This window comes from Bradyrhizobium sp. 2TAF36 (assembly GCF_052114925.1).
Classification (GTDB): Bacteria; Pseudomonadota; Alphaproteobacteria; order Rhizobiales; family Xanthobacteraceae; genus Bradyrhizobium; species Bradyrhizobium barranii.
Map to the genome: position 1 here is coordinate 1 of NZ_JBFRFR010000030.1, position 56,628 is coordinate 56,628.

Genomic DNA, 56,628 nt, shown 5'->3' on the forward strand with positions numbered 1-56,628 from the left:
ATTCTCGGCTGCGGCATGGTGCATCCGAACGTGCTGCGCGCCTGCGGCATCGATCCCGACGAGTACCAGGGCTTTGCCTGGGGCATGGGCATCGACCGCATCGCCATGCTGAAATACGGCATCGCCGATTTGCGCCAGCTGTTCGACAGCGACRTCCGCTGGCTGTCCCATTACGGCTTCAAGCCGCTCGAAGTGCCGACGCTTGCGGGAGGACTGAGCTCGTGAAATTCACCCTCTCCTGGCTGAAGGATCATCTCGACACCGACGAGCCCCTGGAAAAGCTCGCCGACAAGCTGACCATGATCGGGCTCGAGGTCGAGAACATCGAGGACAAGGCGAAGGCGCTGAAGCCGTTCACCATCGCAAAGGTGATCTCGGCCGAGCAGCATCCGAATGCGGATCGCCTGCGCGTCTGCATGGTCGACACCGGCGATGGTGGCGCACCGGTGCAGGTCGTGTGCGGCGCGCCGAATGCGCGCACGGGCCTGGTCAGCGTGTTCTCGCCGCCGGGGACCTACATTCCCGGCAAGGACATCACGCTCGGTGTCGGCACCATCCGCGGCGTCGAGAGCCGCGGCRTGCTGTGCTCGGCGGCCGAACTCCAGATCTCCAACGACCATGACGGCATCATGGAGCTCCCGGCGGATGCGCCGATCGGTGCTGCTTACGCCGCATGGGCGGGCCTCGGCGATCCCGTGGTCGAGATCAATCTGACGCCGAACCGGCAGGACTGCACCGGCGTACACGGCATCGCGCGCGATCTCGCTGCCGCCGACATGGGCAAGTTCAAGGACCCCACGATCAAGCCGATCAAGGGTGAATTCCCGTGCCCCGTGAAGGTCGCGGTCGAGGACGCCACGCTGTGTCCGGGCTTCGCGCTGCGCCTCGTGCGCGGGGTGAAGAACGGGCCGTCGCCGGAATGGCTGCAGAAGCGGCTGACCGCGATCGGGCTGCGTCCGATCAATGCGCTGGTCGACATCACCAACTTCATGACCTACGACCGCGCCCGTCCGCTGCACGTGTTCGACGCCAAGAAGGTGAAGGGCAATCTCGTCGTGCGCCGCGCCCGCGATGGCGAGACGCTGCTGGCGCTCGACGGCCGCACCTACAATCTCGATCCCGCCATCTGCGTGATCGCGGACGAGCACGGCGTCGAATCGCTCGCCGGCATCATGGGCGGCGAAGCCTCGGGCTGCGACGAGAACACCACCGATGTGCTGATCGAATCGGCGCTGTGGAACGAGATCAACATCGCCCAGACCGGCCGCAAGCTCAGCATCAATTCGGACGCGCGCTACCGCTTCGAGCGCGGCGTCGATCCGGCCTTCATGGTGCCGGGGCTGGAGCTCGCGACCAAGCTCGTGATGGAGATGTGCGGCGGCGCGCCGTCGGAGAACGTCGTGGTCGGAAAGGCCTTCGGCGACGACCGCGTGATCGATTTTCCGGTTACCGAGGTCAAGCGGCTCTCCGGCATCGAGGTGCCGCAGCCCGAGATGAAGCGTATCCTGACCCATCTCGGCTTCATGATGGCCGGACCGGGTCCGGTGGTGAAGGTCGCGGTGCCCTCGTGGCGCACCGATGTGCATGGCAAGGCCGACATCGTCGAGGAGATCGTGCGCATCTACGGCGTCGACAAGGTGCCGATGACGCCGTTCGAGCGCGGCGAGGACGCGCGCAAGCCGGTGCTGACGCCGCTGCAGCTCCGCACCCGTCGCGCCAGGCGCGCACTCGCGAGCCGCGGCATCATCGAAGCGGTGACCTGGTCCTTCATCACCAAGTCTGCAGCAACCCTGTTCGGCGGTGGCCAGCGCGAGCTCGAAGTCGCCAACCCGATCGCCTCGGATCTGTCCGACATGCGGCCGACGCTGTTGGCGGGCCTGATCGCGGCGGCGCAGGCCAATGCCGATCGCGGCTTTGGCGATGTCGCGCTGTTCGAGGTCGGCCAGCTGTTCAAAGGCGACCGCCCGCAGGATCAGTTCATGGCGGCCAGCGGCGTGCGCCGCGGCTTTGCTTCGTCCGAAGGTCTGGGACGGCATTGGTCGGGTTCGGCGCAGGCCGAATTGTTCGACGCCAAGGCCGACGCGCTCGCGGTGCTTGCCGTTGCCGGTGCACCGATGCAGGCGCTGCAGATCGTCGCGGGCGGACCAACCTGGCTGCATCCGGGTCGCTCGGGCACGATCCAGATCGGCCCGCAGAACGTGCTCGGCTATTTCGGCGAGATGCATCCGCGCGCGCTGGAAACGCTCGGTGCCGATGGCCCGCTGATGGTGTTTGAGGTGATCCTGGATCGCATCCCCGAGGCGAAGAAGAAGCCGACCCGCGCCAAGCCCCTGATCGAGCTGTCGGCCTTCCAGCCGGTGTCGCGCGACTTTGCCTTCATTGTCGACCGCACGGTCAAGGCCGGCGACATCGTTCGCGCCGCCCAAGGCGTCGACAAGAAGCTGATCACCGGCGTGAATGTCTTCGACGTCTACGAGGGCAAGGGCATCGATGACGGCAAGAAGTCGATCGCGATCGCCGTGACGATCCAGCCGCGCGAGAAGACGCTGACCGATCAGGAGATCGAGGCCGTCGCCGGGAAGATCGTGGCGGAAGTCACGAAGAAGACCGGCGGCGTCTTGCGCGGATGACCCTTGCGGATGTTCTTCCGAAGGACGTCAGCCTCACCATTGCGATGGCGCTCTGCGCCGTCGCTTTCGTTTCAGGTACCGCGCGCGGCTTCTCCGGCTTCGGCTCGGCGCTGATCTTCATGCCGCTGGCGAGCAGCATCGCGGCGCCGCGTCTCGTTGCCGCGCTGCTGCTCGTGATCGATTTCGTCGCGGCCCTGCCGCTGCTGCCCAACGCGTGGCGGAAGGCGGACCGCAAGGCCACCGCGGTGATCGTGCTGGGCGCGCTGGTCGGCGTGCCATCGGCACTTATTTCCTCAGCGTGCTCGAGCCCGTCACCACGCGCTGGATCATCTCCTGTTTCGTTGCTGCGCTGTTGCTGCTGCTGCTGTCCGGCTGGCGCTATCGCGGCAAGGACCACGCCTGGCTCTCGGTCGGCATCGGTGGCCTCTCGGGCTTCTGCAGCGGTCTGGCGCAGACCGGCGGCCCGCCGATCGTCGGCTACTGGCTCGGCCGCCCCATCGCGCCGATCGTCGCGCGCGCCAATATCGTGCTGTTCTTCGGCGCGTCGGATTTCTTCTCGATGGTCAGCTACGCGACAACCGGCCTGATCTCACGCGAATCGCTGGTGCTGTCGCTGATTGTCGGCCCGGTCTATGCGATCGGCGTCGCGTTCGGTGCGTCGCTGTTCGGCCGCGCCAGCGAAAAAGTGTTTCGCGCGATTTGCTACGGTCTGATCGCGATGGCGGTGATCGCGGGGCTGCCGGTGCTGGACGGGATTTTGCGCTAGAGCCTTTCCCGTTCCGATGGAATCGGAACGGGGCTCTAGATTCTTGTTTTGACGCGTTTTCTTGACGCGAACCGGTATCCACTTCGCTCGAAAACGCTCTAGTTGCCCTGCTGCCGCGGCGCGCGGCGCTTCTTCGTCGACTGCGTCGGCACGTCGGCCGACTCGTCCTTGAGCGCGCCGATCTTGCGCAAGGCCGCATCCGCCGCGCGCTCGCCGCTTTCCCAGGCGCCGTCGACGGTGCCCCACAGCGTCTCGTGCGTGGCTTCGCCGGCGAGGAACATGTTGCCGATCGGCTCGGTCAGGATTTTTCGCGAGAGCTGCCCGCCGGGCGAGGACGCCGACATCGCGCCCATCACGAAAGGCGAGGCGTTCCAGCGCGTCGCGGTGGTCTTCTGCACGGCGGCCGCCGCCTCGCTGCCGAACAGCTTCGTGATCCATTCCCTGGCGAAGGCGACCATCGCCTTCTCGCCCTGCTCGGAGAGATCGCGGCCGAACGAGCCGCCGACATCGATCGAACACAGTGAAGAGCCGCCGATATTGGCGAGCATCAGCGCCGTGCGCGTCGAATTGCTCTGCTCGATGAGGATGTCGTCACGCGAGAGCCCCAGCGGATTACCCGGCAGTTGCAGCACGATGCGATCGTAGCTGCCGAGCGTGAGCTTTGACGCCGCATCGAGCATGCGCTTGGGAATATCAGGCCCGAACTTGATCGCGCCCGACGTCAGCACGTTGGTCGAGACCGTGACGATGGCGGCGCGTGCGGCGATCCTGCCGGATGGCGTCTCCACGCTGACATCGCGATTGCTCCAGACAATCCTGCTCACCGGCGTCGACAGCGCCACCGGCGCCTGTTCGCCGAGCCTGGTGATCAGGGTCCCCAGGCCCTGGCGGCAGGCGATCGCGGTGTTGCGGTCCTGCGCACGCGCCTTGTCGATCGCCGAGAGCTCCTTGAGGTCTTTGCCCGCAAAGCTCGCACCGAGCGCGAATTCGGCCGCACCGGCCCAGTCGCCGAGATCCTTCGGCAGCACCGAGGCGCAGGCCGTATCGAGCTTGCCGYGCCCGGCCTCGTCGATGGCACGGTTGGCGCGCACCAGCGCCGCCAGGAACTGTTCGGTCTCGCCCGCGCGCGCATTGCGGCGGCCGATACGCATCTTCTGGCCGGTCGGCGCCGGCAGCACGTCGAGCCCGGCACTGCGCGCCAGCCGGATCATCGGATTGGTCTCGGGATTGTGCATCCAGCGCGCGCCGCGATCGAACGGCACGTCGAAGGTCGTGCTGTCCGTGATACAGCGGCCGCCGATCTGGGATGCCGCTTCCACCACCACGACCTTGCGGTTGGCGGCCATGATGCGCCGCGCCGCGGCAATTCCGGCCGCTCCCGCACCGATCACGACGATGTCGGCCTCGCGCGGCAGGGGTGCGGCAGTCGCGCGCAGGACCGGCATCGCGGCAAGAGCCGCCGACGCCGATAGGAAGCTGCGGCGCGTGATTGTCATGTCATGGTTTCCGGGAACTTGCGGCGAACGGGAACAGCCCGCGAACCTTGCTGCATCTGGTGTTGCACGGCAACCATCATGGTGAATCAATCGTGCTTGATCTCACAGAGTGATGAACCGAATTGCAACACGTTTCGACCATGATAGAGAAGGGAAAAAGACGGCCGGAAAAGGCCGTGGGGGGAGTTTGAAATGGGGACGGTTCTGGACTCAGTCGGCAAGCTGATTGCCGCGTACCTCTCGAAGGAGGTGCCGGGCTACGAGCCGTTCACGCCGAGCGACCCGGAGCACCTGCGCGGCGTCATCGAGCCCGGCGACGTGCTGCTGGTCGAGGGCAACAACCGCATCTCCGGCATCATCAAATATCTGACGCAGTCGACCTGGTCCCATGCCGCGCTCTATGTCGGTCCGGTCGAGGGCGCCGTGGAGCCCAACGGCGAGCCGCACGTGCTGATCGAGGCCAATATCGGCGAGGGCGTCACCTCGGCGCCGCTGTCGAAATATTTCCCGTATCACACCCGTGTCTGCCGCCCGGTCGGGCTGTCCTATGAGGACCGCACCACGGTCTGCCGCTATGCGATCAACCGCATCGGCTTCGGCTATGACACCAAGAACATCGTCGACCTGATGCGCTTCCTGTTCCCGTTGCCGATCCCGCAACGCTGGCGGCGGCGCATGATCTCGATCGGTTCGGGCGATCCGACAAAAATCATCTGCTCGGCGCTGATCGCGCAGGCCTTCGATGCCGTGCGCTATCCGATCCTGCCGAAGATCACCAAGGCCGGCAGCCGCGCCGCCCGCCGCGAGATCCTGCACATCCGCGATTCCTCGCTCTACATGCCCCGCGACTTCGACATCTCGCCCTATTTCGAAGTCGTCAAACCCACCATCGTGCACGGCTTCGACTACACCGCGCTGCACTGGGCCGACAAGCAGAAGCCGCTCGAGGAGGTAGCGGGCACATTCAGTGTGTTTCCAGAAACGCTCAGTGCGCCGCCGCTCGTTCCTGAGAAGGTTGACGAAGAAGCGCCGACTGAAGTTCCGGCTGAAGAAGTGAGCGCGCAGCCCGCGGAGATGGGCGCCATCTGCTCCGAGCATTTTGTGCTGCTGAACGAACTGGCGATGTACCGCGCGCGGGGACGCGCGCAGGAGATGGCGGCGTAAGCATCGCGCCTGCCGTCGTTCCGGCAAAGGCCGGGAGAGACGTTGCACCGCTCTTTCCACCGTCATTGCGAGCGTAGCGAAGCAATCCAGAGTCCCTCGGCGGAGGCAGTCTGGATTGCTTCGTCGCTGCGCTCCTCGCAATGACGATGGTGAGAGCCTACCGCTCCGCCCGCCCGATCACCGCCATCAGCTCCGCGATCTTCTCGCGCTGATCGGCCTTGTCGCCGCTCGCGATCGCGTGCTCGACGCAATGGGCGACGTGATCTTTCAGAACCTCTTCCTCGACCCGGCGCAGCGCGGCACGCACGGCCGAGATCTGCGTCACGATGTCGATGCAATAGCGGTCCTCCTCGACCATCTTCGAGAGGCCGCGAACCTGACCCTCGATCCGGCCAAGACGTTTTCCGACGGATGCCTTGATGTCCTTGCGCATGCGCTTTATATACCCCCCTAGGGTATATGTTGCAAGGCCGGAGCATGGCAATGAACGACGCCGAACACGGGCACCATCACACGTCGGAAACACCTTCCGGATGCGGCTGTTCCGCCAAGGCTGCTCCCGAGGCCGCCCCCAAGGCTGCCCCGCCAGCCGATAAGCCCGCGGCGTCCTCCTGCTGCGGCGGGCACGGCGATCAAGCGCATGACCACGGAGCCGCCGCGACAAAAGTCCTCGATCCCGTCTGCGGCATGACGGTCGATCCCGCGACCTCGAAGCATCACCACACACATCACGGCAAGACTTTCCATTTCTGCTCGGCCGGTTGCCGCACCAAATTCGCCGCCGATCCCGCAAAGTATCTCGCCAGAGAGAAGGCGCCCGAACCGGAGATGCCCGCGGGCACGATCTACACCTGCCCGATGCATCCGGAGATCCGCCAGGTCGGACCCGGCAGCTGCCCGATCTGCGGCATGGCGCTGGAGCCGGAGGTCGCGAGCCTGGAGACCGGACCCAATCCCGAGCTTGCCGACATGACGCGGCGGTTTTGGATCGGTGGCGCGCTGGCGCTGCCGGCGGTGGTGCTGGAGATGGGCGGCCATCTCGCCGGACCACACAACTGGATCGATCCGGCGCTGTCGAACTGGCTCCAGCTCGCCTTCACCACGCCCGCCGTGCTGTGGGCCGGCTGGCCGTTCTTCGTCCGCGGCTGGCAGTCTCTGGTCACCCGCAACCTCAACATGTTTACGCTGATCGCGATGGGCACGGGCGTTGCCTATGTCTACAGCGTCGTCGCGACTGTCGCGCCGCAGATTTTCCCGGCGACCTTCCGCAGTCATGATGGCGCCGTTGCCGTCTATTTCGAACCCGCCGCTGTGATCACCGTGCTGGTGCTGCTCGGCCAGGTGCTGGAGCTGCGCGCCCGCGACGCGACGTCGGGCGCGATCAAGGCGCTGTTGCAGCTTGCGCCAAAAACCGCGCGCCGCGTCGGTGCCGATGGCGGCGAGCATGAGGTCGAAATCGAGCAGCTCCACGCCGGCGACCATTTGCGCGTCCGTCCCGGCGAGAAGGTGCCAGTCGACGGAATTATCCTCGAGGGACGCTCCGCGCTCGACGAATCCCTCGTCACCGGCGAATCGATGCCGGTCACCAAGGAGCCAGGTGCGAAAGTTATCGCCGGCACGCTCAACCAGTCGGGCGGCTTCATCATGCGCGCCGACAAGGTCGGGCGCGAGACCCTGCTGTCGCAGATCGTGCAGATGGTCGCGGACGCGCAGCGCTCGCGCGCGCCGATCCAGCGGCTGGCCGATCAGGTCGCGGGCTGGTTCGTGCCGACCGTGATCGCCGTCGCCATCGCCGCCTTTGCCGCCTGGGCCTGGTTCGGACCGGAGCCGCGGCTGGCGTTCGGCCTCGTTGCTGCCGTCAGCGTGCTGATCATCGCCTGCCCCTGTGCGCTCGGCTTGGCGACCCCGATGTCGATCATGGTCGGCGTCGGCCGCGGCGCGCAGGCGGGCGTGCTGATCAAGAACGCCGAGGCGCTGGAGCGGATGGAGAAGATCGACACGCTGGTGGTCGACAAGACCGGCACGCTGACCGAGGGCAAGCCCAAGGTGGTTGCGATCGTCCCGGCTGCCGGCTTTGCGGAGGACGACATCCTCCGCATTGCGGCCAGCGTCGAGCGCGCCAGCGAGCATCCCCTCGCCGACGCCATCGTGCGCGCCGCGAAAGAGAAGCAACTCACCCTCGCTCAGGTCGAACAGTTCGACTCGCCGACGGGCAAGGGCGCGACCGGAAAAATCGACGGCAGGAGCATCGTGCTCGGCAACGCAAGATATCTGGGGTCGATCGGTATCGACACCAGAGCGCTCGATGCCGAGGCCGAACGGATGCGCCAGGACGGCGCCACCGTGATCAACATGGCCGTCGACGGCAAGCTGGCCGGCCTGTTCGCGATCGCCGATCCGGTCAAGGCCTCGACTCCGGACGCGTTGAGGGCGCTGGCCGATGAAGGCATCAAGGTCATCATGCTGACCGGCGACAATCTCACGACGGCGGAAGCGGTGGCGCGCCGGCTCGGTATCGTCGAGGTCGAGGCCGAGGTTCTGCCCGACCAGAAGAGCGCGGTGGTGACGAGGCTGCAAAAGGCCGGGCGCAGCGTCGCGATGGCGGGCGACGGCGTCAACGACGCGCCGGCGCTGGCGGCCGCCGAGGTCGGCATCGCCATGGGCACCGGCACGGACGTGGCGATGGAGAGCGCCGGCGTCACCCTGCTGGGCGGTGATCTCACCGGCATCGTGCGTGCGCGAAGACTGTCGCAGGCGACCATGAGCAACATCCGGCAAAACTTGTTCTTCGCTTTCATCTACAACGCCGCCGGCATTCCGATCGCGGCCGGCATCCTCTATCCGGCGTTCGGCATCCTGCTGTCCCCGATCATCGCCGCGGCGGCGATGGCGCTGTCCTCGGTGAGCGTGGTCGGGAATGCGCTGCGGCTGCGCGCGACGAAATTATGAAGGAATGCGTAGCCCGGATGGAGCGAAGCGAAATCCGGGATCCTGCCCACATATTGGCACCGTCCCGGATTGCGCTTCGCTCCATCCGGGCTACGGTTCACGGGACACAGGCGAGACGCGGGGAGCATCTGATGCAGCGGATTACGATCACCATCGAGGACGATCTTTTGGCGGAGATCGACGCGGCTGCGGAAGCGCGCGGCTACCAGAACCGCTCCGAGATCATCCGCGACCTCACGCGCGCCGGCCTGCAACAGAGCACCGAGGACACCGCGCAGACCGGCCCCTGCGTCGCCGGCCTCGTCTACGTCTACGACCACGCCGCGCGTGATCTCTCGAAGCGCCTGGTGCAGGAATTCCACGGCCACCACGACCTCGCGCTGGCCACCCTGCATGTCCATCTCGACGATAACAATTGCATGGAGATGACGGCGCTGCGCGGCGACGCCGGCGAGGTCAAGCATTTCGCCGACCACATCATCGCCGAGCGCGGCGTCCGCTACGGCCGCGTGGTGATGATCCCGACCGGTGAAGGGAAGCAGGCGAAGGCGCGCAAGCACGGGCACCGGCACGAGTAGGAGCGAGTCGCACACGCGCTTCACCCTCTCCCCTTGTGGGAGAGGGTGGCTCACCGCGCAGCGGTGAGACGGGTGAGGGGTATTTCTCCGCGAATTCTGAACTCGCGGAAGCATACCCCTCATCCGGCGCTTCGCGCCACCTTCTCCCATAAGGGGAGAAGGAAGAGACAAGCTCACGCCGAGAGCAAATTCTGCAGCGCTTCGCCGTTGGGGACGCCGAGGCCGGAGCAGGCGTCCCAGCCGGGGCCGGCCTTGTACATGCCGTGCAGATCGCCGGTGATGTCGTTATTGCCGACCGTGATGTCGCGGAACACGCCTTGCGTGTGGGAGGCATAGATCAGCGGGTTGATGAAGCCGACGGTCTTGCCGAATTTCTTCGTCGTCGCCTCGTTGATGCGGGCGATCAACCCCGCCATCAGCGGCGCCACGGCACTTGTGCCGCCGATGGTGGTACCGACGCCGTTGAGGAAGATCTGGTAACCGGTCGCGGGATCGGCATCGCCGGCAACATCGGGCACGCCGCGGCCATTGTGATGCGTCGGTGATTTCGGCACATGGGCCTGGGCCTGGTATTGCGGCCGCGGGAACACGACGCTGACACCGCCGCCGCCTGCGCCGCCCTGCGGCCCGCCGTTCCAGACCACCTCGTTGATATGGCCGTTCGGCGCCTTCAGATTGGTGCCGCCGCAGGCGAGTGCAAACGGGCTCGAGGCCGGGAAATCGGCATGTGGCTTGCCGTCCCAGTCCGCACCCATGTCAGCCGAACCATTGTCGCCGGAGGCAACGCAGACGGTGACGCCCATCGCGGCGGCGTCGCGGATCGCCTCGTTCAGGCCGTCGACGAATTGCTGCGAGCCTTCCTGGTCTTCCGGCCCACCCCAGCTGATCGAGATCACCGAAGGTTTTCGCGCGGTGTCGTGGACGGCGGCCTTGACCGCATCGATGAAGCCGTTGGTGGTGTTGGGCGCGAAATAGACCACGATCCTGGCGCCGGGCGCGATCGCACCGGCCACCTCGATGTCGAGCACGACCTCGCCGTCGGCGTCCGAATGGCCGGGCTTGTTGGCGCCGCCGTCGACGCTCGCGGGTGCGATCTTCGGCATCGGGATGCCCGCCTTCTTGAAGAAGGTGCGCAGGTCTGACGTTTTGTAGCCGGCGCCCGTGGGATGGCCCTTCTGGTCGATGTCGTTGAGCTCGATGATGGCGATGCACTGGCCGGCGCCGGTCTCGCCGCCGGGGAAATTGTAGAGCTGGGCGATCTGATCGACCGAGAAGCTGCCGCCCTGCGCGGCGCGTGCGGCTGCGCCCTTCTGCGGCAGCTTGCGGCGGAAGTGGGGTTGCGCCACCGGCCGGTTGTCCAGGCCGTGCACGCCGACCACGATACCTGCGAGCTCGGCCGGGATCTGCACGCTACCTTTACGCATGCGATGGGTCGCGCCCTCGTATCTGACCTTGTTGAGCTTGACGCCGAAGGCTGCGCTCATGGCCTTCACCGTCCCGGTCAGCTTCACGGTGCGGGACGCCAGATGCACGCTCTTGACGTTGAGATCGTGGTGATGCGCGAAATCGTCGATCTTGGCGACGTCGGCGGGGTCCGCGCCCATCTCTGCGCCGAACTCGGCACGCGAGAGATACTGCCGCTCGCGCGGCGGTTGCGCGCCGAGCGTCATCACCTGCTCATCGTCGGCACGCTTCGCGCGCAGGCGAACGCTGATCTCGATTTCCTGCTTGGGATCGGCCGCGCCGACGAGCTTGGCCCCCTTCGGCAATTTCCGTGCGCTGTTCGCCAGCGTCACGCGCGTGGTCGAGCTTGCCATGACTTCCTCCGTTTGTGATTGGAAGGCAGATTGTCGCACCTCAACTATAGGTGTAATCTCAAGCCCAAATTGGTTCAGGCATTTGAGCGATATTTTTTCAGCAAACCTCTTGTTTGACAGGGGCAACATCCAACTTGCTCAGATCGGCACGGAATCGGTCAATATTCACGACCATTCGTCGACAACGATTTCGATTTAAAATTGCAACCGTTGGCTTGTCTGGCCGACCAACGGAAGACGTTCGTCGAAATCAGACGTCTGAAAATCAATTTGGCGGAGACATTGCGATGCGTGCTGACCGCAAATGGGTTGAGAGAAATCTCGGTTTTGATCCGATCACGACGCCGCCCCCGCCCGACACCTTCGTGGTGAAGCGCGTGGCCAAGGGCGCGGTGAAGAAATCCGCGAAGGTCTCGACCGAGGACTTTCGGCGCGAGATCATCGATTTCGATTCGGAATCGAGCGAGGGCCGCGAGTTCATGGCCTTCTCGACCTCAACCGGGCTGTCGCGCTTCACCGACATTGCCTGGCCGAAGGGGCTGGCGCCGCAAACCGGGCCGAAGCCGAAGGGCAACGGCAAGGGACCGTTGCCGCGCGCCGACGTGCTGGTCGTGACCTGGACCGTCGACGAGGGGCACGCCCTCAGCCGCGTGCTGACGCCGGGCAAGGACTCCCGCAACGATTACGTACCCTATACGCACAATTACGCGGCCATCTCCAAGAAGATGCGCAACGGGTGTCCGGCCAAGGAGCTGAAACGGCTCGGCACCTACTGGACCACCACGATCGGCAAGAAGAAGGTCGTGATCTTCAAATCCGATTCGCACATGTCGCAGGACGGCCCGCAGCTGCCGAACATCGACGTCTGGCGCCAGATCATCACCGAGGTGCAGCCGACGCTCGTCATCACCACGGGCACGGCCGGCGGCATCGGCAGGGAATTCGAGGTCGGCGACGTCGTCGTCAGTCCGATCGTTCGCTTCGACTGCCTGTCGAAGTTCAAGAAGCAGCCGTTCGCGCAGGAGCATTTTTCCAGCAGAACCGCCGTGACGAAGAAGTTCGCGCAGGCCAAGACGCTGTTCAAGGCCAATGCCGGGCAATTGCCGAAGGACAATACAAGGGCGCCGAAGATCTTCGTCGTGAAGCCGAGCGGCCTGTCCTCCTCCGTGGTCACCACCGACTTCTTCGGCTTCGACACCTCGGACGACCACTTCCATCTCCAGGGGCTCGGCGACGTCTCCGAAATGGGCGATGCCATCCTTGGCCTGGTCGCGCAGGAGATGGGCGACAAGGCACCGCGCTGGCTCGCGATCCGCAACGTTTCCGATCCGCAGATCAAGGCCGAAGGCACCCTGCAGCAGCAGGAGCAGATCGCCGCTCAGATCTACAAGGGGTTCGGCCGCTGGAGCACGGTCTGTAGCGCCATCACCTGCTGGGCCAGCATCGCGGCGGAGCCGTAGCGAGCGATCCGGCCAGCGCAGACGACAAAGGACGGGCGATCAATCAGGGAAAGTGGAACGGCCATGGCGCAGATCACGATCAACGGCATCACGATCGATCCTTCGGCTCCGCACGCGGAACGCGCCGCGCTGTCGCTGGATCATGCGAATGCGAAGGAATCCGACTACATCATCGTGCAGACCGACCAGCCGCTCAACGCCGAGCGCAGAGGGCAGCTCGCCAAGGCCGGCGCCGAGATCCTGGAAGCCGTCCCGGGCAGCGCCGTCATCTGTCACTTTCCGGCGGCCGGGCTCGACAAGGTGCGGAAACTGCCGTTCGTGACATGGGCAGACCTCTACCCGGGCATCGTGAAGATCGCGCCGGCACTGCGCAACCTTGACACCCAACCCGGAGGCGTCGCTGCGGCGCGCGCGCTTGCGGCAAAGCCGGCGGCGCTCGACCGCACCAGCGTGACCGTCGACGTCATGCTCCACCGCAATGTCGGCGTGAAGGCCGCTGCAAAGAAGATCGCGGAAGCGGCGCATGTGCAGCTTGACGACGTCGTTCCGGGCACGGCCAAGGTGCGTGTGACGCTGAAGATGCGCCGTCTTGCCGACGTCGCTGCGCTCGACGAGGTGCGCAGCGTCGAGAAGGTCTTTCCCCGCAAGCTGCTCAACAACATCGCGCGGGGCATTCTTCGCGTTCCCGCGGCGACGCCCAGCAATGGCGGCGAAGGCGCGGGCGAGATCATCGCGATCGCCGATACCGGTTTCGACAAGGGATCGACCACGAACACGCACCCGGCTTTCAAGGGGCGCGTCAAGAAGCTCTACGCGCTCGGCCGGCCTGGGCGCAAAGACGATCCTGATGGTCACGGCACCCATGTTGCGGGTTCCGCCCTCGGCGACGGCGTATCGAAAAGCGACGGCCCGATCCGCGGCACGGCTCCCGGCGCAAAGCTGGTTCTGCAATCCGTGCTCGACAGCGGCGGCAACCTCGGCGGCCTTCCCGACAGCCTCGATGCGCTGTTCGGTCCGCCCTACAAGACCGACAAGGCGCGAATTCATTCCAACTCCTGGGGCAGCGTCGGAAACTTCGGCGTATATGATTCCCAGGCCAACGAGCTCGACACGTTCGTCTACGCGCATCGCGACATGCTGATCTGCTTTGCCGCGGGAAATGAAGGCAGCGACAAGGATGGCAATGGCCAGGTCGACCCCAACTCCGTGACGCCGCCTGGTACGGCCAAGAACTGCCTCACCATCGGCGCATGCGAGAACAATCGCCCCAACGAGCCCATGACCTACGGAGAGGCCTGGCCACGCGATTTTCCGGCCATTCCCATCAACCCCGATCCCGTCGCCAACGATCCCGAAGGGATGGTGGCGTTCAGCAGCCGGGGACCCACGAACGACGATCGCATCAAGCCCGACGTCGTGGCGCCAGGATCTTTCATCCTGTCAACGCGCTCCCGCGTCACGAAATCGAAGGGATGGAAGCTCTCGAAGGACCCGCTCTACATGTTCGAAGGCGGTACCAGCATGGCCACGCCGCTGGTGGCCGGATGCGTCGCGGTGGTCCGGTCGTTCCTGAGGAAGAGCCACGGGCTGAAGTCGCCGAGCGCCGCACTGCTGAAGGCACTCATCATCAACGGAGCTCGTAGCATTGCTGGCCAATACATTCCCTCGGAGGCGGGCTCTGTCGCAAACAACAGTCAGGGTTTCGGCCGAGTCGACGTCCAGGCCGTGGTCGGCCCCCTTGCTGCGAAGGAAGCCTTGCAGTTCTTCGACGAGAAGAAGAAGCTCGACGCAGGCGAACGCGAAGACCGCACGGTCACGATACCGGCGGCAAGCGGCCGCCTGAAGGTCACGCTGGTCTGGACCGATCCGCCTGGCGAAGGCCTGCAAAGCGACCTCGATCTCGTCGTGGTGGCCAACAAGCAGGAACGCCATGGCAACATGCCGGCCGGCTCGAAGGACTTCGACCGCCGGAACAATGTCGAGCAGGTCATCTTCGAGAATCTGCCGGCCGGCGAAGCGGTGATATCGGTCATCGCTCATTCCATCGCCGTCGCGCCGCAGAACTATGCCCTCGTCATCAGGGTCAGCTAGAGCGTCTTCAAGCGAAGTGGCTGCCGGCTCGCGCGAAGAAAACGCGTCAAAACAAGCGCCTTGAGCTTCCGTCCTGATTCACTCAGAACCCAAGCTCAAGGCGCGGCAATCTGTCCCGGAAGGCTCGGCCTCTTGTCGAACCTTCCGCGCATGTCTACCTCTCGCGGGTGGTTTTGCTGAGAGGTACTCCGATGCTGGATGCCGCCGTAAAGGCGCTGTCGCAATTGATCTCGCCGCCGATGCGCTCGATCCTGTGGCGATCGATCGGGCTTGCACTGGTGCTGATCATCGTGCTGGCGATCGGCTTGCAGCGGCTGCTGAGCTGGTTTGCGACCTATGGCGAGGTCTGGCTGGAAGGCCTGCTCGGGCCGAGCTGGCATTCCTCGCTCGAGGTCCTCGCCTGGATCGTCTCGATCACGGCGGGCCTCAGCGTCGTGTTCGGCGGCGTGTTCCTGATGCCTGCGATCACCTCGCTGGTGGCGAGCCTGTTCGTCGACGACGTCGCCGACATCGTCGAGCGCGAGCACTATCCCGCCGAGCGGCCGGGCGCTGCGCTGCCGTTCAGCCAGGCGATCTACGAGGGCGTCAAGACCGCGCTGCTGACGATCGTGGTCTATCTGGTGGCGTTGCCGCTGGTCCTGTTCGCCGGTGCCGGATTCCTGATCTTCTTCGTCGCCGCCGCCTGGCTGCTCGGGCGCGAATATTTCGAGCTCGCCGCGATGCGCTTCCGCTCACCGGAGGACGCCAAGGCGATGCGGCGCGACAACGCCGCGACCATCTTCACCGCCGGCCTCTTCATCGCGGCCTTCGTCTCGATCCCGATCGTCAATCTGGCGACGCCGATCTTCGGCATGGCGTTCATGGTCCACATGCACAAGCGCCTGTCGGGGCCGCGGCCCGAGCTGATCGAGCCGGCGCGGCAGATGCGGTGAGGCCTCTCAGTTCACTTGCACCCCGCATTTGCGCAGCAGCATCTTGGCGAAACCGAACGGCGCCGGCGTGAACGGGCCCGGTGGCGCCCGGGTGATCAGCGCGACGACGCCGAGTGCGACCATCGCGAGCCAGAAGCACAGCCAGAAGCCGTCGATATAGGCGAGCACATTGGCCTCGCGCTGCACCAGGCCCGCGAGCGTGCCGACCGCGCGCGCCTGCGCCATGCCGGTGCCATGGGCCGCGAAGTAATCGGCGAGCTGCTTGAGCCTACCCACCACGTCGGCATTGCCGACCACAAGGTCCTGGCCGAGATAGAAGGAATGGACCTGCTCGCGCACGCGCAGCCACGTTCCCATCAGCGCGATGCCGATCTCCGCGCCGCCGAGCCGCATGATCTGGATGTAGGCGGCAAAGGAGGTGGCGCGGCTCGGATCGGCGTTCGACAGCAGCGTGATGATGATCGGCAGCAGGAGCAGCGACTGCCCGATCGCCTGGAGCAGCACGATGCCGACAAAATCCTCGCGCGCCCAGACATGGCTGAGCTGCGTGCCCCAGAGATTGGCCGCGGCAAAGCAGGCAAAACCCAGCACCACGACGAGCCGCGTATCGAAATGCCGCAGCAGCCAGATCGAGATCGGCACCAGCACGAACATCGGCAGCGCGCCATAGGTGAGCAGCACCATCCCGCTCTGCTCCGGCCGGAGCAGAACGACATTGCCGAGGAAATTCGGCACCAGCGACGAGTTGGAAAGGCTGGTCAGCGTGTAGAGCAGGATCAAGATCAGCCCCAACCCGACATTGCGCGAGAACAGCACGTTGACATGCGCCCAGGGCTGTCGCACCAGCGACTCGTTGACGAGGAAGCCTGCGAACAGCACCACACCGCTGACGAGCAGCGCCATCACCGTCCCCGAGCCGAGCCAGTCCAGGCGATTGCCCTGGTCGAGGCCGRCATAGATCATCGAGACCGCGGCGCCGAGCAGCAGCATGCCGCCCCAATCGGCCTCGCGCAGCAGCGTGCGGTTCACCGGCTCGCTCGGCGTGCCCAGATAAACCATCAGGCCCATCAAGGGCGCGATCACGACGCTCTGCCAGTACATCCATTGCCAGCCCAGATGGTCGACATAGAAGCCGACCAGGGAGCTCGACGTATCCAGCGCAAAGCCGACCCGGATCGAATAGAGCGAGATCGCCGGCACCCACCATCGGATCGGCAGGTTTCGTAACACGATCATGAGCGTCGCAGGCACGAAGGTGCCGAGCAGCAGGCCATGGACGACGCTGAGCGCGAGCAGCGTCGGATAATCGTGCACGAAGGGAATGATCAGCGACACCGCGGCGTAGACGAGGCTCGGGATGCCGAGCACGCGGCGCAGGCCGAACACCGTCGCGAGCCACGCCACCGCCGGCGCGATCAGGATCTGCGAGCCGATGCCGGCGGTCGAAAGCCAGGCGCCCTCGTCGAACGAGAGCGAGAACGCACCGCGCAGGTCCGGCAGGCCGACCGTGGTCAGCCGGCTGTCGAAATTGGCGAGGAACGAGCCGAGCAGCACCGCCGCCACGGCAAACAAGGGCTGTGGCGCGATGCCGCCGCGCGAGAGAGGTCCGCGGCCGGCATCGTCATTTTCCGCCATTCGCGGCCTTCGTGTCGATGCTGGTGACGACCGACATGCCCGGCACCAGCCGCGCCAGCAGCGGCTGGTTGTCGTCGAACTGGATGCGCACGGGAATGCGCTGCACGACCTTGGTGAAATTGCCGGTCGCATTGTCCGGCGGCAGCAGGGCCACTTGCGCGCCGGTCGCGGGCGCAATGCGCTCGACCTTGCCGCGCAGCTTCTCGCGCGGGAAGCCATCGACGGTGATCTCGACCGGCTGGCCCGGCGCGACATGAGTGAGCTGGGTCTCCTTGTAATTCGCGATCACATAGACCTTCGGCAGCGGCACCACGTTGATGAGGTTGGTGCCGATGTTGACGTAGTCGCCGGGCTGCACCTGGCGCTCGCCGACGACGCCGTCGAACGGCGCGGTGATCCTGGTATAGCCGAGCTTCAGCTTCGCGCTCGCCAGCGTCGCCTTGGCCGCCGCGACATCGGCGGCGCGCTGCTTCTTGGTGCCCTGCAGAACTTCGAGTTGATGCTGCTGCGCGGCGATGACGGCGCGACTGGCACGTACGTCGGCCTGCGCCTTCGCATAGCCCGCGACGGCCTGTTCCAGCCGCTGCCGCGTGCCGGCTTCCGTCTGCGTCAGGGATTTCTGGCGATCCTGCTCCTGCCGGGCCTCGACTTCCAACGCTTCCGCGGACAGCTGCGCGGCCTGCGCCTGCGCGATGGTCGCATATTGCAGCTCGACCTGGTTGCTCAGATTGTCGAGCACGGCCTGCGCGGCGGCGACAGCGGCCTCGGACTGCGCGACCTGGGCCTGGTAGTCGGCGGGATCGATCTGGATCAGGAGATCGCCGGCCTTGACGCGCTGGAAGTCGGAGACCCCGACGGTCAGCACTTCGCCGGAGACGCGGCTTGCAAGCCGCGTCAGATCGGCGCGCACATAGGCGTCGTTGGTGGTCTGGACCACGGCGTTGCCGACCCATTCGTCGAAGCGCAGCGTCGCCAGTGCCACGAAGGCGAGCGCGACGATCACGGCGAACAGGGGGATCGCGAGCCGGCCCCAGAGCGAGCTCGCCGGCCGCTGTGTCGGCTTCGGCGGCGGAGCCGGTGCCGCGGCCGGCGGTGGCGGTGGCGATGGCGATGGCGATGGCAATGGCGATGGCGATGGCGATGAGATTTGTTCTTGCTGACTCACGACATGTCCCCAAAACCGGCTTGCTTCACATCGCCCCCCGAAACGACGGCGCCACCTCAGACCGTCTTCTCCGGCCACCGGCAGAGATCGTTGATCAGGCAAACCTCGCAGCGCGGCTTGCGGGCGAGGCAAGTATAGCGGCCATGCAGGATCAGCCAATGATGGGCGTGCAACATGAACTCGGCCGGGATCACCTTTTCGAGACCGAGCTCAACTTCGAGTGGCGTCTTGCCGGGCGCGAGCCCGGTGCGGTTGCCGACCCGGAAGACATGCGTGTCGACCGCCATGGTGTGCTCGCCGAAGGCCATGTTGAGCACCACGTTGGCGGTCTTGCGCCCGGCGCCTGGCAGAGATTCGATCCCGGCGCGCGTGCGCGGCACCTCGCCGCCGAATTCGCTGAGCACCTTTGCCGACAGCGCAATCACGTTCCTGGCCTTGGTGCGATAGAGGCCGATGGTCTTGATGTATTCGCGCAAGCGTTCTTCGCCGAGGTCGAGCATCTTCTGCGGCGTGTCGGCGATCTCGAACAATGCGCGTGTCGCCTTGTTGACCCCGGCATCGGTGGCCTGCGCCGACAGCACCACCGCGACCAGCAGCGTGAACGGATTGACGTGCTCGAGCTCGCCTTTCGGCTCCGGATTGGCCTTGCGGAAACGGCTGAAGACCTCGTGGATCTCGGCCGGCGTCCAAGGTTTGGTAGAATTGGGTCTTGTGGCCTTGAGCGATTTCCTGGCGGGAGCCTTCGGCTTCGCAACTATCGCCTTTGCCTTTTTCTTCGGCACGGACGCTTTGCGCGGGGCCGGCTTGCGGGTGATTTTCGCCATGATCCGGATATACTGAGGGACGATGAGCACAGGCAACGAAATTGAGCGCGGGCGATCTGAAAGCGAGACGGAGCCTCAGATCTTCTCCGCGCTCCTGACGCCGCACCGCTCGCTGAACCGCACCGGCTTCCTCGCCGTGATGCTGTTCCTGAGCGTGGTGAGCTTTGCCACCGGCCTCGCCTTCCTGATGATGGGTGCGTGGCCGGTGTTCGGCTTCTTCGGCCTCGACGTGCTGGTGATCTGGTGGGCCTTCAAGGCTAATTTCCGCACCGCGCGGGCGCGCGAGGAGATTTCGGTCACGACGTCTGAGCTGCGGGTGCGGCGCGTCAGTCATCGCGGCCAGGTCGCCGAATGGACGTTCAATCCGCTCTGGGTCCGCCTCGACATGGAGGTCGACGAGGATTTTGGCATCGAGCATCTCTATCTGATCTCGCGCGGCCACCAGATCCAGATCGCCCGCTTCCTCGGCCCGGACGAAAAAGCAAGTTTTTACAAAGGCTTGGTTGAGGCCCTGAACGCCGCCAAGCGCGGCCCGACCTACAACCCGGTCTCCTGAGTCCGGATCGGAAATCGGGTGGTTTCGGCCCGGCGCCACGCCTACATTTCCAGTCATGATGACACTCGCCATAAATGACCAGCGCCTGGCCAAGCCGGGCTCCCAGAACGCCGCGTTGCGCGATTACGACTCCGTGCGCCGGGCGATCGCATTCATCTCGGAGAACTGGCGCACCCAGCCGGCCATCGAAGCGATGGCGGATGCGGCGGGCGTCACGCCGGATGAGCTGCACCATCTGTTCCGCCGCTGGGCCTCGATCACGCCGAAGGCGTTCATGCAGGCGCTGACGCTCGATCACGCCAAGGGACTGTTGCGGGACTCCGCGAGCATTCTCGATGCCGCGCTCGACTCAGGTCTTTCAGGACCGGGCCGGCTGCACGATCTCTTCGTCACCCATGAAGCGATGTCGCCCGGCGAATGGAAGAACGGCGGCGCGGGCCTGACGCTGCGCTACGGCTTCCATCCCTCGCCCTTTGGCACGGCGATCGTGATCGCCACCGACCGCGGCCTGTCAGGCCTTGCGTTCGCCGATCCCGGTGATGAGAAGGTCGCGCTCGCCGACATGACGCGGCGATGGCGCAACGCAACTTACGTCGAGGATCACGAAGGCACCGCACCGCTCGCACAGCGCATCTTCGACACCAAGCTGTGGCGGCCGGACCAGCCGCTGCGCGTGGTGATGATCGGCACCGATTTCGAGGTACGGGTGTGGGAGACGCTGCTGAAGATCCCGATGGGTCGCGCGGTGTCCTATTCCGACATCGCCTGCAACATCAACAGCCCGAAGGCCTCACGCGCCGTCGGCGCTGCGGTCGGCAAGAACCCGGTCTCGTTCGTCGTGCCCTGCCATCGCGCGCTCGGCAAGAGCGGCACGCTCACCGGCTATCACTGGGGCATCACCCGCAAGCAGGCGATGCTGGGCTGGGAGGCCGGGCAGCTGGGGATGCAGTGAGCTCTACGCGAGATGTGCAGAAGCTGAGCTACAGCAGCATTCAAGAAATGCCGTAATCTGCCAAGCGCTTCTTTGCGGCTTCCACCGTCTCTGAAGAAAATTCGCTTGAGTACTTGATAACTAGTGCCTCTGCGGACAGCTCCTTGGCCATTCCAAACTCGACCAACTTCAAGAAGCCCGTCGAGGGTGTGGGCTTCATTGCCAAGTCGGCCAACGTTTGCCTTACGCCAACTCTGCCTAGTTTCTGACGAGTCCTGCTCAGACGCTTTGTCGTGCCGCTTTCTTCCGACAAGGCTTCTTCCAAGGCTCGCATCACGACCGCAAACTCAGATTCCAGTGGATCGTCAATATTGCGCCCTTCAATTCGGCAAAGCTGGCGAAACGCTGCATGATAAACATCATCGCGCTTTAGGCGCTTAGCGTTCGCCATCCAATTGCGCAGCTTTTTTTTATCCCATTCGTTTGACAGGTCAGGAAGCTGCGCATTCATGGACTACCCCGCCAGATCCAGCTTTGAGGCCACCGTCGAATCCGCGTTGAGCCGGTAGATGATCGGCACACCGGTCGCGAGCTCGCGCTTCAAAATGCCTTCGGGCGAGAGCTTCTCCAGCACCATGATCAGCGCGCGCAGCGAATTGCCGTGGGCGGCGACCAGCGTGCGCTTGCCGTTGAGCACGCCGGGCAGGATCTCCTGCACGTAATAGGGCAACGCGCGCGCCAGCGTATCCTTCAGGCTTTCGCCGCCGGGCGGCGGCACGTCGTAGGAGCGGCGCCAGATCAGCACCTGGTCCTCGCCCCATTTCTTGCGGGCGTCGTCCTTGTTGAGGCCGGAGAGATCGCCATAGTCGCGCTCGTTCAGCGCGAGGTCTTTGGAGGTCGGCAGGCCCTTCTGGTCGAGCTCGCCGAGAATGAGATCGAGCGTGTGCTGCGCGCGCGTCAAGACCGAGGTGTAGGCGACGTCGAACACGAGGCCCTGTGCCTTCAGCTTGCGGCCGGCTTCCGTGGCTTCCTTCACGCCGAGCTCGGTGAGATCAGGATCCTTCCAGCCCGTGAACAGGTTCTTCAGATTCCACTCGCTCTGACCGTGGCGCACGAGCACGAGGAGACGTTCGCTCATTGACTGCTTTCCATTCAGGTTATTGTTGAGGAATGATCTTGGCGGAAAGCCGCTTCACATCTTGCGCTAACGCGGCCCTTCGGGTCCGGTTCATGCTCCGGCTCGCTCAGATGTCTGCGAGACCGAGCACGTCGGCCATGGAGTAGTGCCCCGGCTTCTTGCCATGCGCCCACAGCGCCGCCTTGAGCGCGCCGTGTGCGAACAGCATGCGGTCTTCGGCGAGATGCGACAGCGTCAGGCGTTCGAACGGACCGAGGAAGATCACGCTGTGCTCGCCGGCGACGGTGCCGCCGCGCAAGGAGGCAAAGCCGATGTCGCCCGGCTTGCGCGCGCCGGTGATGCCGTCGCGGCCGCGATCCGAATGCTCATCGAGCGAGATGCCGCGGCCGGCGGCAGCGGCCTGGCCCAGCATCAGCGCAGTGCCCGAGGGCGCATCGATCTTCATGCGGTGGTGGGTTTCCACGACCTCGATGTCGAAGCTCTCGTCGAGTGCCTTGGCGACGCGCTTGACCACCGCGGCGAGCAGATTGACGCCCAGGCTCATATTGCCCGACTGCACCACGACCGCACGGTTGGTGACGCTCTTGATCACGGCGTTGTCGGAGGCCGACAGTCCGGTGGTGCCGATGACGTGCACGATGCCGCGCTCGGCCGCGATCGCGACGTTGGCGATGGTCGCGGCCGGCACGGTGAAATCCAGGATGCCGTCGGCATCTTTCGACATCGCCCAGAGGTCGGCCGAGAGTTTGACGCCGTTGGCCGGCAGGCCCGCGAGTACGCCGGCATCCTTGCCGAGCAGCTCCGAGCCGGGCGCCTCCAGGGCTCCCGCCAGCACCGCGCCTTCGGTGTCGGCAATCGCTCGTGCCAGCGCCCGGCCCATCCGGCCGCCTGCCCCAGCAACAATCAAACGCATATCGGACATGGTTCACCCTCTCCACGCCCTATAGCGGGAGCGGGCCGTTCCGGCAACCGATCAGGCCTTCAAAAGGCCCGTGGCGCGGGTCTCCCCAAGCACAGATGCAACGCTAGAGCATGAGCTCCAGGTCTTTCCTGAGCACGATCTGACCATCGCGCTCGACAACATAAGTGGCCTTGTAGGAGCCGCGTTCCCAACCCCCGGGAGGTCGCTTCTTCCCCGCAAAGAGCATGAATTGCGCCTTGTTGGCCTGAAGTGGTGCAGACCGATTTTCCGCGATGACGTTCTCGAGGGGATCCTTGATGACCAGCCATTGCGCATCGCCCGCCTTCAGCCCGATGGCCCGCACGAACGCGACGATCGCCATCGAACCGGCGGACGGCTTTTGGCTCTCGGCACTGCCGTCCTCGATGAGTTCCATCGTGACCGGCCCCGTCGTAAAGCCCGCATTGAGGATGGCTCGTTCCTGGTACTCGAGTTTCGGGCGGAGGGCAGCAAGCCAGAGCGATTGACCGCCCTCGCAAGACTCGGGGCGAACACCATACGCAAAGGGATCGACCACCGCGCCATTGTGCCTCACGGTGAAATGCAGGTGAGGATACTCCGTGAGGCCGGAGAGCCCGACACGGCCGATCGGCTGTCCGAGGTCGACCTTGTCTCCAGGCTTGACCAACACACTGCCGGCGGCGAGGTGGCAGTACTGGGTTTCCCACTGCTCCGGATGTTCGATGACGATGCCATTGCCACATTCGGCCTCGCGCACCGCTTCGCGTCCCGATTTTGTGAAAGCGCCGTCCGGCGCGTCATTGCGTGTACGAAGAACGCGACCGCCTGCCGCCGCGCGCACGTCCACGCCGGCCTTTTGCGCTGCCAGTGAGGGCAAACGAAAATCGGTGCCGTTGTGGTCGTCATAAGTCAGCGTGCCGCACTTGTAATCTCGCGCCGACCGCGACGGATCGAGATCCGTGTAATTCTGGATGTAGCAGGTGCGGCCAGGCTCGCAGGCAATCGGCAGCGCCAATTGAATGCTCTGGGCATGTGCAGGGAAGCCGGCCCCGGCCAATGCCAAGGCAGCGAACGCCCGGTAGAGAAAACCTGCGCAGCTCATGCGCCTCGACATCGCGGAGAACCCCGTACTCAGTCAGGCGAATGCTTGCCAGCCGTCCGCAATCTCATCGGACCCTCTTCGTCCAATCGACCCTCGGAGGCCGGCCGGCTCACCCAGTTCTCGCGCCTGCCGGCGCCAAAAGGCGACTGGGTGAGATGATACAGAAGAAAGAACTCCGACTGCCGATTGATCCCCAGTTTGAGCATGATCCTCTTGGTGTAGGTTCGCACCGTTGCCTCGGTCAGCCCAAGCTCGGCTCCAATATCGCGAGGGCACTGGAATTGAAGAATCCGGGCGACGATTCTTTCCTCAGCCCAATTCAAGCCGAAGGCAGATGCGATGCAGTGCGCGCCCTGCACGTCATCGAATTGCGGCACGACGATGAGGGCCTGTCCCAGCTTGTCATGCGTTGGAACAGCGCCGATCTTGGCGAAGGCGAATTGCTGACGATCCGTCGAAAGCGGTACCGTAGTGTTGAACCATCCATGAGTCCCGCTCTCGATGAGCACTTTCCCGATTGCCCCCCGCAAGCTCTCGGTCACGGAAGCGCATGAGCCAGCAAGCCTGCCTCCTTCCATCCTGAGCAGCTCGCGCTTGGCAAGCAGCACGCGTCCACCACGATTGACTGCGTAAATGTGCAGGCCCTGGTCCACGACGATGGCGGGAAAGGTCAGCTCTTCGAGCCAGAGTTGCGCATCGACCTGCCCCGGCGCTTGCCGGGCAAGTGAATGAGCAGCCTTCCATAACGGGCGCACGGTATGCGCCAAGCCCGGAATCTCCGATGCCGCAAGCGCGGCCGGTCGCCATCCAGCCACGAACACGACCGTGGTTCGCTCATCGGAAGCAAACCTGCCAATGACTGAATGACTCTTTACCGGGGGTTCCGCGCCGATCAACTTGCGGACGAAGGAGGTCCGGGAATTGATCGGCTCGAGCGAGGCGACGTCCTCGGCTGTACCCTTGCGCGCAAATCGCTCAACCATCGCCGCGCATGACGGATCGGCAGGAGCATCTCCGATCCTGGCTTCTTCCAGCCCGGAGGCGGATAGCATGGCTACGTAGCAGCTCCGGCAGCCGAGCAATTCCGCCATGGCCTTCGCGAAATATTCCATTGCGGCCTGTTGCGGGCGTGGCTCCGGACAAGACCCAGACGGACCGCATCTGTCATTGCCTTGCTTCGAGGCGCGCTCGACGCAATCGGAACGAAAATCATCCTGTGCGGAAGGTAGTGCCTTACTGCACTCATGCACGGTCGCCTCCCTCATAGGCCGGCCCACCCCTTACCAGCGCTTAATTCTCCCTGAACGCACGGTTGATCCGTAACGTCATCGGCTGCAAAAGATATTCCGCAAAGGTTCGTTCCCCCGTCTCGACAAATATCTCGACAGGCATTCCAGGCATCAATGTGGAGATGTAGGAGGCCGTCGGCGCGTTGGGGTCGAGCTCAACCTCGGCCAAATAGGAGCTGTCGCCGGAATGGGTGTCGGTCAGTGCGTCTGCCGCAACGCCGACCACCCTTCCCTCGAGCATCGGCCGGCGGCGAATGTTCAGCGCGTGAACCCGCACACGCGCCATCTGTCCGACATAAACCTCTTCCCGATCGGCAGGCTTCAATGTCGCCTCGATGACAAGCCGATCTTGCATCGGAACGATTTCCAAAAGGGTTTCCCGAGGTCCAAGCACGGCATTGAGGTCCCTGCTGTTGAGGCCAACGATTCTTCCACTTTCCGGGGCACGCAATTCAGACCGGACAAGCTGGGCACGCAACGCGGCAATTCGATGTCTGAGGTCGCCGATCTCCTCGCTCGTCGCATGCCGCTGCTTGGCGATATCCTGATTTTGGTTGAACCCCAGTTGCCGGCGTCTGTCCTGCAACTCCGCGATCTTGCCCTGCATCTCCGAGATTGACGCGGCATTGCGATCGACCTGTCCGGTGGCCTCGGCTTCGGCGCGTTGCAAGGCCAGCAAACGTGGTTTCCGGGCGAGGCCCTTTGCGAGGAGATAACTCGTGTCGGCGATTTCTTCCCGCAACAGCTTGAGTTGCTGTTCAAGCCCTTGGGTGTTGCTCTGCAGGCCGCGGATGGTGTCCGCGTTTTGCAGCATCTGCTGATCGATCACCTTGCGCTCGTTCTCAATCGCGGCCAGTCGCGCAGCAAATTCGGCCTCCTGGGTTTGAATGGCGATACGTGCGGAGAGACGCGCCGCACTTTCCCGCAATTCGTCCGGAAACCGGATTGACTTCGCACCGTCCTGCTCCGCCGACAGCCGGGCCTCCATCGCCAGATCAGCAAAGAACTTGGTTTCGAGGGAACCAAGGCTCCCTTCGATCTGCGCGGTGTCGAGCCGTGCAATGAGTTGACCGGCTTCGACGTGATCGTTCTCCCGGACATAGATCGATTTGATGATTCCGCCTTCCAGATGTTGCACAGCCTTGCGCTTCGAATGGACCTTGATGAATCCCGGGGCCACGACAGCGCCGCGGAGCGGAACCGTGGTTGCCCACAAGCCGAAGCCGCAAAATTGCAGGACGAGCAATACACAGCCCCATGCGATGATCCGTCGCATGTCGGATCGCGGTTGCTCCGTCGGCCAGGTCTTCGACGGACCGGCAACAGGCGCGGACATCGCGGGGGCATGACCGGTCTGCGTCATGGAATGACCCTCCTGCCTGGCAACCTCTGAGGTTCGACATTGCGCGGGAGCCCTGGCGAACCCGGTACCGGTGCCGGCCGCTGGGCGCGAAGAACATCATATGGCGGTCCGAAGGCGACCTGGTTGCCGTCCCTCAGCAGCAACACGGCATCGGCGATGGTCAACAGCCGCGGCCGGTGAGTGACGATCACCGACGCCGCGCCGCGCGCTTTGGCCGATTGAATGGCGGAGCACAACGCTTCTTCGCCGTCCGGGTCGAGATTGGCATTGGGCTCATCCAGCAGGATCAATTTGCGATCGCCGAAGAAGGCGCGTGCAAGACCAATGCGTTGACGCTGGCCGCCGGATAGCCTGCAGCCGTCGCGGCCGATCTCGGTCTGGTAGCCGGCCGGAAGGGACAGGATCATCTCATGCGCCTGCGCGAGCATGGCCGCGGCGACGATGGCCTCGTCCCGTGCGTATTCATCAAACCCGGCAATGGCTTCGGCCACCGTTCCTTCCAGGAGCTGCACGTCCTGGGGGAGGTAGCCGACGAATTGCCCAAGCTGGTCGGGATCCCAGGTATGGAGTGCTGCGTGGTCCAACCGGATCGTACCGCTGGTCGGCCGATCGAGGCCTGCCATCAAGCGCAGCAATGTGGATTTTCCGGCGCCGGTCGGCCCGATCACGACGACAAGCTCGGACGGCCGGCATTGAAAGGATATGCCCGCGAGAATGGGACGCTGCGTCCCGCCAATCCGGAATGTCACCCGTTCGACCTTGAGCATGCCGGCTGGCGGCGGAAGCAACGTCTTCCGCGGACGCGCAAGCACCGGCATCGCGGCGTTGCAGACCTGCGTCCACGCGTCCTGCGCAGATGCCAACGCGCGCCAGGCCGAGACCAATCCTTCCATGGGCTGCAATGTGCGCGCTATCAGGATCGAGCTCGCGATCAGACTGCCGGACAGCACCTCGTTCTGGAGCACGAGCCAGGCACCGGCGCCGATCGCGGCAATCTGCAGGATGGTCCTGACCATTCGCGCGGCGGCGCTAATCGTGTAGATGCGTTCGCTGGCCCGCACCACCGGAGACAGGGCTTCGTCATTGAGGCTCATGAACGCGCGGATGGCGCCCCGGGTCCAGCCCATCGCCCGCACCACGCTGGAGTGCCGGACGATTCCATCGAGCAACGCCTGCGTCTTCAACGCGGCCTGCGAAGCCTGCGCAATTTCCCCGCGCGCGATCCAGTGGCTTGCAACACCCATCGCCAGCAGGACCCCCACCCCGATCAGGGCTATGACGCCATACCAGGGGTGCAGGAAGAACAGGATGAGAATAAACACCGGGAGGAACGGAGCATCGATCAGCGATGTGACCGTTCCGCTCGACAGGAAAGTTCTCAACTCGCGAAGCTTGACGAGATCGTGCTGCCGGCCGTCGCCGGGCGCCGCACCGGTGATGCTGCCTTCAAGGATGATCGGAGCGAGGCAGTGCTCGAACCCGACCGCGAACCGGCTCAACAGGCGGTTACGAAACGTGTCGAAGGCGGCGCTGAAGGCGAGAGCGCCGACGGCGATGACGGTGAGGCCGACAAGCGTCTCGACGCTTCCGCTGCTGAGCACGCGGTCGAACACTTCGATGGAATAGAAAGGTACGACCAGCAGCAGCAGGTTTACGGACACGCTGAAACAGACGATCCACACCAAGGCGAATCGTCCCGGAATCAAGGCCACCAGCAATCTCTGACCAGATGCTGGGATCACACCACGGTTACGCGAATACATAACTTGCCGGCACTGTCACTGACTGAAATGAGGGCGGGGCAGCCTGACAGCCGCCCCGCTACTAGTCGGCGCTAGACAACGTCAACGGCCGTATAACCGGCGGCAGTGTTGATTTCGGCGATCGACTCGAACGGTGTCGCGCCGCCCGTGATGCCATCGAGCTGGATGGCGCCGAAGCCGAAATCCAGCACGGTGTTGGTGCCGTCGTCGTCCACTATCACTGTCGCCGGGTCAAAGCCTGGCGGAGCGTCGACAACAACGGCATCGCCATCGGCAAAGCTGAGATCGGTGACTTCATCGTTGCCGAAGTTCGTAGCTGTGTTGTCGCCGAAATTGTGCGTATCGGTACCAGCACCGCCCGTCAGCACATCATCGCCGAGTCCACCGTTGAGGACGTCGGCGCCATTGCCGCCGGACAACTCGTCATCGCCGTTACCGCCGTTCAGGGTGTCATTGCCGGCGCCGCCCGACAGGATGTCAGCCCCAGCCCCGCCGTTCAGGACATCGGTGCCGTCGCCGCCATCGAGCGTGTCATCTCCGGCGTCGCCGTCGAGCGTGTCGTTGCCGGTTCCGCCGCTCATTTCGTCATCACCGGCGCCGCCGCTCATGGCATCGTTGCCCGCGCCGCCGGCCATCTCGTCGTCTCCGGCATCGCCGAACATCGTATCGTTACCGGCGCCGCCGTCCATGATGTCGTCGCCCGCGTCGCCGTGCATGGTGTCGTTGCCATCGCCACCGTTGAGCGTATCGGCGCCCAAACCGCCGTTCAGGATGTCGTCACCGGTACCGCCGTTCAGCAGGTCATTGCCAAGTCCGCCGTTCAGCGTGTCGTTGCCGGCATCGCCATTCAGAGTGTCATCTCCGAATCCACCGTTGAGTAGGTCGTTACCGTCGCCGCCATTCAAGACGTCATTGCCGGCGTCGCCGCTCAACGTATCGTCGCCGGCGTCGCCCCACAGGGTGTCGGCACCCGCGCCGCCATGAATGTCATCATTGCCGTCGCCGCCGTGGATGCCGTCGTCGCCGGCGTCACCAAAGAGCTGATCAGCGCCGGTTCCGCCATCGATGGTGTCGTTGCCTTGGTCGCCGTGGATGATGTCGGCGCCGGCATTTCCGTTCAGCGTGTCGTCGCCCGCGCCGCCGTTGATCGTGTCGTCGCCGGCGCCACCGGTGATCGTATCGATACCGGCATTTCCATCAAGGATGTCGTTGCCGGCACCACCATCGATGGAATCATTGCCCGCGCCGCCGCTTACGTCATCATTGCCGTCCAGGCCAGTAATGGTGTCGTTGCCTTGAAGGCCAAAGATCTGATCGTCTACATTCGTGCCAGGCAACACATCGTCGCCTGCTGTTCCGATGATCAGTGCCATGATCTTCACTCCCTTTGCATGGAAATGCGCGATGCGGGTCGCCTTGCGGCCCGTCACGGACGTCGCAGATTTCGGGTTGGCTTGATGCCCATCACCGATCGATGTGGGCTCCGATCAAGCAACCTTGGATGAAAGGAGAGCGATCCAGCAATCCCCATTTGGGGACAAAAGAATACGGCAAGCTGGTGGACCCAATGACGGCCACGGTCTTCGTCTCAGGCGCGAACGGCACTCACGCGTTCAAGCGAGTGAGTCCGTCAAGGCGATGCAAGGTGATGTCGGCGTGAGTGCGAGCGGAGATGTCTGCGACGCTCTCTCGATCGCGTACGATGATCGTACGCGCGTGCTGTCCGCGAGAGCCGGATGATGCTCGCGTCAATCCAGGATCGGCTCTCGCGGCAATTCGTCTTCAGGGCTGCGGGCCGTCATAGCCCTCGATGATGATGAGGTCGGCGATGGAGTGCGGCTGGCGCACCTTGATGTTGGCTTGGTATTCCGGCGAGTTGTAGCAGGCGATCGCGGTCTCGTAGTCGGGAAATTCAATCACGACGTTGCGCGAGCGGCTGGCGCCTTCGACGGTGGTGAACTTGCCGGCGCGAACGACGAAGCGGCCACCCCATTTCTTGAAGATCGGACCGTTGGCGACGGCATAGGGCTTGTAGCCCTCGTCGCTGCTCACATCCACGCGCCCGATCCAGTAGCCCTTTGCCATTGTTCTTCTCCCTGCTTGTTGATCTCTATCTAAGCATCATCCGACCGGAAAACCGCTGCGCGGTTTTTCCGAATCATGCGCCGAGCGCCTGCGCGATCTCGGCCTGGATGGCTTCAGCGATCGCCTTGGGGTCGGCGGCTTCCACCACCGGCCGTCCGACGACGAGATAATCGGCGCCCGCGGCAATTGCGCGACCCGGCGTCATGATGCGTTTCTGGTCGCCAGTCGCAGAACCCGCCGGCCGGATGCCGGGGGTGACGAGATGCATCTGGTGGCCGACGATCTTGCGCAAGGCGACGACCTCCTCGGGCGAGGACACCAGCCCGTCGACGCCGAGCACCTGCGCCTGCTGTGCGCGCGCTTCGACCAGCTCGGAGACGCTGAGCCGATAGCCGGCCGCGTGCAGATCGTCGTCGTTGTAGGACGTCAGCACCGTGACGGCGAGAATCTTCAGGCTCGCGCTACCGCGGCCTTCGACCGCGCCCTTCATGGTCTGCGGATAGGCGTGCACGGTGACGAAGGTTGCACCCAGCCTGGCCACGCTCTCCACACCACGCGTGACGGTGTTGCCGATGTCGTGCATCTTGAGATCGGCGAACACCTTCTTGCCCTTGTCGGCGAGCTTGCCGATCAGCGGCAGGCCGCCGGCATAAGCGAGCTGATAACCGATCTTGTAGAAGGTGACGCTGTCGCCGAGCCTTGCGATCATCGCCTCCGCGGCGTCAACGCTGGGCAGGTCGAGCGCTACGATCAGGCGGTCCTTCGGGGCGATCTCGGCTGGCGTCATGTCACCTCACATCATGCGTTGGGAAATGTCGATCAATTGCCGCACCAGCTCCTTCAACGCGGCGATGTCGCCCTCGTTCTTCAGCCTGTCCATATCGTCATAGGCCTGGTCGGCAAAGGCGAGCGTGAGCTGGCTGGCAATCACATTGGCGTGGCAGGAGGTCAGGATCAGCCGCAGCGCCTGGAGCGCACGGGCCGCACCGAGCCGGCTCTGCGAGGCGCCGGCGAGCGCGAAGGCGCGGTTGCGAAACACGTCGCCGCGCGTCTCGTGCAGCTCATGTACGCGGCTGATCCAGTCGATCGCGTTCTTGAGCAGCGGCGGCACCGAGGCGTTATATTCGGGCGAAACGATCAGCACGCCATGATGCGCGACGATCATGCGCTTGAGATTGATCGCGTGCTTGGGCGCGCCCGACTTGGCCTGGAGATCGCCGTCATAGATCGGCAGCGGAAAATCGGCGAGCGAGATGCGGGTGACGTCGACGCCGGCCTGGGCGAATTCATAGGCGGCGACCGCCGCCAGCTTCGCATTGTGCGAGCCGGTGCGCAGCGAGCCGGGAATGACCAGGATTTTGGGTGCGGACATCCACTTCCATGCGTTCGGCGAAACGAGTCCGCCGCGCAAAAGGGAATGCCGACGGAATTAGTCCTTGCGATACACCCAGACGCGGGCCGGCGGAAGGTTCATCCAGATCCGTTCCGAGGCCTCTGTGGACACGCCGGGCAGCGATTTCGGGATCGGCGGCACCACCGCATAGGTGAACTGCACGAAGGGCGCGCCCGGGGTCAGCGCCGCGAAGGCGTCGCGGACCAGCCGGAGCCGCGTCAGCATCGGTTTTGTCACGAGCGGAAGGCCGGAGACGACGGCGGAGGCCGGCGCGCTGAGCACGTTCCAGAGCGTGTCGCGCAGGCGATAAGCATCGCCCTGCACCACCTTGGCTTGCGGATAGCGGTCGCGCAGCAAGGCGCAGAAGCCGGGATTGTATTCGACGAGGACGAGGCGCTTCTGGTCGACGCCCCGCTCGACCAGGGCCGAGGTGATGGCGCCGGTGCCGGGCCCGAGCTCGACCACGGGTGCGTCTGAATTGACGTCGACGTAATGCGCCATGGTCCGGGCGAGCAGCTTGCCCGAAGGCATCACTGCACCCATGTGCAGCGGCTTTTCGATCCACGACCTTAGAAAGCGCACCTCGTCGTCGAGACGGGGCTTCTTCAACGCACGCGCGGACGATGGCAATGGCATGTCGGGACCGGACGGGACCGCGGGACCGCGGCGTGTCAGAAAATGGTCATAAACAGGTATAGGCCGAAGGCGATACGGTCAAGACGAGTCAGGTTGCCCGATTACTGAATAGATCCTTGACCTTGGCGAAGAAGCCGACCGATTCCGGCTGGGTATTGCCGGAGGAGAGCTTTTCGAATTCCGCCAGCAATTCCTGCTGCTTCTTGGTGAGATTCTGCGGGGTCTCGACGGCAACCTGGACGTACATGTCGCCCATCTGGCGCGAGCGCAGCACCGGCATGCCTTTTGATGCAATGCGGAATCGGCGGCCCGACTGGGTTCCGGCCGGCACCTTCACCTTGGTTTTGCCGCTGTCGATGGTCGGCACCTCGAATTCGCCGCCGAGGGCGGCCGTCACCATCGAGATCGGCACCCGGCAGTGCAAATCGGCGCCGTCGCGCTGGAAGAGCTGGTGCTGGGCCAGCGACAGGAAGATGTAGAGGTCGCCGGGCGGGCCGCCGCGAACCCCGGCCTCGCCCTCGCCGGCGAGCCTGATCCGGGTGCCGTCCTCGACCCCCGGGGGAATGTTGACCGACAGCGTCCGCTCGCGGGTGACCCGGCCCTGGCCGGAGCAGGACGGGCAGGCATCCTCGATCATCTGGCCGCGGCCCTGGCAGCTCGGACAGGTGCGCTCCAGCGTGAAGAAGCCCTGCGACTGCCGCACACGGCCGGCGCCGCCGCAGCTCGAGCAGGTCTTCGGCTTGGTGCCGGCCTTGGCGCCGATGCCCGAGCAGGCCTCGCAGGTGACCGAGACTGGAATCTCGATCTGCGCGGTTTTGCCGCCAAAGGCTTCCTCGAGCGTGATTTCCATGTTGTAGCGCAGATCGGCGCCACGCTCGCGGCCGCCGCGACCGCGCTGCCCGGCCATGCCGAACAGGTCTTCGAAGATGTCGGAGAAGGAGGAGGCGAAGCCCGCGCCGAAACCGGCACCGCCGCCGCCCTGCTCGAAGGCCGCGTGGCCGAAGCGGTCATAGGCCGCGCGCTTGTCCTTGTCCTTGAGGACCTCGTAGGCCTCGTTGATTTCCTTGAACTTGACTTCGCTGGTGTCGTCCCCGGGATTGCGGTCCGGGTGGAATTTCATCGCAAGCTTGCGGAAGGACGATTTCAGGACGGAATCGTCGGCAGTGCGTTCGACTTCGAGCGTTTCGTAATAGCAGCGCTTGGTGGACGTGGACATGTTGAACTCGGTCTATCCAATCGCGATTCAAGTCGGAGCGGAACAACGTCGCCAGGAGACGATATAGGCAGCCCTTTGCTTCGCGGCAGAGGGCGGCACGGCGACGTTCATCATAACGGCTGGGAATTGATCGATCGTAACGGGGACACGCCCCGCCGAGCCCGACACGACGGCCTCCCCCGTGAGGGGGGAGGCCGGTAGCGCGTGTGGGGTCCAAGCCGTCCGCATCATCACCCTCTTGGGGATCAGGCGGACTTCTTGTTGTTCTTGTCGTCGTCGACTTCGGTGAATTCCGCGTCGACGACGTCGTCCTTGGCCGCATCCTTCTTGGCGTCGGCCTCGGCCTGCTGCTTGTACATGGCCTCGCCGAGCTTCATCGAAGCCTGGGCCAGCGTCTGGGTCTTGGCCTTGATCGCCTCGGCATCGTCGCCCTTCAGCGCTTCCTTGAGGTCGCTGACGGCATCCTCGATGGCGCGGCGCTCGGGCTCTGCGACCTTCGAACCGTGCTCGGCCAGAGCCTTCTCGGTGGAGTGCACCAAGCCATCCGCCTCGTTCTTGGCGGTGACGGCCTCGCGGCGCTTCTTGTCCGCCTCGGCGTTGGCCTCGGCGTCCTTGACCATCTTCTCGATGTCGGCTTCCGACAGGCCGCCGGAGGCCTGGATGCGGATCTGCTGCTCCTTGGCCGTGGCCTTGTCCTTGGCCGAGACGTTGACGATGCCGTTGGCGTCGATGTCGAAGGTCACCTCGATCTGCGGCATGCCGCGCGGAGCCGGCGGAATGCCCATCAGATCGAACTGGCCGAGCATCTTGTTGTCGGCCGCCATTTCACGCTCGCCCTGGAAGACGCGGATGGTGACCGCGTTCTGGTTGTCCTCGGCGGTCGAGAACACCTGGCTCTTCTTGGTCGGGATCGTGGTGTTGCGGTCGATGATGCGGGTGAACACGCCGCCCAGCGTCTCGATGCCCAGCGACAGCGGGGTCACGTCGAGCAGCAGCACGTCCTTGACGTCGCCCTGGAGCACGCCGGCCTGGATCGCGGCACCGATCGCCACGACTTCGTCCGGGTTGACGCCCTTGTGCGGCTCCTTGCCGAACAGCTGCTTCACGACTTCCTGGACCTTCGGCATGCGCGACATGCCGCCGACCAGAACGACTTCGCCGATCTCACCGGCGGTGACGCCGGCGTCCTTCAGCGCCTTGCGGCAGGGCTCGACCGTCTTCTGGACGAGGTCGTCGACCAGCGCCTCGAACTTGGCGCGGGTGAGCTTCATCGTCAGATGCTTGGGGCCGGTCTGGTCCGCGGTGATGAAGGGCAGGTTGATCTCGGTCTGCGTCGTCGACGACAGCTCGATCTTGGCCTTTTCAGCGGCTTCCTTCAGGCGCTGCAACGCGAGCTTGTCGTTGCGCAGGTTGATGCCCTGCTCCTTCTGGAACTCGTCGGCCAGATAACCCACGAGGCGCATGTCGAAGTCTTCGCCGCCGAGGAAGGTGTCGCCGTTGGTCGACTTCACCTCGAACACGCCGTCGCCGATTTCGAGAATGGAGATATCGAACGTGCCGCCGCCAAGATCGTACACGGCGATCGTGCCGGTCTTGGTCTTGTCCAGACCATAGGCGAGCGCGGCCGCGGTCGGCTCGTTGATGATGCGCAGCACTTCAAGGCCCGCGATCTTGCCGGCGTCCTTGGTCGCCTGGCGCTGGGCGTCGTTGAAGTAAGCGGGAACGGTGATGACGGCCTGGTCGACCTTCTGGCCGAGATGGGCTTCCGCGGTCTCCTTCATCTTCTGCAGGATGAACGCAGACACCTGCGACGGCGAGTAGGTCTGGCCGTCGGCCTCGACCCAGGCGTCGCCGTTGGAAGCCTTCACGATCTTGTACGGAACGAGCTTCTTGTCCTTCTCGACCATCGGGTCGTCGTAGCGGCGGCCGATGAGGCGCTTCACTGCGAAGAACGTACGCTCGGGATTGGTAACTGCCTGGCGCTTGGCAGGCTGGCCGACGAGGCGCTCACCGTCGTCCGTCACGGCGACGATCGAAGGCGTCGTGCGCATGCCTTCGGAATTCTCGATGACTTTGGCGTTCTTGCCATCCATCACGGCGACGCACGAATTCGTGGTGCCGAGGTCGATCCCAATGACCTTTCCCATGGTCCTGATATCCTTGTTTTTGCGGCAGGTTGGCTGGGCCCAAGAGGCACCCGCTCCAAACCCCCTAAGATCAAACATCCGCGATATTGCGATGGTTGACGCTCATATAGGAGGGGGGGAGGGGCCCGCAAGGACCGAACGCAAGTTTCGGCCATGAAAACATTGGGTTTTGGAAGATCATATCCGGGCTCAACCGCCCTTGCGGGTGAGGAATTATTAACAGGTTCAGGCGTCAGCCGGCCACCGCCACCGTGATCTGCCCCGCCCTGTTACCGGCGGGCCAAACCCGTTAAAAGGCGGGCGGCCGGACCGCCGCCATCAAGGCGGCTTTGCGCGACAAAGCGGCCCAACGGCCGACCATCGAACGGCCTCAATGTGAACCAATCAGAGTGCCCATGAAGCTCATTCGCCCCCTCGCCGCGCTCGCCGTCCTCGTCGCCACAGCGCTTCCGGCCCTTGCGGCGGATGCCGTTTTCCCGCCCGGCTTGCGCCTCGGCATGGTGCCGCTGGTCGGCCTGAGCACGGCCAAGACGTTTCCGGGCTTCGAGAGCGAGGACGGCAGCGTCAAGGTGCTGATCACCGAGCTGCCGCCGGCGGCCTATGGCGAGGTCGTGAGCGCCTTCAATTCCAATCCAGCCGGCACCGCCGGCGTCAAGCAGGACAAGCTCGAGACCCCCGCGGGTCTTGCCTATTTCACCACGGAAAGCGGCAAGGCCGGCGAGACGCCGGTGAAGCGCTACTCGATGATCGTGCCGGGCGCCGGCTTCTCCGGCTATGTCGCGGTGCAGATCCCGGAGAACGCGACCAAGATCTACACCGACGAGGCGGTGCGGCAGATGTTTGCGAGCGCCGTCACCCGCAAGCAGGTCTCGGCCGAAGAGCAGATCGGGCTGATGCCGTTCAAGATCACCGATCTCGCCGATTTCAAGGACATCCGCACCCTGGCGCCGGGCTCCAGCATCATCCTGGCCGACGGCAATGAGAGCTCGGGCTATGAATCCAAGCCGTTCATGATCCTCGGCCTGATCGGCGCCACCCCGCAGCAGGCCGACGATCGCGCCCGCTTTGCCCAGGAGGCCGCGTTGCAGATTCCCGGCGTGCGCGAATCCCGCGTCACCATGTCGGAGCCGATCCGCATCAACGGCCAGCAGGGTTTCGAGACCCGGATCGACGGCGTCAGCGGCAAGGACAAGACGCCCGTGACCGTGGTCCAGTGGATCCGCTTCTCGAGCGGCGGCGCCTCGCTGCGCATCATCGCCAGCGCCCCGCGCGACCAGTGGTCGGCCGCCTTCACCCGCTTCCGCGCCGTGCGCGACGGCATCCAGCCCAAGGGTTAGTCTCAAGGGTTAGCCCAAGCGCTGGACAGAACCGGCTGCATTTTCGGGCTTCTGTTCGTATACGAACGGAACTAGGCTTCCTTCCATTGGATCATCCTGGAGGGAGGCGAACGATGCTTGATCGACGACAAATCCTCGCGGCGCTTGGGACAAGCGCTCTCGTAGCCCTTGCTCCAACCGCGCTCCTTGCGGCCGCATCGATCAAGCCGGACGATGCCTCCGCGCTGCTCGTGATCGACGTGCAAAACTGCTTCCTGCCCGGCGGCAGCCTCGCCGTGAAGGAAGGCGAGCAGGTAGTTCCCGTCATCAACAAGATGGCGAAGGCCTTTGCGAACGTGGTGATGACCCAGGACTGGCACACGCCAGGTCACATCTCGTTTGCGTCGGTGCACTCCGGCAAGAAGCCGTTCGAGACCGTCGATCTCCCTTACGGCAAGCAGGTGCTGTGGCCCGATCATTGCGTGCAGGGCACCGATGGCGCTGCGCTGTCGAAGGATCTCGCGATCCCGCATGCCGAGCTCATCATCCGCAAGGGTTTTCGCAAGGACGTCGACAGCTATTCGGCCTTCCTGGAGGCCGACGGCAAGACCTCGACGGGCCTCGCCGGTTACCTGAAGGGCCGCAAGATCAAGCGCGTCTTCGTCGCCGGCCTCGCGACAGACTTCTGCGTCGCCTGGACCGCGCTCGATGCGCGCAAGGCGGGCTTCGAGGTCTATGTGGTGGAGGACGCCTGCCGCGGCATCGACACGCAGGGTTCGCTCGCAAAAGCCTGGGCCGACATGGCCAAGGCCGGCGTGAAGCGGATTCAGTCCGCGGATATCGCGGTGAGCGCGTAAGCGGCGCGAAAAGCTGCCAAACCCTCATCCTGAGGAGCGTGCTCCTTAGCACGCGTCTCGAAGGATGAAGGCCGAGCTGCAACAGCCGGGCCTGCATGGTTCGAGACGGCGCTGACGCGCCTCCTCACCATGAGAATCGACCAGTGCGCCGCTCAGTTCACTTCGTTGCTGTTCGCAGCCGGCGCAGCCTTGGTGCCGCCCTTGGCGACACCGACCAGCGCCGGGCGCAGCACGCGCTCGCCGATGGTGTAGCCGGCCTGCATGACCTGCACGACGGTGCCCGCAGGCACCGACGCATCCGGCACCTCGTACATCGCCTGCTGGAAGTTCGGGTCGAACTTCTGGCCCTGCGGATCGAACTTCTTCACGCCGTGCTTTTCCAGCGCGTTGAGCAGCGAGCGCTCGGTGAGCTCGACGCCCTCGATCAGCGAGGTCAGGCCCGGATCGGCCGCGGCACGGGCCTCGGCCGGAACGGCATCGAGCGCACGCTGGAGATTGTCGGCGATGTCGAGCACGTCACGGGCAAAGCCGGTGATGCCGTAGAGGCGGGCATCGGCGACCTCCTTGGTGGTGCGCTTGCGCAGATTTTCCATCTCTGCCAGCGTCCGCAGCATGCGGTCGCGCGCCTCGGCGGCTTCCTTCTGCAACAGCTCGACCGAGCCGGGCTCCGGATCGTCGGGCATGATGTAGGGTTTTGACACCACCGGCTCGTCGGTCGGTGGGGTCGTGTCGTCGGGCTGCCGGTCTCGATCGGTCATCGGCTCTCTTCTCGAACTCGTCTCAAGGGATTGTTGGCCCGGATATCGTGCCTATGCTCACGAAAATCAAGCGCCCGTGATCGGAGGAAACGCCGATCAGCCCCCCAGGAGGCGGCTGACGATGCGCGCGGCGTAGTCCACGGTCGGGATCACGCGGGCATAATTCAGCCGCGTCGGCCCGATCACGCCCAAAACGCCGACGATGTGGCCGGCGGCATCCCGATACGGCGAGATGATCGTGGAGGAGCCCGACAAGGAAAACAGTTTGTTCTCCGAACCGATGAAGATCCGCACGCCCTCGGCGGTCTCGGCGCGCCCCAGAAGGTCGATCACGCCGCGCTTGGTCTCGAGATCGTCGAACAGCAGGCGAACGCGCTCGAGATCCTCCAACGCGTGCAGATCTTCGAGCAGGTTGGCGTGACCGCGGACGATCAGCTGGCGGTCCTCGTTCTCGCCGCCGGACCAGCTCGCAATCCCCGCCGAAATCACCTTCTGCGTCAGCTGATCGAGCTCGGCGCGGGCTTCGCCGAGCGCGGTTTCGAGCTCGAGCCGCGCCTCGGCCAGCGTGCGGCCGCGGATCCGCGCGTTGAGGAAATTACCGGCTTCCGTGAGCGCCGAGGAGGGAACTCCCGGCGGCAGCGACAGCACGCGGTTTTCGACCTGACCGTCCTCGCCGACCAGGATCACCAGCGCTTTCTCGGGTTCCAGCCGGACGAATTCGATGTGTTTCAGCCGCGCATTGGATTTCGGGGTCAGCACGACCGCTGCGGCGCGGGTGAGACCGGACAGCCGCGTCAGCGCCTCCGACAGCGCCGCCTCGACCGATTGGGCGTGACCCACCGACGTCAACTGGCTCTGGATCGACTGCCGCTCGGCGTCATTGAGGTCGCCGACCTGCATCAGGGCGTCGACGAAGAAGCGCAGGCCCAGTTCCGTCGGCAAGCGGCCGGCAGAGGTGTGGGGCGCATAGATCAGGCCGAGCTGTTCCAGGTCGGCCATGACGTTGCGGACCGAGGCCGGCGACAGCGGCATCGCGATCAGCCGCGAAATATTGCGCGAGCCGACCGGCTCGCCGGTCGCGAGATAGCTTTCGACAATTTGACGAAAGATGTCGCGGGAACGCTCGTTGAGCTGGGCGAGGCCTGCGCGCGGCGCGATCAGATGGATCGGATCGTGATGGGCCACGGACGGTAACTCCTCTCAGACGCTTATAATTTGTCCATCCCGGAGGGTTCTGACAAGCGTGGCGTTTGCGGGGTGGAAAACCCGGGGTGAAAAAGCCTTGCCGCCCACCCTCACCCCACCTACAAGCACCGCGAATAGCCCTTTTCCGAGAGTTTTGGAGGATTTCCCATGCGGCCAAGCCGCCGTGCGCCCGACGAATTGCGCCCCGTGACGCTGGAGCGCGGCGTGGTCAAATATGCGGAAGGCTCCTGCCTGGTGAAATTCGGCGACACCCATGTGCTGGTCACCGCCACGCTGGAAGACCGCCTGCCGCCGTGGCTGAAGGGCCAGGGCCGCGGCTGGGTCACSGCCGARTACGGCATGCTGCCCCGCGCGACCTCCGAACGCACCCGCCGCGAGGCCTCCGCCGGCAAGCAAAGCGGCCGCACCGTCGAGATTCAGCGCCTGATCGGCCGCTCGCTTCGCACCATCGTCGATCTCGAAGCGCTCGGTGAGCGCCAGATCACGGTTGATTGCGACGTGCTCCAGGCCGACGGTGGCACGCGCACGGCCTCGATCACCGGTGCCTGGGTCGCGCTCGCCGATTGCATCAACTGGATGAAGGCGCGCAACATGATCAAGGCCAAGGTGCTGCGCGACAACGTCGCCGCGATCTCCTGCGGCATCTACAACGGCACGCCCGTGCTCGACCTCGACTATGCCGAGGATTCGGAAGCCCAGACCGACGCCAATTTCGTTCTGACCGGCGATGGCCGCATCATCGAGGTGCAGGGCACCGCGGAACGCGAACCGTTCACACAGGACGAATTCCTCGCGCTGATGGCGCTGGCCCAGAAGGGTATCGCGCGGCTCGTGGACTTGCAGAAACTGGCCGTCGCGTAGTCAATAGGCCCATGCACCGCCGAATCACCGGAAAGCTCGTCATCGCGACCCACAATCCCGGCAAGCTCGCCGAGATGAAGGAGTTGCTCGCGCCTTGCGGCATCGAGGCGGTGTCGGCCGGTGAGCTCGGCCTGCCCGAGCCCGACGAGACCGGCAACGATTTCCGCAGCAATGCCGCGATCAAGGCGATCGCGGCGGCGCAGGCGACCAAGCTTCCCGCCTTCGCCGACGATTCCGGCATCGTGGTCGACGCGCTCGACGGCGCGCCGGGCATCTACAGCGCGCGCTGGGCCGGTCCAGCCAAGGATTTTGCCGCCGCGATGGCGCAGATCGAGCGGCTGTTGCAGGAGCGCGGCGCCACCACGCCCGACAAGCGCACCGCTCATTTCGTTTCCGCGCTCTGCGTCGCCTGGCCCGACGATCATCTCGAAGAGGTCGAGGCGCGCGTCGACGGCACCTTGGTCTGGCCGCCGCGCGGCACCGCCGGCTTCGGTTATGATCCGATGTTCCTGCCCAATGGCCACGATCGCACGTTCGGCGAGATGACCAGCATCGAGAAGCACGGCCTGCCGCCGCTTGGCCTCGGCCTGTCGCATCGCGCCCGCGCCTTCGTGAAACTGGCGGAGATCTGCCTTGAGCCGCGCTAAGCAAGCTTTCGGCGTCTATGTGCACTGGCCGTTCTGCCTGTCGAAGTGCCCCTATTGCGACTTCAACAGCCACGTCCGCCACGCCGCGATCGACGAGGCGCGCTTCGCTTCAGCTTTCGCGCGTGAAATCGAAACGACCGCACAGCGTGCGCCCGGGCGTGAAGTCACCTCGATCTTCCTCGGCGGCGGCACGCCTTCACTGATGCAGCCCGCGACCGTCGGCGCGGTGCTCGATGCCATCGGCAAGCACTGGCACGTCGCCAGCGATGTCGAGGTCACGCTCGAGGCAAACCCGACCAGCGTCGAAGCCACGCGCTTTGCCGGCTATCGCGCCGCCGGCGTCAACCGCGTCTCGCTCGGCGTGCAGGCTCTCGACGATGCCTCGCTGAAAGCGCTGGGCCGCATGCACAGCGCCCGCGAGGCGCTCGATGCCGTCGCGATCGCGCGCCGCTCGTTCGACCGTTATTCGTTCGACCTGATCTACGCCCGCCCCGACCAGACGCCGGCGATGTGGGCCGACGAGCTGCGCCTCGCGATCGACGAAGCGGCCGAGCATCTGTCGCTCTATCAATTGACGATCGAGGAAGGCACGCCGTTCTTCGGCCTGCACCAGGCCGGCAAATTGAAGACGCCGGACGAAGCGGTCGCGCGCGCGCTCTACGACGTGACGCAGGAGACCTGCGACAAGCTCGGCCTGCCCGCCTACGAGATTTCAAATCACGCGCGGCGCGGCGCCGAGTGCCGGCACAATCTGGTGTACTGGCGCGGCGATGAATATGCCGGTATCGGCCCCGGTGCCCATGGCCGCCTCGACATCGACGGGATCAGGCACGCCACCGCCACCGAGAAGCGCCCCGAAGCCTGGCTGATGCGGGTCGAGACCAACGGCCACGGCAACGTCACCGACGATCTCCTCAACAGCGAGGAGCGCGCCGACGAATTCTTGCTGATGGGATTGCGTCTCGCCGAAGGCATCGACCCCGAGCGCTACAGCGCGCTGTCCGGCCGCCCGCTCGATCCCAAGCGCATCGCGCTGTTGCGCGAGGAGGGTGCGATCATCGTGGATGCGACGGGGCGCCTGCGCGTGACCAGCAGCGGCTTCCCAGTGCTGGACGCCGTGGTCGCGGATCTCGCCGCGTAGCGAGCCGCCGTAGGGTGGGCAAAGCGGAAGCGTGCCCACCATTTTCACAGCGTTTGCAGGCAGATGGTGGGCACGGCGCGAAGCGCGCCTTTGCCCACCCTACGGCACCGTCGCCCCGAACTACGCCCCAAAGCTCTTCGGCGAGCCCGCGACCGCCACGCCACCACCCGTCGTCACCTTCATCACGGCGAGGCCGCGCTCGTTGGTGCCATCGGCGCGGAAGCGGAACAGGCCGTCGATGCCGGCGAAGCCGGAAGGGTTGGTGAGCACATCCGGCGAGAAGCGCGTCGGGCCTTGCGTGCGCGCCAGCGCGGCGACGAGGGCGACCGCGTCATAGGCGAGCGTCGCGGTGCGGATCGGCTCGGCACCGTATTTGGTACGGTAGCGGCCGGAGAAGGCGCGGAAGCCGGCCGGGTCCGGCGCGGCGTAGAGACCGCCTTGCAAGTTCGCATTGGCATAGACGCGCGGATTGTCCCACAGGCCGGTGCCGAGCAGCTGGATGTTGCGCAAATTCGCGCCTGCGGCCGTCATCGCATCGGCCACCGCGACGACGGCATCGCCGTCATCGGCGATGAACAGCGCATCCGCGCTGCCGAGCTGCTGGGCCACGGTGCGTGCCGGCGTCGCACGATCGGCGCCGTATTTCTCGAAGGCGACAATGCGGCCGCCGCGCCGCGGCACCGCCGCCTTCACCGCGGCCTCGACGACATTGCCATAGGCATTGTCGGGCACGAGCACGGCAACGGAGCGCTTTCCGATGCTGGCGGAATATTCGACGATTCGGTTGACGTCGGACTCCGGCAGGAAGCTCAGCAGAAAGACGCCGCGGCCGGCAATGCTGGAATCGGTCGAGAACGCGATCACCGAGATGCCGCGCGTACGCGCGACCTGCGCCACCGCCGGCACCGATTGCGCGAACAGCGGGCCCAAAATGATCTCGGCGCCTTCGTCGACCGCCTGCTGTGCCCCCGCCTGCGCCCCTTGCGGGCTGCCGTTGTCGTCCTTGATCAGGAGCTGGATGTTGGGATTCTGGAACTCGGCCAGTGCCATCTCGGCGGCGTTGCGCATCGACTGCGCGGCGAGGCCGGCATTGCCGGCGGCCGAGAGCGGCAGGATCACGGCAACCTTCACCCCGCCGCTGCCGGCGGTGGTGGCCTGTTGCGGCGGGCCGGCCGGCTGAGCCGGGGCCGGGGAGGAGCTGCTGAACGGGTTGGAGAACTGGCTGAGACTCTGCTGCACGCCGGCGCAGGCCGACAGCAAGGGGGCGCCGAGTAACAGGCCGAGTGCGCTCCGCCGGGTCGCCCCCGATAATCGGGAGCCCTGAACGGGAGATTTAGGATCGCGCGGGCCCAGCATCACAACTTCTCTTCTGACCGACCGTCGGCCGGCCGGTCACAACATTCTTTCCACGACACAAGCCGCGGATTCAGGCATATTGTCGGCAAATAGTTAACTAAAACAAAAGGATAATGACCACTTAACGCGGCCACACCTCAAGCCCTGGCTAGCTGTCCACCATCCGTCACCCGCATCAAGGTGGCGTTTCCGCCGCGAATGTGGCGCCGACGCTTCATTCCCTCTGCAATGTGATGCCGGATGGATCACATTCCAGTCCTTCCTCACCCCTGACCTGGCGCGATCTTTTTCCGAGGACCGGTTCCCAGCCCCCGGGATCATGCCTAAGTTCGATTCATTATGCGCGTAAAGCCGAGCCCGATAAATACACCTGAGACGACGGATCCCGCCTCGCGCGGTTTCTCCATCGACGCCCATCGGCTGACGGCGCCGAAGGCGGCGCCGGGCCTCCATCTGGTCGCCACCCCCATCGGCAATCTCGGCGACATCACGCTGCGCGCGCTTCAGACGCTCGCCGGCGTCGACGTCATCGCCTGCGAGGACACCCGCATCACGCGGCGCCTGACCGAGCGCTACGCGATCACGGCCCAGCTCAAGCAATATCACGAGCACAACGCGGAAGCGGCGCGTCCGAGGATCCTGGAGGCGCTGGGGCAGGGCGGCTCGATCGCGCTGGTGTCGGATGCCGGCACGCCGCTGATCTCCGACCCCGGTTTCAAGCTGGTGCGCGAGGTCTGCGCAGCCGGCCATGCGGTCTACGCGCTGCCCGGCCCGTCCTCGGTGCTGGCCGCGCTGTCGGTCGCCGCATTGCCGACCGACCGCTTCTTCTTCGAGGGCTTTCTGCCGACGAAATCCGCCGCCCGAAAGTCGCGCCTTGCGGAGCTCGCCCGCATCGATGCGACGCTGGTGATGTTCGACTCCGGCAACCGCGTGCAGGACACGCTCGCCGAGCTTGCCGAGATCATGGGGACGCGCGAAGCCGCGATCTGCCGCGAATTGACGAAACTGCACGAGGAGATTTCGCGCGCGCCGCTGCAGGAGCTGGCACGCGGAGCGGACACGCTGGAGACGCGCGGCGAATTCGTGCTGGTGATCGCGCCGCCTGCGGCGGACGCGGAGCTGCTGACGCCGGATGCGCTCGACGGTCTGCTGCGCGAGCAGCTCGCCGTGCACAGCGTCAAGGATGCCGTCGCGCATGCGGTCGCGCTCTCGGGCCGGCCGCGCCGCGAGGTCTATGCCCGCGCGCTCGAGCTCGCAAAGGAGCTGAGGGACGGCGATGGCGAAGACTGAGGGCGCGGAACCGAAAGTCGCCTCGCCCGAACGCGTCGCCGCGTTCCGCACCGGCATCTCCGCGGAGAGCCGCGCCGCCGCCTATCTCATGGCCAAGGGCTACCGCATCCTCGCCAAGCGCTACCGTACCCCCCATGGCGAGATCGACATCGTGGCGCGCCGCCGCAACCTGATCGCCTTCGTCGAGGTCAAGGCTCGCGCGACGCTGGATGACGCCGCCTTCGCCGTGACCCCGCGCCAGCAGCAGCGCATCATCGACGCCGCGCAAGGCTGGCTCGTGGCGCATCCCGAGCATGCCGAATTCGAACTGCGATTCGACGCCATGCTGATTGCGCCGCGCTCACTTCCGCGCCATGTGTTGGCGGCATTCGACGCCTCGACCTGAAAGGCAGACCATGAAACTGAACGTCGCCGTCCAGATGGACCCCATCGCCCGTATCAACATCAAGGGCGATTCCACCTTTGCACTGCTCCTGGAGGCGCAGAAGCGCGGCCACGGCCTGTCCTATTACACGCCCGACAAGCTCTCGATGGTCGGCGAGGAGATCGTCGCGCCCATCCAGCTCCTGACCGTGCGCGACGAGCCCGGCAATCACTTCACGCTGGGCGAGCCCAGGCGCGAAGCGCTCAACGGCTTCGACGTGGTGCTGCTGCGCCAGGATCCGCCGTTCGATCTCGCCTACATCACCTCGACGCACTTTCTTGAGCGCATCCATCCGAAGACGCTGGTGGTCAACGACCCCGCCTCGGTGCGCAACGCGCCGGAAAAACTGTTTGTGATGAACTTTCCGCAGCTGATGCCGCCGACGCTGATCTCGCGCGACCTCGACGAGATCAACGCGTTCCGGGATAAGCACGGCGCCGTCGTGATGAAGCCGCTGCACGGCCATGGCGGCGCAGCGGTGTTCCGCGTGATGCCGCAGGACATGAATTTCGGCTCGCTGTTCGACATGTTCTCGGTCACCTTCAAGGAGCCGTGGGTGATCCAGCAGTTCATCCCCGAGGTGAAGCACGGCGACAAGCGCATCATCCTGGTCAACGGCGAGTTCGCCGGCGCGGTCAACCGCGTGCCGGCCGCCGACGACCTCCGCTCCAACATGGTGCGTGGCGGCGCCGCGCAGGAGACCGAGCTCACGCCACGCGAGCGCGAGATCTGCGCGACCGTCGGCCCGGCGCTGCGCGAGCACGGCCTGCTGTTCGTCGGCATCGACGTCATCAACGGCAACCTCACCGAGATCAACGTGACATCGCCGACGGGCATCCGCGCCATCGCGCGGCTCGGCGGACCTGATGTCGCGGCGAAGGTCTGGGACACGATCGAGCAGAAGCGGGCGAAGTAGGGCGCTCACTCGTAGCCCGGATGGAGCGCAGCGAAATCCGGGATCTCACAACGCGCTGCACGAGCCCGGATTGCGCTTCGCTCCATCCGGGCTACGGACATCAATTGAAACACGAGGAAGTACGCTCCTCACCCTGAGGAGCGACTACCGCGCACGCTGCGCGAAGCGCCGATGACTAACCACCCATTCACCATGACGTCGCGCGCATCGTTCGAACGAACGTCCCGCTCTGCGTGAATCTACGGGGCCACTGGCCGACCGGATAACGCGACGTTCACCATCTGCCCAGAACGCGCATCGTCACGGGCCATCACACTCGGCCTCGCAACACCCCTTATACTTTTACTCCCTACTCATCGACGCAGGGGAACCCGCCACGTGCGGTTCGAGTGCCCCGCGTAAGAGTAGAAGCGTATGAACACCGCACGCATTGTCGTTCTCGTCATCGCGCTGGGCGCCGGCGGCGTCGCTGCGTATCTGGCGAGCGGCTTTGACAACAAGCCAGCGCCCGCCCTTCCCGTCGCCGAGAAGCTGCCGACGGTCGAGGTGCTGATCGCGAAGAACGACATCCAACTCGGCCAAGCCGTCAAGCCCGAGGATCTGCAATGGCAGTCCTGGCCGGCGGCGACCGCGAGCAGCGCCTTCATCCGCCGCGACAGCAGGCCCGACGCCCAGGCCCAGATCGCAGGCTCGATCGCGCGCGTGCCGTTGATGCAGGGCGAACCCATCCGCGAGCAGAAGCTGGTGAGGGCCGAGGGCTCGGGCTTCATGGCCGCGATCCTGCCCTCCGGCATGCGGGCCGTCTCCACCGAGATTTCAGCCGAGACCGGCGCCGGCGGCTTCATCCTGCCGAACGACCGCGTCGATATCGTCCTGACGCGGCGCCTGAAGAATCCCGATGGCGCCAACGGCGCGACCGGCGGCAACGACCTGATCCTGTCCGAGGTCATCCTGAGCAACATCCGTGTGCTCGCGATCGACCAGGCGCCGAAAGAAAAAGACGGCCAGAACGCCGTGCTCGGCAAGACCGTCACGCTCGAGCTCAAGCCGGACCAGGTCGCGACGCTGTCGGCCTCGCGCCAGGGCGGCACGCTGACGCTCGCGTTGCGAAGCATCGCCGATGCCAACGCGTCGGAGATTTCGATCGAAGACCTGGCGGCCAAGCGGCCCGGCGGCGTGAACGTGATCCGCTACGGGGTGCAGGCACGGCAACTGACGTCACAGAAGTGATGATGGGGACACCATGAACTACGGGGATGATCGGACGGGCCTGCGCATTCGGGGGAAGCGCGCGCGCTCGTTCTGGACGGGGGCGGTGCTGATGCTGGGGCTGATCGCAGCCCCCGACGTCGTCAGCGCGGCGGATGCGCCGGTCGGCGACCAGGCGCCGATGCAGGCGCCGGATCTCGGCATGTCGCCGGTTTCGACCATCGCGCCTGCACGCACGCGCTCGCTGTCGCTCGGCGTCGGCAAGTCCGTCGTCATCGACCTGCCGCGCGAGGTCAAGGACGTGCTGGTGGCCGATCCCAAGATCGCCAATGCAGTGATCCGCTCGTCGCAGCGCGCCTATATCATCGGCGGCCAGGTCGGCCAGACCAACGTCGTGTTCTTCACCGCCGACGGCCAGCAGGTTGCCGCCTACGACATCGCGGTGAAGCGCGATCTCAACGGCATGCGCACGGCGCTGCGCCAGTCGCTGCCGGGCGTGCAGATCGAAGGCGTCGGCGACAGCGTGATGCTGACCGGCTCGGTGTCGAGCCCGATCGAGGCCCAGCAGGCCGGCGACGTCGCCGCAAAACTCGTTGGCGGCGCTGACAAGGTCGTCAACAACATCGTCGTGCGCGGCCGCGACCAGGTGATGCTCAAGGTCGTCGTCGGCGAAGTCCGCCGCGACATCGTCAAGCAGCTGGGCGTCGACCTCAGCGCCAGCCTGAATGCCGGCACTGCGGTCGTGAACTTCAACAACTCCAACCCGTTCTCGGTCAGCGGCGGACCGATCGTCGGCAGCAACGGGCTCGGCGTGGCCGGGCTCGCCAAGGGCGTCGCCACCGTCAGCGCCACGATGCGCGCGATGGAGAGCGCCGGCGTCATGCGCACGCTCGCCGAACCGAGCCTGACCGCGATCTCGGGCGAATCCGCCACCTTCATCGCCGGCGGTGAATTCCCGATCCCTGCAGGCTATTCCTGCGATCCGGTCACCCATGTCTGTACCACCCAGGTCACCTACAAGAAGTTCGGCATCTCGCTGAACTTCACGCCGCTCGTGCTCAGCGAAGGCCGTATCAGCCTGCGCGTGATGACCGAGGTCTCGGAGCTGTCGAACACGAACGCGATCACGCTGACGCAGGCGGTGTCCTCGACCTCGAGCAACTCGATCACCATCCCCTCGGTCCAGACCCGCCGCGCCGAGACCACGCTGGAAATTCCCTCCGGGGGCTCGATGGCGATGGCCGGCCTGATCCAGCAGAAGACCAAGCAGGCGATCAATGGCCTGCCCGGCGTCGACCAGGTGCCGATCATCGGCGCGCTGTTCCGCAGCCAGGACTTCGTCAACAACGAAACCGAGCTGATGGTGATCGTGACGCCCTATGTGGTGCGCGCGGTCGCCCAGAAGGAATTGTCGCGGCCCGACGACGGCTTTGCGCCGGCCTCGGACGCGCAGACGGCGCTGCTCGGCCGCATGAACCGGCTCTATGGCATCGCGCGCAGCGTCGATCCGATCGAAGGCACCCGCGGCGATTTCGGCTTCATCATCGACTGAGACAGACGGTTTGGGGACCGGGACAGGAAACGGGGCAAGAGGGGACAAAGCGATGACGAAGACGATTGCCGATCGACGTCGCAACCTGCGGATCGCGCTGGCGCTGACGGGGCTTTCCGTCATGCTCGGCGCCTGCAACACCACCGGTGACATCGTCACCCAGACGGTGCCGACCGACTATCGCCAGCGCCACCCGATCGCGGTGCAGGAAGCCAAGAAGTCGATCGTGATCTTCGTCGGCAAGGCGCGCGGCGGCCTCTCCACCGCGCAGCACGCGGACGTCGCGGGCATTGCCAGGGACTGGGTGCGCGAAGGCACCGGTTCCGTCGTCGTCGACGTGCCGAGCGACGCTGCGAATTCGCGCGCCGCGGCGGCGACCTATCACGAAATCCGGTCGGTGCTCGCATCCGGCGGCGTGCCGTCGCGCGCCATCGTCCAGCATCCCTATCGCCCCGAGGATCCCGGACTGCTGCCGACCATCCGCCTGAGCTATTCGAAGATCGCCGCGGTCGCCGGCCCCTGCGGGCTGTGGCCGGAAGACGTCGGTCCGAACATCCTCGACCCCGGCTACAACGAGAACCGGCCGTACTTCAATCTGGGCTGCGCCAGCCAGCGCAACCTCGCGGCCATGATCGACAACCCCGCCGACCTCGAGCAGCCGAGGGCGGAGACGCCTGCCTACACCGCACGGCGCGAGATCGCCTTCGAGCGCTACCGCAAGGGCATGGCGACCACGACCATGTATCCCGAGGCCGAAAAGGCCAAACTCAGCGACACCGGCAAATGACAAGTTTTCACGACGACGAAGAAGCGGACGACCCGCGGCACCCCGAGGACCACATTGCGCCGGTTCCTCGCATCTCGGTACAGGCCTTTTGCGAGACCGAGCAGACGCTCGCCGCGATCACCGCGGCCGGGCAGGATCGCCGTCTCGCCAAGGCGCATCTCACCGCCAAGGGCGGCGGCCTTGCCGCGGCCATCGAAGTCTATGACACGATGCCGACGCCGAACGTCATCGTGATCGAATCCGACGGCACACGCGATATCCTCGAGGGCCTCGACGATCTCGCCGGCGTCTGTGATCCCGGCACCCGCGTGGTCGTGATCGGCAACCCCAACGACACCGCACCCTATCGCGAGCTGGTCCGCCGCGGCGTCAACGACTACGTGGTGGGACCGGTCGAAACCCTCGACGTCGTCCGCTCGATCTGCAGCCTGTTCTCGGCCTCGGAAGCCATCATCACCGGCCGCGTCATCGCGGTGGTCGGCGCCAAGGGCGGCGTCGGTGCGTCCACGGTCGCGCACAACGTGGCCTGGACCATCGCGCGCGACCTCGCGCTCGATTCCGTCGTGATCGATCTCGACCTCGCCTTCGGCACCGCTGGCCTCGACTACAACCAGGACCCGGCGCAGGGCATCGCCAACGCGGTGCTCTCGCAGGACCGGCCGGACACGGCGCTGATGGAGCGCCTGCTCGCCAAATGCACCGAGCGCCTCAGTCTCCTCGCTGCGCCCGCAACGCTCGACCGCGTCTACGATTTCGGCGCCGAAGCTTTTGATGCGATCTTCGACACGCTGCGCATGACCACGCCCTGCATCGTGCTCGACGTTCCTCACCAATGGTCGGGCTGGACGCGCCGCGCGCTCGTCAATGCCGACGACATCGTGATCGTGGCCGAACCCGATCTCGCCAATTTGCGCAACACCAGGAACATGCTGAGCGTGCTCAAGGCGGCACGCCCCAACGACCGGCCGCCGCTGTACTGCATCAACCAGGTCGGCATGCACAAGCGCGCGGAGATCGACGTCAAGGCGTTCGCCAAGACCATGGAGAGCCAGCCGATCGCGGCGATCCCGTTCGACTCGAAACTGTTCTCGACCGCGGCCAATAACGGCCAGATGATCGCGGAGGTCTCCAAGAACCACCGCACCACCCTTCTGTTCCAGAACATGGCGAACCGCCTCGCCGGGCGTGGCGAGGTGAAGAAGCCGAAGCGCTCGCTGCTCGGRCCGCTCCTGAAGAGGCTCAAGGGCAGGGCGGGTCGCGGGTCAGCCCCGCATCGCAAGGTGTCGTAAGGGCGAAAGCGTTTTCGCGCGAAGTGGATACCGGTTCGCGCCAGGAAAACGCGTAAAAGAAGAATCCGGACGAGGGCGGGCTATTTCTCCGCCCGCTGCTGCTTCTTCGCCAGCAACTGCCGCAGCGCCGTGACCTTTGCCGCGGCCTGATCCGGCGGCAGGTCGGCCTTCACGATGGTCTCGGCCTCGGCCTGCTTTCCCTGCAGTCCCACGACGAGCGCCAGATTGGCGCGCACGCGGGAATCGGCGCGATTGCGCTCATAGGCGCGGCGCAGCGTTTCCTCGGCCCGCGGCAGATTGTTCTGGAGCATGTAGGACAGGCCGAGATTGGACAGAACCTGCGGCTCCTCGGGCACGATCTTCAGCGCTGCCGAATAATATTGCTGCGCCTCTTCGTTGCGACCGAGCTGATCGAGCGCGGCGCCTTGCGCCGACAGGATGCGCCAGTCGGGATCCTCAGGCGTATGCGCGCGGCTGAGCACATCGAAAGCCTGCTGGAAATTGCCGCTGTCGGCGAGCGCGCGGCCGTAGCCGGCGAGCAGCGCCTTGTTGCTGGGATGGGCGAGCACGGCCTGCTCCATCACCGCAACCGCCTGGGCGCGCTGGCCGGTCTCGCGTAGCGCCATGCCATATTCGAGCGCGACGTTGGGATCGGAAGGCTTGGCGCGATAGCGCTCGCGAAGCGCGTCCATGTCCGGCTTCGGATCGGCCCTGCCGGCCGTTTCCGACTTGCCACCGAGCGCGCCGGTGATGTCCTCCAGACTCGTGGTCTGGCAGCCGCCGAGGGCAAGCATCACGAGCGCGGAAAGCAGGAATCTCGCCGGCGGAGAGGCAAGGGACGAACGCTTGGGCATACTCTGATCACTCGGCGACTGATCAGTGATGCTTACCGATTAACGCTAAAGTCCAGTTAAGGAACCTGGCCGGTCCGGCTCAATCGGTGAACTCGGCGCCGAATTCGCAGCCGATGCGCCAGCGCAGGCGGCATTGGCGGGAATAATCGGGCGCGAAGATGATGGTGAATTGCGGCGGCACTTCCAGAAACTCCGCCACCACTTTCACGCCCCCATCCGAGATATCCGTGATCGTGCAATCCCTCGGCAGCGAGCCCGCGCCAAAGTGAATCTTGGCGAGCCGAGTGCACACCCGTCGTTCGCTTCTGCGGCGATTTGCAAGCATTTGAATTGTTCACCCGTTAGATCACGGCCCATCCCGCAGCTCTAGGAGTAGCGAACATTCGTTGGGATGTGCTGATGAGAGCCGCTCGCATTCGAGGCGTAGTGTCTGCGTGATGTTTACGACCGGTTAGGGTTTTCCGGGCCCTCGGGTTGTTCTTGTATTGTTCTTGCAAGAAAGATCGGGCTCTGCTACCCCTAATTGTGCGAGAGGGCAGGCTGGTTCGGGCATGGTTCAGCGGGTTTCTACCGTCGCCTTTGAGGGGATCGAGGCCCGCGCGGTCGACGTGCAGGTGCAGGTCGCGCCCGGCCTCCCTGCGTTCGCCATCGTCGGCCTGCCCGACAAGGCGGTGTCGGAGGCACGGGAGCGCGTTCGCTCGGCGCTGATTGCCTCGGGGCTGGCGCTGCCGGCGCGGCGGATCATCGTCAATCTGGCGCCCGCCGACCWGCCCAAGGAGGGCAGCCATTACGACCTGCCGATCGCGCTCGGGCTGATGGCCGCAATCGGCGCGATCCCGCCGGATGCGCTGACCGGTTTTACCGTTCTCGGCGAACTCGGTCTCGACGGCTCGATCGCGCCGGTGGCCGGCGTGCTTCCCGCCGCGATCGGCGCCAATGTGCGCGAGGAAGGCTTGATCTGTCCGGCGGCCTGCGGCTCGGAAGCGGCGTGGGCGAGCCCGGACATCCAGATCGTCGCGGCATAATCGCTGATCCAGATCGCCAACCACTTCAAGGGCACGCAGGTGCTGTCGCGGCCCACGCCGCGCGTGCACGAGGTCGCCGCCTCCCGGCTCGACCTGCGCGACATCAAGGGCCAGGAGAGCGCCAAGCGCGCGCTGGAGATCGCGGCCGCCGGCGGGCATCACCTGCTGATGTAATTGTCTCGGTGCCCATAGTGGGCTATCAGGAGACATCACCATGCACCGCCTCACCACCGCCGTCACCCACCGCATCATTGCCACAGCCATCAAGTGGAGCTGGGCCATCCAGACTGGCGGGGAGCGCAAGCAGGCCCGTGGGGTGCGCCTGGAGGCTTGGGCGGATCGCCTAGCCGTTCGGTGGGGCTGTGCCGATGACGTTTTAGCAACCATCGCCACAGAAACCCTGGACCGCTGAGGAGCGCACGATGGACGCTCAGCAGCAACCCAAAGCCTACAGCTACAAGCGCTTCTCCACGCCCGCGCAGGAGCAAGGGGACAGCTTGCGTCGTCAGACGAAGATGGCACAGGACTGGGCCAGCCGTATGGGCGTCCCGCTCGACACCGAGTTGAACCTTACCGACTGAGGTGTTTCGGCCTACACGGGCGCCAATAAGGACGTGGGAAACCTCGGGGCGTTCCTGCGGGCCGTTGAGGAAGGCACTGTGCCGAAAGGGTCATGGTTGTTGGTTGAGAACCTTGACCGACTGAGCCGCGAACCGGCCTTTGACGCTTCCTACACCATGCAAGGCATCATCCGCCAAGGTGTCACAGTGGTTGACCTCTCGGACGGACTGGGCCGCGAGTACAACATGGAGACCCTACGCAGCAACGAGGGCCTGATGCACCTCATGGCCATGCTGCTATCTTTCGCGCGCGGCAATCAGGAGAGCGCTCAGAAGGCGCGGCGGGTGGGCGAGGCATATRCGAACAAGCGCACGGTCTTTGCCAGTGAGCAGAAGCTCAGCAAGCCGTACACCAAGCGGCTCCCCGCGTGGATACGGTGGAGTGATGAGACAACGGCCTATGAGCTTATCGAGGACCGCGCGGAACGGCTGCGGTGGATGTTTGAATTGGCCGACGATGGCGAAGGGGCCCACAGCATTGCAGCACAACTCAATGAGGCCGGGGTTGACACATGGGGCGCGGGTGGGTGGAAGGCGAAATACTGGCATCGCTCCTATATCCGCAAGCTCCTAACCAACAAGGCGGCCATTGGGGTCTTTGTGCCCCACACGGTGCGGAAGGTTGAGGGCAAGCGAACCAAGGAACGGACACCGCAAAAGCCTATCCTGCACCGCTTCCCTGCCGCCATAGACCGCGAACTATTCGAGCGGGTGAATGCCCGCATGAGCACCACCGGGGCAAGAGGCAAGAACACCAACGCCCCGGTGCAGTCCATCTTCGCCGGGGTGCTCAAATGTCAGCACTGCGGCGGCACTGTAACCCGGGTCAACAAAGGGCAGCATGTGTACCTAGTGTGCTCGGCAGCGCACGCGAAGTCTGGAACATGCAAGTACGAAAGCGTCCCCTACCACGATGCTCAAAGCGAGATGCGTCGGATAATCCACGATGTCTTGGAGGGGGCGCCCCGAGGCAATGACACCGCAGATATGGATGAGAAGATTGAGCAGCAGCGAGTGGTGATCGATGCAGGCGAGGACAGGGTGCGCGAGCTGCTGGAGCTGACTATTACCGATAAGAGCAGGGCTGCGAGACAGGCGTTGAACACAGCGGAACGGGAGCTGGAGGAGGCAGCAGAGAACCTGCGGAAGATGTTGGAACGGCGGGACACCATGACCAGCACCAACGTCAAGTTACGGCTGGCAGCAGTCGAGAAGGCATTCACAGCGGGGACGATTGACACCGAGGAGGCCAACAGGGCCCTGCGGGGCGCGGTGCGCAAGATGGTCATGAGGCCCGCTGAGGGAGCCTTGGAGATACAATGGCACCATGCCGATGAGCCGCAGGAAGTGGCGTTCATCACCAGCCGGTTTGACTGGGACGCCAATCAGATTGAAGAGACGGCGGAGCAATAGCTAGTAGCTAACACCAAGGCGACTGGGGCCTGATGAGCTTCGGTGCGGCCACTGAAGAGTAAGGTTGAGAAGGCGCGGAATGAAGCAGCGAAATACCAAAACTAAAGCGGCGGACAAGGACCCATGGGAAACCACCATGGGAAGACGCCGCATCCGCATCGCAGACATCAGGGAGCCAAGTGACAGCGGGAAGACGGCCACGCAACTCCAAGCCGAGATTGAGCAGGCAGGGCCCGCCACCGTTGAGCCCGCAGAGCGCACCGTTGCGCGCGGGGACATCCATGTTGCCGAGCAAGTGTTCCAGTGGAGGGACAGCGATCAATGGGACCGCCGTAATCATATCCACAGGCTCGCCAAGGCGATCAAAGAACAGGGCAAGCCACTGCCGCACCTGTTAGTCCTACCGGTAGGGCAGCGCTTCTACGTCATTGATGGACACCACCGCTTGGCGGCTTACGACACCGCAGAATGGGCCAAGAGAATACCAGTGAGGGTCTTTCCGGGGGACCTAACTACGGCACGGCTGCTGGCGCTATCCTGTAACGTTAGAGACAAGCTGCCGATGACGACCAAGGCCAAGAGCGCCGCCGCTTGGCAGATAGTGAAAGAGAACCTCGGGGGCCTTACGGCACAGGAGATTGCTGACCGTACAGGCGTTTCGCTGCGACAAGTGAAGTACATGAAGGCGGCTTGGAAGGAGCTACCAGCGGCGCTAGCAGCGGCAGCGAAGGCAGCCGGGAAGGAGCCAGTTGACCCCATGGAGCTGACATGGGCTCAGGCGAGAGACGTATGGCAAGGGAAGACGGCAGCGGCGTTCACTGATGAAGAACGGGAGACATGGAAGCAGCGGAAGGCGCAGGAAATGGTGGACCTGATCCAAAGGACCAATGTTGCCGCAGGGATCATGAGGGACATGGAGGTCGCGGCATTGGCCCTGCAAATGCTCGACGCGGACCTCCCGGCAGCACTCATGGAGCAATGGGCCGGTGACTACTCGGAGGAGATTGAGGAACTAGCTGCCCGCATAGCCATGCCAGACAACGACCCTTTCTAGGCGTG

51 protein-coding genes and 3 pseudogenes are annotated in these 56,628 nt (G+C 64.8%); 29 read left to right on the plus strand and 25 right to left on the minus strand.

The window, feature by feature from the left end; all coding sequences use genetic code 11:
• The 3 genes and pseudogenes from AB4Z51_RS18215 to AB4Z51_RS18225 all read left to right on the plus strand — a co-directional run.
• The coding region (locus tag AB4Z51_RS18215) for a tRNA ligase subunit PheS family protein (protein ID WP_441497751.1) at window positions 1–225 on the plus strand (225 nt) is incomplete at its 5' end.
• The gene (gene pheT, locus AB4Z51_RS18220) at window positions 222–2,630 is read left to right on the plus strand and encodes a phenylalanine--tRNA ligase subunit beta (protein ID WP_441497752.1); all 2,409 of its coding nucleotides are present in this window, start codon (window positions 222–224) and stop codon (window positions 2,628–2,630) included. The genes AB4Z51_RS18215 and pheT, both read left to right, overlap by 4 nt.
• A pseudogene (locus AB4Z51_RS18225) lies at window positions 2,627–3,396 on the plus strand (sulfite exporter TauE/SafE family protein). The gene pheT and the pseudogene AB4Z51_RS18225 overlap by 4 nt, the downstream one beginning before the upstream one ends.
• 98 nt (window positions 3,397–3,494) lie before the next feature.
• Here AB4Z51_RS18225 and AB4Z51_RS18230 read toward each other — a convergent pair.
• The gene (locus tag AB4Z51_RS18230) at window positions 3,495–4,892 is read right to left on the minus strand and encodes a flavin monoamine oxidase family protein (protein WP_441497753.1); all 1,398 of its coding nucleotides are present in this window, start codon (window positions 4,890–4,892) and stop codon (window positions 3,495–3,497) included.
• A gap of 192 nt (window positions 4,893–5,084) precedes the next feature.
• On the opposite strand from AB4Z51_RS18230, the gene AB4Z51_RS18235 reads away from it, so the two are divergent.
• Complete coding sequence (locus AB4Z51_RS18235; RefSeq protein ID WP_135214006.1) at window positions 5,085–6,056, plus strand: YiiX/YebB-like N1pC/P60 family cysteine hydrolase; 972 nt, start codon at window positions 5,085–5,087, stop codon at window positions 6,054–6,056.
• A gap of 157 nt (window positions 6,057–6,213) precedes the next feature.
• On the opposite strand, the gene AB4Z51_RS18240 is transcribed toward AB4Z51_RS18235, so the two are convergent.
• On the minus strand, window positions 6,214–6,489 hold the full coding sequence (locus tag AB4Z51_RS18240) for a metal-sensitive transcriptional regulator (RefSeq protein ID WP_007598521.1): 276 nt from the start codon (window positions 6,487–6,489) through the stop codon (window positions 6,214–6,216).
• 50 nt (window positions 6,490–6,539) lie between these two features.
• On the opposite strand from AB4Z51_RS18240, the gene AB4Z51_RS18245 reads away from it, so the two are divergent.
• Together AB4Z51_RS18245 and nikR are read left to right on the plus strand one after the other, a co-directional pair.
• Window positions 6,540–9,005, plus strand: coding sequence for a heavy metal translocating P-type ATPase (locus tag AB4Z51_RS18245; protein WP_167767941.1), 2,466 nt, complete (start codon window positions 6,540–6,542; stop codon window positions 9,003–9,005).
• A 131-nt stretch (window positions 9,006–9,136) separates the two neighbouring features.
• Window positions 9,137–9,583 (plus strand): nickel-responsive transcriptional regulator NikR, encoded by a 447-nt coding sequence (nikR, locus tag AB4Z51_RS18250; protein WP_135214004.1) that lies wholly within the window; start codon window positions 9,137–9,139, stop codon window positions 9,581–9,583.
• 173 nt (window positions 9,584–9,756) lie between these two features.
• On the opposite strand, the gene AB4Z51_RS18255 is transcribed toward nikR, so the two are convergent.
• Window positions 9,757–11,400: a S53 family peptidase gene (locus tag AB4Z51_RS18255; RefSeq protein ID WP_135214003.1), complete on the minus strand. Its 1,644-nt coding sequence runs from the start codon at window positions 11,398–11,400 to the stop codon at window positions 9,757–9,759.
• Window positions 11,401–11,687: 287 nt separating this feature from the next.
• Between AB4Z51_RS18255 and AB4Z51_RS18260 the strand changes: the two genes are divergently transcribed.
• The 3 genes from AB4Z51_RS18260 (at window position 11,688) to AB4Z51_RS18270 (ending at window position 15,883) form a co-directional block, all read left to right on the plus strand.
• Window positions 11,688–12,860: a phosphorylase family protein gene (locus AB4Z51_RS18260; RefSeq protein ID WP_135214002.1), complete on the plus strand. Its 1,173-nt coding sequence runs from the start codon at window positions 11,688–11,690 to the stop codon at window positions 12,858–12,860.
• 63 nt (window positions 12,861–12,923) lie between these two features.
• Complete coding sequence (locus AB4Z51_RS18265; protein ID WP_135214001.1) at window positions 12,924–14,951, plus strand: S8 family serine peptidase; 2,028 nt, start codon at window positions 12,924–12,926, stop codon at window positions 14,949–14,951.
• 191 nt (window positions 14,952–15,142) lie between these two features.
• On the plus strand, window positions 15,143–15,883 hold the full coding sequence (locus AB4Z51_RS18270; protein WP_135214000.1) for a sulfate transporter family protein: 741 nt from the start codon (window positions 15,143–15,145) through the stop codon (window positions 15,881–15,883).
• Between the two features lie 6 nt (window positions 15,884–15,889).
• On the opposite strand, the gene AB4Z51_RS18275 is transcribed toward AB4Z51_RS18270, so the two are convergent.
• The 3 genes from AB4Z51_RS18275 to nth are packed head-to-tail and all read right to left on the minus strand — an operon-like array spanning window position 15,890 to window position 19,507.
• The gene (locus AB4Z51_RS18275; protein WP_441497754.1) at window positions 15,890–17,518 is read right to left on the minus strand and encodes an MFS transporter; all 1,629 of its coding nucleotides are present in this window, start codon (window positions 17,516–17,518) and stop codon (window positions 15,890–15,892) included.
• Window positions 17,505–18,683, minus strand: a complete 1,179-nt coding sequence (locus tag AB4Z51_RS18280; RefSeq protein ID WP_441497755.1) for an HlyD family secretion protein — start codon at window positions 18,681–18,683, stop codon at window positions 17,505–17,507. Before AB4Z51_RS18280 ends, AB4Z51_RS18275 begins: the two co-directional genes overlap by 14 nt.
• A gap of 56 nt (window positions 18,684–18,739) precedes the next feature.
• Entirely contained in the window at window positions 18,740–19,507 is a 768-nt protein-coding gene (nth, locus tag AB4Z51_RS18285) for an endonuclease III (RefSeq protein WP_167767940.1), read from the minus strand.
• Between the two features lie 22 nt (window positions 19,508–19,529).
• On the opposite strand from nth, the gene AB4Z51_RS18290 reads away from it, so the two are divergent.
• Window positions 19,530–20,063 (plus strand): DUF2244 domain-containing protein, encoded by a 534-nt coding sequence (locus AB4Z51_RS18290; RefSeq protein WP_135213996.1) that lies wholly within the window; start codon window positions 19,530–19,532, stop codon window positions 20,061–20,063.
• A gap of 55 nt (window positions 20,064–20,118) precedes the next feature.
• Complete coding sequence (locus AB4Z51_RS18295; protein ID WP_135213995.1) at window positions 20,119–21,015, plus strand: methylated-DNA--[protein]-cysteine S-methyltransferase; 897 nt, start codon at window positions 20,119–20,121, stop codon at window positions 21,013–21,015.
• A gap of 40 nt (window positions 21,016–21,055) precedes the next feature.
• Here the strand turns inward: AB4Z51_RS18295 and AB4Z51_RS18300 are convergent, their stop codons facing one another.
• The 14 genes from AB4Z51_RS18300 to dnaK form a co-directional block, all read right to left on the minus strand.
• The gene (locus AB4Z51_RS18300) at window positions 21,056–21,505 is read right to left on the minus strand and encodes a hypothetical protein (protein WP_135213994.1); all 450 of its coding nucleotides are present in this window, start codon (window positions 21,503–21,505) and stop codon (window positions 21,056–21,058) included.
• 3 nt (window positions 21,506–21,508) lie between these two features.
• On the minus strand, window positions 21,509–22,132 hold the full coding sequence (locus AB4Z51_RS18305) for a 2,3-bisphosphoglycerate-dependent phosphoglycerate mutase (RefSeq protein ID WP_014490847.1): 624 nt from the start codon (window positions 22,130–22,132) through the stop codon (window positions 21,509–21,511).
• Window positions 22,133–22,238: 106 nt separating this feature from the next.
• Window positions 22,239–23,054: a 4-hydroxy-tetrahydrodipicolinate reductase gene (dapB, locus tag AB4Z51_RS18310; protein ID WP_135213993.1), complete on the minus strand. Its 816-nt coding sequence runs from the start codon at window positions 23,052–23,054 to the stop codon at window positions 22,239–22,241.
• 103 nt (window positions 23,055–23,157) lie between these two features.
• A complete protein-coding gene (locus tag AB4Z51_RS18315; protein WP_166061620.1) occupies window positions 23,158–24,156 on the minus strand; it encodes a M23 family metallopeptidase in 999 nt (332 codons plus the stop codon).
• A gap of 29 nt (window positions 24,157–24,185) precedes the next feature.
• Window positions 24,186–25,268, minus strand: a complete 1,083-nt coding sequence (locus AB4Z51_RS18320) for a helix-turn-helix transcriptional regulator (protein ID WP_224580537.1) — start codon at window positions 25,266–25,268, stop codon at window positions 24,186–24,188.
• 178 nt (window positions 25,269–25,446) lie between these two features.
• Window positions 25,447–26,808, minus strand: a complete 1,362-nt coding sequence (locus tag AB4Z51_RS18325) for an HlyD family type I secretion periplasmic adaptor subunit (protein ID WP_135213991.1) — start codon at window positions 26,806–26,808, stop codon at window positions 25,447–25,449.
• On the minus strand, window positions 26,805–28,520 hold the full coding sequence (locus AB4Z51_RS18330) for a type I secretion system permease/ATPase (protein ID WP_244623066.1): 1,716 nt from the start codon (window positions 28,518–28,520) through the stop codon (window positions 26,805–26,807). Before AB4Z51_RS18330 ends, AB4Z51_RS18325 begins: the two co-directional genes overlap by 4 nt.
• Before the next feature lie 122 nt (window positions 28,521–28,642).
• The gene (locus tag AB4Z51_RS18335; protein WP_175617958.1) at window positions 28,643–29,944 is read right to left on the minus strand and encodes a calcium-binding protein; all 1,302 of its coding nucleotides are present in this window, start codon (window positions 29,942–29,944) and stop codon (window positions 28,643–28,645) included.
• Between the two features lie 409 nt (window positions 29,945–30,353).
• Entirely contained in the window at window positions 30,354–30,656 is a 303-nt protein-coding gene (locus tag AB4Z51_RS18340; RefSeq protein ID WP_063980243.1) for a DUF1330 domain-containing protein, read from the minus strand.
• Between the two features lie 73 nt (window positions 30,657–30,729).
• Window positions 30,730–31,443, minus strand: a complete 714-nt coding sequence (gene pyrF, locus AB4Z51_RS18345) for an orotidine-5'-phosphate decarboxylase (RefSeq protein WP_135213988.1) — start codon at window positions 31,441–31,443, stop codon at window positions 30,730–30,732.
• Window positions 31,444–31,449: 6 nt separating this feature from the next.
• A complete protein-coding gene (locus AB4Z51_RS18350; protein ID WP_441497756.1) occupies window positions 31,450–32,028 on the minus strand; it encodes an NADPH-dependent FMN reductase in 579 nt (192 codons plus the stop codon).
• Between the two features lie 57 nt (window positions 32,029–32,085).
• Window positions 32,086–32,685, minus strand: a complete 600-nt coding sequence (locus tag AB4Z51_RS18355) for a class I SAM-dependent methyltransferase (protein ID WP_028148799.1) — start codon at window positions 32,683–32,685, stop codon at window positions 32,086–32,088.
• A gap of 88 nt (window positions 32,686–32,773) precedes the next feature.
• Window positions 32,774–33,901, minus strand: a complete 1,128-nt coding sequence (gene dnaJ / locus AB4Z51_RS18360) for a molecular chaperone DnaJ (RefSeq protein ID WP_063980245.1) — start codon at window positions 33,899–33,901, stop codon at window positions 32,774–32,776.
• A 245-nt stretch (window positions 33,902–34,146) separates the two neighbouring features.
• A complete protein-coding gene (dnaK, locus tag AB4Z51_RS18365; RefSeq protein ID WP_028148797.1) occupies window positions 34,147–36,048 on the minus strand; it encodes a molecular chaperone DnaK in 1,902 nt (633 codons plus the stop codon).
• A gap of 395 nt (window positions 36,049–36,443) precedes the next feature.
• On the opposite strand from dnaK, the gene AB4Z51_RS18370 reads away from it, so the two are divergent.
• Complete coding sequence (locus AB4Z51_RS18370) at window positions 36,444–37,385, plus strand: hypothetical protein (protein WP_166347182.1); 942 nt, start codon at window positions 36,444–36,446, stop codon at window positions 37,383–37,385.
• Window positions 37,386–37,498: 113 nt separating this feature from the next.
• Window positions 37,499–38,221 (plus strand): bifunctional nicotinamidase/pyrazinamidase, encoded by a 723-nt coding sequence (pncA, locus tag AB4Z51_RS18375; protein WP_441497757.1) that lies wholly within the window; start codon window positions 37,499–37,501, stop codon window positions 38,219–38,221.
• 152 nt (window positions 38,222–38,373) lie between these two features.
• Here pncA and grpE read toward each other — a convergent pair whose 3' ends face one another.
• Together grpE and hrcA are read right to left on the minus strand one after the other, a co-directional pair.
• On the minus strand, window positions 38,374–38,979 hold the full coding sequence (gene grpE, locus AB4Z51_RS18380) for a nucleotide exchange factor GrpE (protein WP_063980247.1): 606 nt from the start codon (window positions 38,977–38,979) through the stop codon (window positions 38,374–38,376).
• 96 nt (window positions 38,980–39,075) lie between these two features.
• Window positions 39,076–40,164 (minus strand): heat-inducible transcriptional repressor HrcA, encoded by a 1,089-nt coding sequence (gene hrcA / locus AB4Z51_RS18385; RefSeq protein ID WP_063980248.1) that lies wholly within the window; start codon window positions 40,162–40,164, stop codon window positions 39,076–39,078.
• Window positions 40,165–40,332: 168 nt separating this feature from the next.
• Between hrcA and rph the strand changes: the two genes are divergently transcribed.
• From rph to hemW, 3 genes are read left to right on the plus strand one after another with little or no spacing between them, the layout of a single operon-like run.
• On the plus strand, window positions 40,333–41,046 hold the full coding sequence (gene rph, locus AB4Z51_RS18390) for a ribonuclease PH (protein WP_014490830.1): 714 nt from the start codon (window positions 40,333–40,335) through the stop codon (window positions 41,044–41,046).
• Between the two features lie 11 nt (window positions 41,047–41,057).
• The gene (gene rdgB / locus AB4Z51_RS18395) at window positions 41,058–41,693 is read left to right on the plus strand and encodes an RdgB/HAM1 family non-canonical purine NTP pyrophosphatase (protein WP_135213985.1); all 636 of its coding nucleotides are present in this window, start codon (window positions 41,058–41,060) and stop codon (window positions 41,691–41,693) included.
• Window positions 41,680–42,834 (plus strand): radical SAM family heme chaperone HemW, encoded by a 1,155-nt coding sequence (gene hemW / locus AB4Z51_RS18400; RefSeq protein WP_135213984.1) that lies wholly within the window; start codon window positions 41,680–41,682, stop codon window positions 42,832–42,834. Before rdgB ends, hemW begins: the two co-directional genes overlap by 14 nt.
• Before the next feature lie 120 nt (window positions 42,835–42,954).
• Here the strand turns inward: hemW and AB4Z51_RS18405 are convergent, their stop codons facing one another.
• Window positions 42,955–44,190, minus strand: a complete 1,236-nt coding sequence (locus AB4Z51_RS18405; RefSeq protein WP_063980251.1) for a penicillin-binding protein activator — start codon at window positions 44,188–44,190, stop codon at window positions 42,955–42,957.
• Between the two features lie 339 nt (window positions 44,191–44,529).
• On the opposite strand from AB4Z51_RS18405, the gene rsmI reads away from it, so the two are divergent.
• The 7 genes from rsmI (at window position 44,530) to AB4Z51_RS18440 (ending at window position 51,657) form a co-directional block, all read left to right on the plus strand.
• Window positions 44,530–45,480 (plus strand): 16S rRNA (cytidine(1402)-2'-O)-methyltransferase, encoded by a 951-nt coding sequence (gene rsmI / locus AB4Z51_RS18410; RefSeq protein ID WP_135213983.1) that lies wholly within the window; start codon window positions 44,530–44,532, stop codon window positions 45,478–45,480.
• Window positions 45,467–45,865, plus strand: a complete 399-nt coding sequence (locus AB4Z51_RS18415; protein WP_071908793.1) for a YraN family protein — start codon at window positions 45,467–45,469, stop codon at window positions 45,863–45,865. Before rsmI ends, AB4Z51_RS18415 begins: the two co-directional genes overlap by 14 nt.
• Window positions 45,866–45,875: 10 nt before the next feature.
• Complete coding sequence (gshB, locus tag AB4Z51_RS18420) at window positions 45,876–46,820, plus strand: glutathione synthase (RefSeq protein ID WP_135213982.1); 945 nt, start codon at window positions 45,876–45,878, stop codon at window positions 46,818–46,820.
• A gap of 414 nt (window positions 46,821–47,234) precedes the next feature.
• The gene (cpaB, locus tag AB4Z51_RS18425; RefSeq protein WP_135213981.1) at window positions 47,235–48,050 is read left to right on the plus strand and encodes a Flp pilus assembly protein CpaB; all 816 of its coding nucleotides are present in this window, start codon (window positions 47,235–47,237) and stop codon (window positions 48,048–48,050) included.
• Between the two features lie 13 nt (window positions 48,051–48,063).
• Window positions 48,064–49,581, plus strand: coding sequence for a type II and III secretion system protein family protein (locus AB4Z51_RS18430; RefSeq protein WP_135213980.1), 1,518 nt, complete (start codon window positions 48,064–48,066; stop codon window positions 49,579–49,581).
• 52 nt (window positions 49,582–49,633) lie between these two features.
• A complete protein-coding gene (locus AB4Z51_RS18435; RefSeq protein WP_063980257.1) occupies window positions 49,634–50,368 on the plus strand; it encodes a CpaD family pilus assembly protein in 735 nt (244 codons plus the stop codon).
• The gene (locus AB4Z51_RS18440) at window positions 50,365–51,657 is read left to right on the plus strand and encodes an AAA family ATPase (RefSeq protein WP_063980258.1); all 1,293 of its coding nucleotides are present in this window, start codon (window positions 50,365–50,367) and stop codon (window positions 51,655–51,657) included. The genes AB4Z51_RS18435 and AB4Z51_RS18440 overlap by 4 nt, the downstream gene beginning before the upstream one ends.
• 80 nt (window positions 51,658–51,737) lie before the next feature.
• Here AB4Z51_RS18440 and AB4Z51_RS18445 read toward each other — a convergent pair whose 3' ends face one another.
• Together AB4Z51_RS18445 and AB4Z51_RS18450 are read right to left on the minus strand one after the other, a co-directional pair.
• Window positions 51,738–52,511, minus strand: a complete 774-nt coding sequence (locus AB4Z51_RS18445) for a tetratricopeptide repeat protein (protein WP_135213979.1) — start codon at window positions 52,509–52,511, stop codon at window positions 51,738–51,740.
• Window positions 52,512–52,590: 79 nt separating this feature from the next.
• Complete coding sequence (locus AB4Z51_RS18450; RefSeq protein ID WP_027534981.1) at window positions 52,591–52,836, minus strand: PilZ domain-containing protein; 246 nt, start codon at window positions 52,834–52,836, stop codon at window positions 52,591–52,593.
• Between the two features lie 226 nt (window positions 52,837–53,062).
• On the opposite strand from AB4Z51_RS18450, the pseudogene AB4Z51_RS18455 reads away from it, so the two are divergent.
• The 6 genes and pseudogenes from AB4Z51_RS18455 to AB4Z51_RS18480 all read left to right on the plus strand — a co-directional run.
• Window positions 53,063–53,707, plus strand: a pseudogene (locus AB4Z51_RS18455) (magnesium chelatase domain-containing protein); the annotation flags it as partial.
• 43 nt (window positions 53,708–53,750) lie between these two features.
• Entirely contained in the window at window positions 53,751–53,948 is a 198-nt protein-coding gene (locus AB4Z51_RS18460) for a hypothetical protein (RefSeq protein WP_441497758.1), read from the plus strand.
• 10 nt (window positions 53,949–53,958) lie between these two features.
• Window positions 53,959–54,117, plus strand: coding sequence for a hypothetical protein (locus tag AB4Z51_RS18465; RefSeq protein WP_441497759.1), 159 nt, complete (start codon window positions 53,959–53,961; stop codon window positions 54,115–54,117).
• Between the two features lie 27 nt (window positions 54,118–54,144).
• Window positions 54,145–54,876, plus strand: a pseudogene (locus tag AB4Z51_RS18470) (recombinase family protein); the annotation flags it as partial.
• 3 nt (window positions 54,877–54,879) lie between these two features.
• Window positions 54,880–55,569 carry a zinc ribbon domain-containing protein gene (locus AB4Z51_RS18475; protein WP_441497782.1) on the plus strand — a complete coding sequence of 230 codons (690 nt, stop codon included), beginning with the start codon at window positions 54,880–54,882 and terminating at the stop codon, window positions 55,567–55,569.
• 136 nt (window positions 55,570–55,705) lie between these two features.
• On the plus strand, window positions 55,706–56,623 hold the full coding sequence (locus tag AB4Z51_RS18480; RefSeq protein WP_441497760.1) for a ParB/RepB/Spo0J family partition protein: 918 nt from the start codon (window positions 55,706–55,708) through the stop codon (window positions 56,621–56,623).
• Window positions 56,624–56,628 lie beyond the last annotated feature (5 nt).

Excerpts from the sequence above, each read along its gene's own strand:
- AB4Z51_RS18235 (WP_135214006.1), top strand. The coding sequence starts at position 5,085 with ATGGGGACGGTTCTGGACTCAGTCGGCAAGCTGATTGCCGCGTACCTC.
- AB4Z51_RS18240 (WP_007598521.1), bottom strand. The coding sequence starts at position 6,489 with ATGCGCAAGGACATCAAGGCATCCGTCGGAAAACGTCTTGGCCGGATC.
- AB4Z51_RS18245 (WP_167767941.1), top strand. The coding sequence starts at position 6,540 with ATGAACGACGCCGAACACGGGCACCATCACACGTCGGAAACACCTTCC.
- nikR (WP_135214004.1), top strand. The coding sequence starts at position 9,137 with ATGCAGCGGATTACGATCACCATCGAGGACGATCTTTTGGCGGAGATC.
- AB4Z51_RS18255 (WP_135214003.1), bottom strand. The coding sequence starts at position 11,400 with ATGGCAAGCTCGACCACGCGCGTGACGCTGGCGAACAGCGCACGGAAA.
- AB4Z51_RS18260 (WP_135214002.1), top strand. The coding sequence starts at position 11,688 with ATGCGTGCTGACCGCAAATGGGTTGAGAGAAATCTCGGTTTTGATCCG.
- AB4Z51_RS18265 (WP_135214001.1), top strand. The coding sequence starts at position 12,924 with ATGGCGCAGATCACGATCAACGGCATCACGATCGATCCTTCGGCTCCG.
- AB4Z51_RS18270 (WP_135214000.1), top strand. The coding sequence starts at position 15,143 with ATGCTGGATGCCGCCGTAAAGGCGCTGTCGCAATTGATCTCGCCGCCG.
- nth (WP_167767940.1), bottom strand. The coding sequence starts at position 19,507 with ATGGCGAAAATCACCCGCAAGCCGGCCCCGCGCAAAGCGTCCGTGCCG.
- AB4Z51_RS18290 (WP_135213996.1), top strand. The coding sequence starts at position 19,530 with ATGAGCACAGGCAACGAAATTGAGCGCGGGCGATCTGAAAGCGAGACG.
- AB4Z51_RS18295 (WP_135213995.1), top strand. The coding sequence starts at position 20,119 with ATGATGACACTCGCCATAAATGACCAGCGCCTGGCCAAGCCGGGCTCC.
- AB4Z51_RS18300 (WP_135213994.1), bottom strand. The coding sequence starts at position 21,505 with ATGAATGCGCAGCTTCCTGACCTGTCAAACGAATGGGATAAAAAAAAG.
- AB4Z51_RS18305 (WP_014490847.1), bottom strand. The coding sequence starts at position 22,132 with ATGAGCGAACGTCTCCTCGTGCTCGTGCGCCACGGTCAGAGCGAGTGG.
- dapB (WP_135213993.1), bottom strand. The coding sequence starts at position 23,054 with ATGTCCGATATGCGTTTGATTGTTGCTGGGGCAGGCGGCCGGATGGGC.
- AB4Z51_RS18315 (WP_166061620.1), bottom strand. The coding sequence starts at position 24,156 with ATGAGCTGCGCAGGTTTTCTCTACCGGGCGTTCGCTGCCTTGGCATTG.
- AB4Z51_RS18320 (WP_224580537.1), bottom strand. The coding sequence starts at position 25,268 with ATGGAATATTTCGCGAAGGCCATGGCGGAATTGCTCGGCTGCCGGAGC.
- AB4Z51_RS18325 (WP_135213991.1), bottom strand. The coding sequence starts at position 26,808 with ATGACGCAGACCGGTCATGCCCCCGCGATGTCCGCGCCTGTTGCCGGT.
- AB4Z51_RS18335 (WP_175617958.1), bottom strand. The coding sequence starts at position 29,944 with ATGGCACTGATCATCGGAACAGCAGGCGACGATGTGTTGCCTGGCACG.
- AB4Z51_RS18340 (WP_063980243.1), bottom strand. The coding sequence starts at position 30,656 with ATGGCAAAGGGCTACTGGATCGGGCGCGTGGATGTGAGCAGCGACGAG.
- pyrF (WP_135213988.1), bottom strand. The coding sequence starts at position 31,443 with ATGACGCCAGCCGAGATCGCCCCGAAGGACCGCCTGATCGTAGCGCTC.
- AB4Z51_RS18350 (WP_441497756.1), bottom strand. The coding sequence starts at position 32,028 with ATGTCCGCACCCAAAATCCTGGTCATTCCCGGCTCGCTGCGCACCGGC.
- AB4Z51_RS18355 (WP_028148799.1), bottom strand. The coding sequence starts at position 32,685 with ATGCCATTGCCATCGTCCGCGCGTGCGTTGAAGAAGCCCCGTCTCGAC.
- dnaJ (WP_063980245.1), bottom strand. The coding sequence starts at position 33,901 with ATGTCCACGTCCACCAAGCGCTGCTATTACGAAACGCTCGAAGTCGAA.
- dnaK (WP_028148797.1), bottom strand. The coding sequence starts at position 36,048 with ATGGGAAAGGTCATTGGGATCGACCTCGGCACCACGAATTCGTGCGTC.
- AB4Z51_RS18370 (WP_166347182.1), top strand. The coding sequence starts at position 36,444 with ATGAAGCTCATTCGCCCCCTCGCCGCGCTCGCCGTCCTCGTCGCCACA.
- pncA (WP_441497757.1), top strand. The coding sequence starts at position 37,499 with ATGCTTGATCGACGACAAATCCTCGCGGCGCTTGGGACAAGCGCTCTC.
- grpE (WP_063980247.1), bottom strand. The coding sequence starts at position 38,979 with ATGACCGATCGAGACCGGCAGCCCGACGACACGACCCCACCGACCGAC.
- rdgB (WP_135213985.1), top strand. The coding sequence starts at position 41,058 with ATGCACCGCCGAATCACCGGAAAGCTCGTCATCGCGACCCACAATCCC.
- AB4Z51_RS18405 (WP_063980251.1), bottom strand. The coding sequence starts at position 44,190 with ATGCTGGGCCCGCGCGATCCTAAATCTCCCGTTCAGGGCTCCCGATTA.
- rsmI (WP_135213983.1), top strand. The coding sequence starts at position 44,530 with ATGCGCGTAAAGCCGAGCCCGATAAATACACCTGAGACGACGGATCCC.
- AB4Z51_RS18415 (WP_071908793.1), top strand. The coding sequence starts at position 45,467 with ATGGCGAAGACTGAGGGCGCGGAACCGAAAGTCGCCTCGCCCGAACGC.
- gshB (WP_135213982.1), top strand. The coding sequence starts at position 45,876 with ATGAAACTGAACGTCGCCGTCCAGATGGACCCCATCGCCCGTATCAAC.
- cpaB (WP_135213981.1), top strand. The coding sequence starts at position 47,235 with ATGAACACCGCACGCATTGTCGTTCTCGTCATCGCGCTGGGCGCCGGC.
- AB4Z51_RS18430 (WP_135213980.1), top strand. The coding sequence starts at position 48,064 with ATGAACTACGGGGATGATCGGACGGGCCTGCGCATTCGGGGGAAGCGC.
- AB4Z51_RS18435 (WP_063980257.1), top strand. The coding sequence starts at position 49,634 with ATGACGAAGACGATTGCCGATCGACGTCGCAACCTGCGGATCGCGCTG.
- AB4Z51_RS18445 (WP_135213979.1), bottom strand. The coding sequence starts at position 52,511 with ATGCCCAAGCGTTCGTCCCTTGCCTCTCCGCCGGCGAGATTCCTGCTT.
- AB4Z51_RS18450 (WP_027534981.1), bottom strand. The coding sequence starts at position 52,836 with ATGCTTGCAAATCGCCGCAGAAGCGAACGACGGGTGTGCACTCGGCTC.
- AB4Z51_RS18460 (WP_441497758.1), top strand. The coding sequence starts at position 53,751 with ATGCACCGCCTCACCACCGCCGTCACCCACCGCATCATTGCCACAGCC.
- AB4Z51_RS18465 (WP_441497759.1), top strand. The coding sequence starts at position 53,959 with ATGGACGCTCAGCAGCAACCCAAAGCCTACAGCTACAAGCGCTTCTCC.
- AB4Z51_RS18475 (WP_441497782.1), top strand. The coding sequence starts at position 54,880 with ATGAGCACCACCGGGGCAAGAGGCAAGAACACCAACGCCCCGGTGCAG.
- AB4Z51_RS18480 (WP_441497760.1), top strand. The coding sequence starts at position 55,706 with ATGGGAAGACGCCGCATCCGCATCGCAGACATCAGGGAGCCAAGTGAC.